The sequence below is a fragment of the Streptomyces shaanxiensis genome (assembly GCF_039537145.1).
GTDB lineage: Bacteria > Actinomycetota > Actinomycetes > Streptomycetales > Streptomycetaceae > Streptomyces > Streptomyces shaanxiensis.
The window spans coordinates 341,089-397,271 of the sequence record NZ_BAAAZY010000007.1 but is presented as its reverse complement, the minus strand read 5'-3'; the positions used below and the strand labels follow the sequence as shown (position 1 = coordinate 397,271).

Annotated in this window: 56 protein-coding genes (2 of these 56 only partly in view); 35 read left to right on the top strand and 21 right to left on the bottom strand. The window is 68.8% G+C overall.

The features are described from left to right. Nucleotides 1-372, top strand: partial view of a DUF4394 domain-containing protein gene (locus ABD932_RS10950; protein ID WP_345011186.1) — the 3' end only. The gene continues 540 nt to the left of window position 1, outside the view; only the last 372 of its 912 coding nucleotides appear in the window; its start codon lies off the left edge, out of view; it ends in the stop codon at nt 370-372. Between the two features lie 46 nt (nt 373-418). Here the strand turns inward: ABD932_RS10950 and ABD932_RS10945 are convergent, their stop codons facing one another. Then, a complete protein-coding gene (locus ABD932_RS10945; protein WP_345011184.1) occupies nt 419-1,525 on the bottom strand; it encodes an endonuclease/exonuclease/phosphatase family protein in 1,107 nt (368 codons plus the stop codon). Between the two features lie 187 nt (nt 1,526-1,712). Here ABD932_RS10945 and ABD932_RS10940 point away from each other — a divergent pair, with 187 nt between their 5' ends. Next, nucleotides 1,713-2,318 (top strand): LysE family translocator, encoded by a 606-nt coding sequence (locus ABD932_RS10940; protein ID WP_345011182.1) that lies wholly within the window; start codon nt 1,713-1,715, stop codon nt 2,316-2,318. On the opposite strand, the gene ABD932_RS10935 is transcribed toward ABD932_RS10940, so the two are convergent. Together ABD932_RS10935 and ABD932_RS10930 are read right to left on the bottom strand one after the other, a co-directional pair. Continuing rightward, on the bottom strand, nt 2,319-3,161 hold the full coding sequence (locus tag ABD932_RS10935; protein WP_345011180.1) for a hypothetical protein: 843 nt from the start codon (nt 3,159-3,161) through the stop codon (nt 2,319-2,321). A 79-nt stretch (nt 3,162-3,240) separates the two neighbouring features. Continuing rightward, nucleotides 3,241-4,287 carry a chitinase gene (locus tag ABD932_RS10930; RefSeq protein ID WP_345011178.1) on the bottom strand — a complete coding sequence of 349 codons (1,047 nt, stop codon included), beginning with the start codon at nt 4,285-4,287 and terminating at the stop codon, nt 3,241-3,243. Between the two features lie 180 nt (nt 4,288-4,467). Between ABD932_RS10930 and ABD932_RS10925 the strand changes: the two genes are divergently transcribed. Continuing rightward, nucleotides 4,468-5,478, top strand: a complete 1,011-nt coding sequence (locus ABD932_RS10925; RefSeq protein ID WP_345011176.1) for an aldo/keto reductase — start codon at nt 4,468-4,470, stop codon at nt 5,476-5,478. A 25-nt stretch (nt 5,479-5,503) separates the two neighbouring features. After that, the gene (locus ABD932_RS10920; RefSeq protein ID WP_345011174.1) at nt 5,504-6,100 is read left to right on the top strand and encodes a TetR/AcrR family transcriptional regulator; all 597 of its coding nucleotides are present in this window, start codon (nt 5,504-5,506) and stop codon (nt 6,098-6,100) included. 12 nt (nt 6,101-6,112) lie between these two features. Here ABD932_RS10920 and ABD932_RS10915 read toward each other — a convergent pair whose 3' ends face one another. The 3 genes from ABD932_RS10915 to ABD932_RS10905 all read right to left on the bottom strand — a co-directional run bounded on the left by ABD932_RS10915 (nt 6,113) and on the right by ABD932_RS10905 (nt 8,555). Then, entirely contained in the window at nt 6,113-6,748 is a 636-nt protein-coding gene (locus ABD932_RS10915) for a GNAT family N-acetyltransferase (RefSeq protein WP_345011172.1), read from the bottom strand. Continuing rightward, on the bottom strand, nt 6,745-6,963 hold the full coding sequence (locus tag ABD932_RS10910; protein WP_031477043.1) for a hypothetical protein: 219 nt from the start codon (nt 6,961-6,963) through the stop codon (nt 6,745-6,747). Before ABD932_RS10910 ends, ABD932_RS10915 begins: the two co-directional genes overlap by 4 nt. Before the next feature lie 164 nt (nt 6,964-7,127). Further along, nucleotides 7,128-8,555 carry an MFS transporter gene (locus ABD932_RS10905; protein WP_345011167.1) on the bottom strand — a complete coding sequence of 476 codons (1,428 nt, stop codon included), beginning with the start codon at nt 8,553-8,555 and terminating at the stop codon, nt 7,128-7,130. Nucleotides 8,556-8,665: 110 nt separating this feature from the next. Between ABD932_RS10905 and ABD932_RS10900 the strand changes: the two genes are divergently transcribed. After that, nucleotides 8,666-9,562 (top strand): helix-turn-helix transcriptional regulator, encoded by an 897-nt coding sequence (locus ABD932_RS10900; RefSeq protein ID WP_425587448.1) that lies wholly within the window; start codon nt 8,666-8,668, stop codon nt 9,560-9,562. 67 nt (nt 9,563-9,629) lie between these two features. Here ABD932_RS10900 and ABD932_RS10895 read toward each other — a convergent pair whose 3' ends face one another. Further along, entirely contained in the window at nt 9,630-11,075 is a 1,446-nt protein-coding gene (locus tag ABD932_RS10895) for an MFS transporter (protein ID WP_345011163.1), read from the bottom strand. Nucleotides 11,076-11,145: 70 nt separating this feature from the next. Here ABD932_RS10895 and dusB point away from each other — a divergent pair, with 70 nt between their 5' ends. Next, on the top strand, nt 11,146-12,318 hold the full coding sequence (gene dusB / locus ABD932_RS10890) for a tRNA dihydrouridine synthase DusB (protein WP_425587437.1): 1,173 nt from the start codon (nt 11,146-11,148) through the stop codon (nt 12,316-12,318). 394 nt (nt 12,319-12,712) lie between these two features. On the opposite strand, the gene ABD932_RS10885 is transcribed toward dusB, so the two are convergent. From ABD932_RS10885 to ABD932_RS10875, 3 genes are all read right to left on the bottom strand, one after another. Continuing rightward, nucleotides 12,713-14,566 (bottom strand): alkaline phosphatase family protein, encoded by a 1,854-nt coding sequence (locus ABD932_RS10885; RefSeq protein ID WP_425587436.1) that lies wholly within the window; start codon nt 14,564-14,566, stop codon nt 12,713-12,715. A gap of 209 nt (nt 14,567-14,775) precedes the next feature. Next, nucleotides 14,776-16,713, bottom strand: coding sequence for an amylo-alpha-1,6-glucosidase (locus tag ABD932_RS10880; RefSeq protein ID WP_345011159.1), 1,938 nt, complete (start codon nt 16,711-16,713; stop codon nt 14,776-14,778). Next, complete coding sequence (locus ABD932_RS10875) at nt 16,710-18,116, bottom strand: MGH1-like glycoside hydrolase domain-containing protein (protein WP_425587435.1); 1,407 nt, start codon at nt 18,114-18,116, stop codon at nt 16,710-16,712. Before ABD932_RS10875 ends, ABD932_RS10880 begins: the two co-directional genes overlap by 4 nt. Nucleotides 18,117-18,236: 120 nt before the next feature. Between ABD932_RS10875 and ABD932_RS10870 the strand changes: the two genes are divergently transcribed. The 7 genes from ABD932_RS10870 (at nt 18,237) to ABD932_RS10840 (ending at nt 27,976) form a co-directional block, all read left to right on the top strand. After that, on the top strand, nt 18,237-19,466 hold the full coding sequence (locus ABD932_RS10870; protein WP_345011155.1) for an ROK family protein: 1,230 nt from the start codon (nt 18,237-18,239) through the stop codon (nt 19,464-19,466). 406 nt (nt 19,467-19,872) lie between these two features. Beyond that, entirely contained in the window at nt 19,873-22,593 is a 2,721-nt protein-coding gene (gene ppdK / locus ABD932_RS10865) for a pyruvate, phosphate dikinase (RefSeq protein WP_345011153.1), read from the top strand. A gap of 740 nt (nt 22,594-23,333) precedes the next feature. Next, nucleotides 23,334-23,663 (top strand): DUF6083 domain-containing protein, encoded by a 330-nt coding sequence (locus ABD932_RS10860; protein WP_345011151.1) that lies wholly within the window; start codon nt 23,334-23,336, stop codon nt 23,661-23,663. Nucleotides 23,664-23,850: 187 nt separating this feature from the next. Further along, nucleotides 23,851-24,060, top strand: a complete 210-nt coding sequence (locus ABD932_RS10855; RefSeq protein WP_345011149.1) for a hypothetical protein — start codon at nt 23,851-23,853, stop codon at nt 24,058-24,060. After that, nucleotides 24,050-24,727 carry a hypothetical protein gene (locus ABD932_RS10850; protein WP_345011147.1) on the top strand — a complete coding sequence of 226 codons (678 nt, stop codon included), beginning with the start codon at nt 24,050-24,052 and terminating at the stop codon, nt 24,725-24,727. Before ABD932_RS10855 ends, ABD932_RS10850 begins: the two co-directional genes overlap by 11 nt. Before the next feature lie 838 nt (nt 24,728-25,565). Beyond that, nucleotides 25,566-25,841: a hypothetical protein gene (locus ABD932_RS10845; protein ID WP_345011145.1), complete on the top strand. Its 276-nt coding sequence runs from the start codon at nt 25,566-25,568 to the stop codon at nt 25,839-25,841. A gap of 458 nt (nt 25,842-26,299) precedes the next feature. Further along, nucleotides 26,300-27,976 carry an HNH endonuclease gene (locus ABD932_RS10840; RefSeq protein ID WP_345011143.1) on the top strand — a complete coding sequence of 559 codons (1,677 nt, stop codon included), beginning with the start codon at nt 26,300-26,302 and terminating at the stop codon, nt 27,974-27,976. Nucleotides 27,977-28,071: 95 nt separating this feature from the next. Here ABD932_RS10840 and ABD932_RS10835 read toward each other — a convergent pair whose 3' ends face one another. The 4 genes from ABD932_RS10835 to ABD932_RS10820 all read right to left on the bottom strand — a co-directional run bounded on the left by ABD932_RS10835 (nt 28,072) and on the right by ABD932_RS10820 (nt 30,399). Next, a complete protein-coding gene (locus ABD932_RS10835; protein ID WP_345011141.1) occupies nt 28,072-28,806 on the bottom strand; it encodes a hypothetical protein in 735 nt (244 codons plus the stop codon). Between the two features lie 7 nt (nt 28,807-28,813). Next, nucleotides 28,814-29,425 carry a sigma-70 family RNA polymerase sigma factor gene (locus tag ABD932_RS10830; protein ID WP_345011139.1) on the bottom strand — a complete coding sequence of 204 codons (612 nt, stop codon included), beginning with the start codon at nt 29,423-29,425 and terminating at the stop codon, nt 28,814-28,816. After that, complete coding sequence (locus tag ABD932_RS10825; protein ID WP_345011137.1) at nt 29,422-29,619, bottom strand: hypothetical protein; 198 nt, start codon at nt 29,617-29,619, stop codon at nt 29,422-29,424. Before ABD932_RS10825 ends, ABD932_RS10830 begins: the two co-directional genes overlap by 4 nt. A 453-nt stretch (nt 29,620-30,072) precedes the next feature. Then, nucleotides 30,073-30,399 carry a DUF6233 domain-containing protein gene (locus tag ABD932_RS10820; RefSeq protein WP_345011135.1) on the bottom strand — a complete coding sequence of 109 codons (327 nt, stop codon included), beginning with the start codon at nt 30,397-30,399 and terminating at the stop codon, nt 30,073-30,075. A 456-nt stretch (nt 30,400-30,855) separates the two neighbouring features. Here ABD932_RS10820 and ABD932_RS10815 point away from each other — a divergent pair, with 456 nt between their 5' ends. The 6 genes from ABD932_RS10815 (at nt 30,856) to ABD932_RS10790 (ending at nt 35,338) form a co-directional block, all read left to right on the top strand. After that, entirely contained in the window at nt 30,856-31,074 is a 219-nt protein-coding gene (locus ABD932_RS10815) for a DUF6207 family protein (RefSeq protein ID WP_345011133.1), read from the top strand. A gap of 91 nt (nt 31,075-31,165) precedes the next feature. Further along, entirely contained in the window at nt 31,166-32,077 is a 912-nt protein-coding gene (gene ku, locus ABD932_RS10810) for a non-homologous end joining protein Ku (protein ID WP_345011131.1), read from the top strand. Between the two features lie 12 nt (nt 32,078-32,089). Beyond that, the gene (locus tag ABD932_RS10805) at nt 32,090-32,560 is read left to right on the top strand and encodes a hypothetical protein (RefSeq protein WP_345011129.1); all 471 of its coding nucleotides are present in this window, start codon (nt 32,090-32,092) and stop codon (nt 32,558-32,560) included. A 213-nt stretch (nt 32,561-32,773) separates the two neighbouring features. Beyond that, complete coding sequence (locus tag ABD932_RS10800; protein ID WP_345011127.1) at nt 32,774-34,165, top strand: ApeA N-terminal domain 1-containing protein; 1,392 nt, start codon at nt 32,774-32,776, stop codon at nt 34,163-34,165. Nucleotides 34,166-34,308: 143 nt separating this feature from the next. Further along, nucleotides 34,309-34,770, top strand: coding sequence for a GntR family transcriptional regulator (locus tag ABD932_RS10795; protein WP_345011124.1), 462 nt, complete (start codon nt 34,309-34,311; stop codon nt 34,768-34,770). A gap of 1 nt (nt 34,771) precedes the next feature. Continuing rightward, complete coding sequence (locus tag ABD932_RS10790; RefSeq protein ID WP_345011122.1) at nt 34,772-35,338, top strand: HD domain-containing protein; 567 nt, start codon at nt 34,772-34,774, stop codon at nt 35,336-35,338. Here the strand turns inward: ABD932_RS10790 and ABD932_RS10785 are convergent. Then, a complete protein-coding gene (locus tag ABD932_RS10785) occupies nt 35,326-35,799 on the bottom strand; it encodes an NUDIX domain-containing protein (protein WP_345011120.1) in 474 nt (157 codons plus the stop codon). The two genes, ABD932_RS10790 and ABD932_RS10785, sit on opposite strands and share 13 nt — an antisense overlap. A 3-nt stretch (nt 35,800-35,802) precedes the next feature. Further along, the gene (locus tag ABD932_RS10780) at nt 35,803-36,516 is read right to left on the bottom strand and encodes an XRE family transcriptional regulator (protein WP_345011482.1); all 714 of its coding nucleotides are present in this window, start codon (nt 36,514-36,516) and stop codon (nt 35,803-35,805) included. A gap of 556 nt (nt 36,517-37,072) precedes the next feature. On the opposite strand from ABD932_RS10780, the gene ABD932_RS10775 reads away from it, so the two are divergent. From ABD932_RS10775 to ABD932_RS10720, 12 genes are all read left to right on the top strand, one after another. After that, nucleotides 37,073-37,342, top strand: coding sequence for a DUF6284 family protein (locus ABD932_RS10775; RefSeq protein ID WP_345011118.1), 270 nt, complete (start codon nt 37,073-37,075; stop codon nt 37,340-37,342). Then, nucleotides 37,339-37,785 (top strand): Pycsar system effector family protein, encoded by a 447-nt coding sequence (locus tag ABD932_RS10770; protein ID WP_345011116.1) that lies wholly within the window; start codon nt 37,339-37,341, stop codon nt 37,783-37,785. Before ABD932_RS10775 ends, ABD932_RS10770 begins: the two co-directional genes overlap by 4 nt. Continuing rightward, nucleotides 37,782-38,891, top strand: a complete 1,110-nt coding sequence (locus ABD932_RS10765) for a conjugal transfer protein (RefSeq protein WP_345011114.1) — start codon at nt 37,782-37,784, stop codon at nt 38,889-38,891. Before ABD932_RS10770 ends, ABD932_RS10765 begins: the two co-directional genes overlap by 4 nt. Then, entirely contained in the window at nt 38,891-39,229 is a 339-nt protein-coding gene (locus ABD932_RS10760; RefSeq protein ID WP_345011112.1) for an RRQRL motif-containing zinc-binding protein, read from the top strand. Before ABD932_RS10765 ends, ABD932_RS10760 begins: the two co-directional genes overlap by 1 nt. A 28-nt stretch (nt 39,230-39,257) precedes the next feature. Next, nucleotides 39,258-39,812: a hypothetical protein gene (locus tag ABD932_RS10755; RefSeq protein ID WP_345011110.1), complete on the top strand. Its 555-nt coding sequence runs from the start codon at nt 39,258-39,260 to the stop codon at nt 39,810-39,812. A gap of 121 nt (nt 39,813-39,933) precedes the next feature. Beyond that, on the top strand, nt 39,934-42,039 hold the full coding sequence (locus ABD932_RS10750; protein WP_345011108.1) for an FtsK/SpoIIIE domain-containing protein: 2,106 nt from the start codon (nt 39,934-39,936) through the stop codon (nt 42,037-42,039). A 206-nt stretch (nt 42,040-42,245) separates the two neighbouring features. Next, entirely contained in the window at nt 42,246-42,551 is a 306-nt protein-coding gene (locus ABD932_RS10745; protein ID WP_345011106.1) for a hypothetical protein, read from the top strand. A 16-nt stretch (nt 42,552-42,567) separates the two neighbouring features. Further along, a complete protein-coding gene (locus tag ABD932_RS10740) occupies nt 42,568-42,900 on the top strand; it encodes a hypothetical protein (RefSeq protein WP_345011102.1) in 333 nt (110 codons plus the stop codon). A gap of 88 nt (nt 42,901-42,988) precedes the next feature. Further along, complete coding sequence (locus ABD932_RS10735; RefSeq protein ID WP_345011101.1) at nt 42,989-43,849, top strand: bifunctional DNA primase/polymerase; 861 nt, start codon at nt 42,989-42,991, stop codon at nt 43,847-43,849. A gap of 2 nt (nt 43,850-43,851) precedes the next feature. Next, nucleotides 43,852-45,324 carry an ATP-binding protein gene (locus ABD932_RS10730; RefSeq protein WP_345011099.1) on the top strand — a complete coding sequence of 491 codons (1,473 nt, stop codon included), beginning with the start codon at nt 43,852-43,854 and terminating at the stop codon, nt 45,322-45,324. 475 nt (nt 45,325-45,799) lie between these two features. Next, nucleotides 45,800-45,988: a helix-turn-helix domain-containing protein gene (locus ABD932_RS10725; protein WP_345011097.1), complete on the top strand. Its 189-nt coding sequence runs from the start codon at nt 45,800-45,802 to the stop codon at nt 45,986-45,988. Nucleotides 45,989-46,043: 55 nt separating this feature from the next. Further along, complete coding sequence (locus ABD932_RS10720; RefSeq protein ID WP_345011095.1) at nt 46,044-47,312, top strand: site-specific integrase; 1,269 nt, start codon at nt 46,044-46,046, stop codon at nt 47,310-47,312. A 119-nt stretch (nt 47,313-47,431) separates the two neighbouring features. Here the strand turns inward: ABD932_RS10720 and ABD932_RS10715 are convergent, their stop codons facing one another. From ABD932_RS10715 to ABD932_RS10705, 3 genes are all read right to left on the bottom strand, one after another. Next, nucleotides 47,432-47,719 (bottom strand): hypothetical protein, encoded by a 288-nt coding sequence (locus ABD932_RS10715; protein WP_345011093.1) that lies wholly within the window; start codon nt 47,717-47,719, stop codon nt 47,432-47,434. Nucleotides 47,720-47,830: 111 nt separating this feature from the next. After that, entirely contained in the window at nt 47,831-49,591 is a 1,761-nt protein-coding gene (locus ABD932_RS10710; RefSeq protein ID WP_345011091.1) for a SulP family inorganic anion transporter, read from the bottom strand. Next, nucleotides 49,588-50,193: a carbonic anhydrase gene (locus ABD932_RS10705; RefSeq protein WP_345011089.1), complete on the bottom strand. Its 606-nt coding sequence runs from the start codon at nt 50,191-50,193 to the stop codon at nt 49,588-49,590. The genes ABD932_RS10710 and ABD932_RS10705 overlap by 4 nt, the downstream gene beginning before the upstream one ends. Nucleotides 50,194-50,382: 189 nt before the next feature. On the opposite strand from ABD932_RS10705, the gene ABD932_RS10700 reads away from it, so the two are divergent. From ABD932_RS10700 to ABD932_RS10685, 4 genes are all read left to right on the top strand, one after another. Beyond that, complete coding sequence (locus ABD932_RS10700; protein WP_345011087.1) at nt 50,383-51,204, top strand: response regulator transcription factor; 822 nt, start codon at nt 50,383-50,385, stop codon at nt 51,202-51,204. After that, nucleotides 51,201-52,685, top strand: coding sequence for a sensor histidine kinase (locus ABD932_RS10695; RefSeq protein ID WP_345011085.1), 1,485 nt, complete (start codon nt 51,201-51,203; stop codon nt 52,683-52,685). Before ABD932_RS10700 ends, ABD932_RS10695 begins: the two co-directional genes overlap by 4 nt. 458 nt (nt 52,686-53,143) lie before the next feature. Next, entirely contained in the window at nt 53,144-54,301 is a 1,158-nt protein-coding gene (locus ABD932_RS10690; RefSeq protein WP_345011083.1) for an alkaline phosphatase PhoX, read from the top strand. Between the two features lie 91 nt (nt 54,302-54,392). After that, on the top strand, nt 54,393-54,866 hold the full coding sequence (locus ABD932_RS10685; RefSeq protein WP_345011081.1) for an excalibur calcium-binding domain-containing protein: 474 nt from the start codon (nt 54,393-54,395) through the stop codon (nt 54,864-54,866). A gap of 49 nt (nt 54,867-54,915) precedes the next feature. Here the strand turns inward: ABD932_RS10685 and ABD932_RS10680 are convergent, their stop codons facing one another. Continuing rightward, the gene (locus ABD932_RS10680; RefSeq protein ID WP_345011079.1) at nt 54,916-55,164 is read right to left on the bottom strand and encodes a hypothetical protein; all 249 of its coding nucleotides are present in this window, start codon (nt 55,162-55,164) and stop codon (nt 54,916-54,918) included. Further along, nucleotides 55,161-56,183 carry the 3' portion of a S8 family peptidase gene (locus ABD932_RS10675; protein ID WP_345011077.1) on the bottom strand. Its footprint extends 312 nt past the window's final position, so the window shows 1,023 of its 1,335 coding nt (coding positions 313-1,335); its start codon lies beyond the right edge, outside the window — the gene reads right to left on this strand; its stop codon occupies nt 55,161-55,163. Before ABD932_RS10675 ends, ABD932_RS10680 begins: the two co-directional genes overlap by 4 nt.

The following is a 56,183-nucleotide window of genomic DNA, read 5'->3' as shown; positions in this document are numbered from 1 at the left end:
CCGCCGGTGCCGCCCGCGACGACGGGCGCGACGGCGACGGGCGTGACCGGGGCGGCGTACACGAACAACGACCTCGACGCGACGACTGCCACGACCCTCTTCGACCTCGACACGACCCAGGACCAGGTGTCGGTCCAGTCCCCGGCCAACGCGGGCAACCTCGCCCCGACCGGCAAGACGGGCGTGGACGTCCCGCGCGACTCGGGCTTCGACATCTACAGCTCGGCGAACTCGGGCACCAACACCGGGTACGCGGTCAGCGGTTCGCGGGTGTTCCGGGTCAACCTGCTGACGGGTAGGGCGACTTCGGTCGGGGCCTTCCCGCAGGGGCGGCAGGTGGTGGACCTGGCGATACCGCTGCGGCAGGGCTGAGACCGGCTGTTCCCCGCACCCCTTGGGCGGGGTGCGGGGGCGGCGTCTACAGGTCCAGGTCGGCATAGACGGCGGCGTGGTCGGAGGCCTGGGTCGCCTTGGACGTCACGGTCTGAAACGACTTGAAGGTCCGGGGTGCCCAGATGCCGCGGCGCTCCACCTCCACATGCTCGACGCGGTCCCACAGCTTCGGCGAGAACATGAGGTAGTCGAGCTTGTCGTCGTCGCCGGTGCCCGGACCGTGCGTGCCCGGGTCTCCCGTGTAGGTGGGGTGGGTCATCGCGTCCTTCAGGCCCGCGTCCAGCAGCTTCTTGACCGGGGTGCTGGCCATCACGTCGTTGAGGTCCCCGGCGACCACCACGCGCTCGGAGCGCTGGAGCGCGGCCTCGTAGATCTCCCGCACGCGCTCGGCCTGGCGCTTACGCAGCCCCGCGCCGCCGCCGATCATGCTCTTGAAGTGGTTGCCCAGTATCCACAGGGGCGTCCCGTTGAGGGCTATCTCGAACTCGGGGCAGTCCCGGCTGAACAGCCGCATACCGCCCTGTCCGGGGTCGAAGATGTGCGAGCGCACGGACGTGATCGGATGGCGGCTGAGGATTCCGACGTCGATGCCGCGGGGATCGTTGCCGTCGACGAGCAGGTTGAACGGGTACGGCTGGTGTCCCAACGCCTCGCCCAGGACGTGCTCGTTGAACCGCTCCAGGGTGAGACGGTCCTCGACCTCCACCATGAGCAGCACGTCGGCGTTGACCTCCGCCACCACTCGCGCGGTGTTCTGCACGGCCGTCCAGCTGAGATCGCCGCGCACGAGTTCCGCCCAGCCCGGCCACTTCCCGCGGCCGTCGGCCTTGATCACGATGGTGGGATTGTCCACGGGTCCGTCTACCTGGAAGAGCTTGGCGCCCGCTCCCTTGAGTTGGTTGATGAAGAACGGCCTTGGGCTGTCCTTCTCCGAGTTGTGGACCTGGTGCTCCTTGATCAGCTCGACCATCCGGTCCTTGTCCTTCTGCTGGTACGTCTCCTTCTCGAGGAGGGCGACCAGTTCGTTGAAATCGGCAAGGATCTTGTCGCGCGCGGCGTCGTCCTCGAGGGCGAAGGCCCTGGGGCGGCGGAAGAGGTTCTCCGCGTTGAAGGTGGCGATACGGATTGTCATGGCGCCTCCTCTGCGGTGGCGCAGGGGCATCCGCGCGGCCGGGGCAGGCGCCACCAGGGGCTGCTCGCCGACTCTTCGATTCTCGGGCCGCTGCGCAACCGTGTCGAACGGAGCGGTGATTGGTCCCCTTGCCCGGCGCGCGATTGGCCCTGTACCCCGCGCTGGGGGCGGCGACAGGGTGGTCCGCATGAGCATCGCGTTCCTCCTCACCACCCTCGTCGTCGTCGCCACCCCCGGCACCGGCGTCGTCTACACCCTCGCCGCAGGCCTCTCCCGCGGGCGCCGGGCGAGTGTCGTCGCCGCGTTCGCCTGCACGCTCGGGATCGTGCCGCACATGCTGGCCACCATCACCGGCCTGGCCGCGCTGCTGCACGCGAGCGCGACCGCGTTCCAGATCCTCAAGTACGCCGGTGTCGCCTATCTGCTGTACATGGCGTGGGCCATGCTCAGGGACAAGGACGCCATCGCGGTGGACGAGGGCGCCGCGCCGCTCTCCTCGGGGCGGGTGATCGTGCGGGGTGTGCTGGTCAACGTCCTCAATCCGAAGCTGACCATCTTCTTCTTCGCCTTTCTCCCGCAGTTCGTGCACCCGGGCGAGGCGAACGCCCTGCCGCGCATGCTGGCTCTGAGCGGGGTGTTCATGGGGATGACGTTCGCGGTCTTCGCGGCGTACGGCGTGCTCGCGGCCTCCGTGCGCAGCCACATCACCTCCCGGCCCCGCGTGATGTCGTGGCTGCGGCGGACCTTCGCGGGCGCGTTCGTGGCGCTGGGGGCGAAGCTCGCGTGGACGTGATCACCAGGCGAAGGCGGCGAAGAGGGTGTCGATGCGCAGGCGCAGGTCGGCCGCGGTGGCGCCACTGACGGCCACCGAGACCATGTCACCTTCTTCGACGTCCCGCGCGACGCGGATCTCCAGGGAGTGGGCGGGGCCGATCAGCGGGTAGGAGTACCAGGCGTCCGGGTCCTCGTTGTCGGTCGGATCGAGGCCGATCTCGATCGTCTCCCAGTCGGTGTCGTCGAAGGGGTAGTTGACGTAGTCGGCGAGGAGTTCGAGGAAGGGGCGGAGGCGGGACTCCTTCCAGACGGTGCCGGTCATCTCGTCCGGCTCGGTTTCCGGGTACGTCTCCTGCCGCGCCGGGTCGGTCATACGCAGCCCGGCGCCGACCGCGTACAGGTCCCTGACGGTGACGTGAAGGTGCGCCCAGAGATCGAGCTCGCGGCGGGTGTGGTCCGGCGCGTGCGCGGCGGTGGGCAGTCGCCGGACATACCTGCGGCGGGCCTCGTCGAACCGGCATGGTTCTGCCAACGCCTCGCTCCAGCCCGCGAGTTCGGGTGCATATCGTTCCTCGGCCGCCTGCGGGGCCACGTCGAGGTAGTGGGCGATGTCCTCCCACGAGGCGCCCCGCTCCCGCTCGAACACGACCGCCCGCCCCAGCAGCTCTTCGGCGTGCTCCACCAGCTGCCGGGCCTCGCTCACCCGGCCGCCGGGGCCGGTGTCGGCGTCGTTGCGGGTGACCACCAACGCGCCCGCGCCCCTGGCGAGGTCGGCCGCGGCCTGGCTGAGCACGAGCCGGGCCAGGGCCTCCCGCGTGTAGGGGCCGCGGGCGTGGTTGTCGTGGTGTGTCGAGTTGTTCACGGGCGTCAGGGAAGCATGGGCCTCCTGCCACTGTCGTGCCCTTTTCCACGCTGCCGCCGACCGGCCTGCGACTCGGGGCTCAACGTCCCTGAAGTGCCTTCACGTTGTCGCCGAACGTCCAGTTCTTCGAGCCGTCCCAGTTGATCGACCAGGTCATCAGGCCCTTGAGCGCGGTGCCGTAGTGCCGCCAGGCCTGGGCGACGAGGGACGGGGACATGTGGCCGCCGCCCGCGCCCGGCTGGGCGGGCAGGCCCGGGACCTGCTTGTCGTACGGGACCTTGATCGTCGTACCTTGAATGACGAGGCCCTTGTTGAGGCAGTCCGTCTGGGCGACGAAGCCCTCGACGGTGCCGGCGGAGTAGGAGTCGCCGGAGCAGCCGTACATGCTGCCGTTGTAGTACTGCATGTTCAGCCACCACAGGCGGCCGTTGTCGGCGTACTTCTTGATGATGGGCAGGTACGCGCCCCAGATCGAGCCGTAGACGACGCTGCCGCCGGTGACGTATGCCGTCTCCGGGGCCATCGTCAGCCCGAAGTTGGACGGCATCTGGGCCAGTACCCCGTCGATGATGCGGATCAGGTTGGCCTGGGACGTGGACAGTTGGCTGATGTTGCCGCTGCCGACCAGGCCCGTCTCGATGTCTATGTCGATGCCGTCGAAGTTGTACTTCTTCAGGATCGGGACGATCGTCGCCACGAAGCGGTCCGCCACCGCGGTCGAGTTGAGGTCGATGCCGGCCGTCGCGCCGCCTATCGACAGCAGGATCGTCCGGCCCGACGCCTTCGCCGCGCACATCTCCGCGGGCGTGGCCACCTTCACGCCCGTGTCCATGCCGTCCTCCCAGAGCGCGGTGCCGTCGGAGCGGATGACCGGGAACGCCGCGTTGATCACGTTGTAGCCGTGGGAGGAGATGCGGGAGTCGGTGATCGGGGTCCATCCAAAGGGCGGGTGGACGCCGTTGGCGGCGCCGTCCCAGTTCTCCCAGTAGCCCTGGAGGACCTTGCCGGACGGCTTCGACTTCACGGCACAGGTGTCGGCGGCGGAGGCCGCGGGGGCGGCGGGGAACTGGGTGAGACAGGCGGTCGCCAGTGCTGCGATGAGCAGGCTGAGCGTGCGGCGGAGCATGCGGATCCTCCCGGTGGGGGTGCGGTGAGGTGTCGTAGGGCTGAGATGCCGTAGGGCTGAGATGTCGTAGGCATGACAGTGCTCGTGGTCCAGACCTCTCGTCAATAGGTCTGGACCATGCTGGCAACTATGGAATGACAGATATTGAAATCTGTCATCTGTCATGTGAGAGTGGGGGGCATGACGATGCATACGCGCACACTCGGAACCACCGGCCCCGGGGTCTTCGCCCTCGGTCTCGGCTGCATGGGCATGTCCGGCATGTACGGCGAGGCGGACCGCGCCGCCTCCGTCGCCACCATCCACGCCGCCCTGGAAGCCGGCGTGACCCTGCTCGACACCGGCGACTTCTACGGCATGGGCCACAACGAACTGCTGATCAACGAGGCGCTGCGCACCGCCCCGGCCGCCCTGCGCGAGAACGCGCTGGTCAGCGTCAAGTTCGGCGCCCTGCGCGGCCCCGGCGGCGACTGGTACGGCTTCGACGGGCGCCCGGCCGCCGTGAAGACCTTCGCCGCGTACTCCCTCCAGCGCCTCGGCGTCGACCACATCGACGTCTACCGCCCCGCCCGGCTCGACCCGGACGTGCCGATCGAGGAGACCGTCGGCGCGATCGCGGAACTGGTCGAGGAGGGGTACGTCCGCCACATCGGGCTCAGCGAGGTCGGCGCGGACACCATCCGCCGGGCCGCCGCCACCGCCCCGATCGCCGACCTCCAGATCGAGTACGCGCTCATCTCCCGCGGCCCCGAGCGGGAGATCCTGCCCACCCTGCGCGAGCTGGGCATCGCCGTCACCGCGTACGGCGTGCTCTCCCGCGGGCTGATCTCGGGCCATGTCACGCCCGGCCAGGAATACGCGGCGGCCGACTTCCGCGCCCACTCACCCCGCTTCCAGGGCGAGAACCTCCGGCACAACCTCACCCTGGTCGAATCCCTGCGCAAGATCGCCGAACAGAAGGGCGTCTCCGTCGCCCAGATCGCCATCGCCTGGGTGCTGTCCCGCGGCGAGGACATCGTGCCGCTGGTCGGCGCCCGCACCCGTGAGCGGCTCGGCGAGGCACTGGGCGCCCTGGACGTGACCCTGGACGCGGCCGACCTCGCCACCGTCGAGGCCGCCGTACCGGCGGACGCGGCGGCCGGCGAGCGGTACGCCCCCACGCAGATGGCCATGCTCGACAGCGAACGCTGATCGCGGTGCCGGGTACCGTCTAGGCATGCCTCCGACCAGCGAAACCCTGACCGCCGAGCGCATCCTCGCCACCACCGAGGAGGTGCTGCGCCGCCACGGACCGGCCAAGGCCACCGTGGTCGACGTGGCCCGCGCGCTCGGCGTCAGCCATGGCAGCGTCTACCGCCACTTCCGGACGAAGGCGGAGCTGCGGGGGGCGGTGACGAAGCGCTGGCTGGACCGTACGACCCAGGTGCTGGCCGGCATCGCCGCGGATGGGGAGCGGGACCCGGAGGCCCGGGTGCGCGAGTGGTTCGCGGCCCTGTTCGCCGCCAAGCGGCACAAGGCGGGCGGCGACCCCGAGCTCTTCGCCACGTACCAGGTGCTGGTCGGCGATCAGGGCGAGGTGGTCGGCCAGCACATCGCCGAACTCACCGGCCAGCTCACCGACATCGTGCGCGCCGGCGTCGACGCGGGCGTCTTCACCGCCCAGGACCCGGCCACCGCGGCCCGCGCCCTCTTCCAGGCCACGGGCCGCTTCCACGACCCCGGCTACGCCCAGGAATGGCAACAGCCTGGCGTGGAGGGGGAGTTCGAGGCGGTCATGGATCTGCTCGTGCGGGGGCTGCGGGCCCGGGACTGAGGGACTGGGCCGTCAGAGCGTGTCCAGCTCCTGTGTCGTGCGGCCGAGGTACGTGACCGGGCCCGGGTCCGGAACGTCGATCTCGTGGAAGCCGAGGCGGTCGTAGAAGGCTCTCGCCGGGGTGTTGGCCGTGACCATGGAGAGGTGGACGGCCGGGACGCCCTGGTCCTGGAGGGCGCGCAGGAGCCTGCGTATCAGGGCGCGGCCGTGGCCCTGGCCCTGCCAGGCGGGCAGCAGGTCGATGTGGAGGTGGGCCGGGTAGGCGGCGACCTCGGGGACGAGCATGCGTTCCGGGTGGTGGAGGAGGCGGATCATCTCCTCGTCCGGGGTGCTCGGTGGGCCCGGCGGCTCGGGGTAGCGGGGGGCCGCCAGGGGCAGCCACTTGGTGCGGAAGGCCTCGACGAAGCGGGGGGTGTCCGCGGTGCCGAGGATGTAGCCGACCGCCCGGCCCGTTCCCCCATTGCCTCCGTCGTCCAGGACGAAGGACAGGTCCGGTTCCAGCGTGACGTACGGCAGCGCGAACGTCGTCGGGAAGATGCCGGGGTCCTGGTAGTGCGGTCGGCTGTCGCCGCCCTCGTGGGCCGTGCGGACGCAGATGTCCTCGACGGCCTCGCGGTCCTCGGGGCGGTACCGACGGATGCGCGTCATCGGTCCGACTGCGCCTCCGTCGGGTCCACCGTCGCCTGGTGTGCCTCCGCCAGATGTTCCTCCGCCTTCAGCCACGGCAGGAACTGCGCGCCCTTGCGCCAACCGCACGTGTCACATCTGACCGTGCGTTGCGCGCCCCTGCGCAGTACTTGTACGACGTGCTCCCGTCCGTGCTGGTCCCAGCGGCTCACCTTGCTCGTGTTGATCTCCAGCATGACGCCTCCAGCGTCCGAGGACATCGAGTCTGCGTGCGCGGCCCCGATCGGCCGTGCGCAGCAAGGAGTGTGCAGCAAGACCAACATCAACAGGGACACTTCCCCGGCGAGTTGACCAACCTGTGGCCACACCCTCACATGTCCGCCGGACGAGCACAGGTCCGTCAGCCGATCGTGCGCGGCAGACGCAGGCTGAGCAGCCCCGTCAGCGCCACTCCGGCCAACTGGACCAGGAGCGTGGTCACCAGGGCGTCGCGCATGCCCAGCCCGGGGACCAGGGAGAGGAAGAGCGTGCCCAGCGTCGCCACGCCCAGGGCCAGGGACGACTGCTGGGTCGTGATCATCACCCCGCTGCCCACGCCCGCCCGCGCCGTCGGCACCTCGGAGAGCACGATCCGGAAGACGACGGGGAGTTGGAGTGCCTGGCCCGCGCCCGCGACGGCCGCACCGGGGAGCAGCTCGACGAGGCCGAGGTCCGGCCAGGAGTACCAGGCGGCCAGCGCCATCAGAGCCACGCCCACCCCCTGGATGGCCGCACCGGCGGTCACGACCCGGGTGCCGTAGCGGGCAACCAGCCGCGGACCGGCCAGCGAGACGAAGAAGAACACCACCGCCATGGGAGCGAGGGCCAGTCCCGCCGCGACCGGGCCCCGCCCCGCGCCCTGCTGCAGTGCCACCGCGATCACGAACATGAAGCCGCTGAAGCCGATCGAGAACGGCACGATCAACGCCAGGCCGCGCCGCAGGGACGTGAGGGCGAACAGGCTCGGCGGAACCAGTGGCGTACGGCCCTGGCGGTCCGCCCTGCGCTCCACCGCGTAGAACGCCGCCGCCACGAGGGGGAACGCCGCCAGCGACAGCCACGTCCACAGCGGCCAGCCCGCCGCCCGGCCCTCGGTGAGCGGGGCCAGGAGCGTGAGGAGGGCGGCGGCGAGCAGGACCGTGCCGGGTCCGTCCACCGGTTCCGGGTGCTGCGAGCGGGTCTCCGGGACCGCGCGGGCGGCCAGGAAGAGGCCGACGAGGACGACGGGGACGTTCACCAGGAACACCGAGCGCCAGCCTGTGCCCGCGATGTCGGCCGCGACCAGGACGCCGCCGAGGATCTGCCCGGCGACCATGGACAGCCCGGCCGTGGCGCCGTACAGCCCCATGGCCTTGGCGCGGCGCTGACCGCTGGTCGCCGCCTGGATCGTGGCGAGCACCTGCGGCAGCATCGCCGCCGACGCCGCGCCCTGCGCGACCCGCGCCGCGACGAGCGCCCACGCGCTGGGCGCGAGCCCGCACGCCAGCGAGGTCAGCCCGAAGGCCGCCATGCCGCCCAGGAAGAGCCGCCGCCGGCCGAACAGGTCGCCGAGCCGCCCGCCGAGGACGAGGAGGACGGCGTACGCCAACCCGTAACCCGCGACGACGAGTTCGAGCATGGTCTCGCTCGCCGCGAGGTCGTGGCCGATCGTGGGCAGGGCGACGTTGACGATGAAGAAGTCGATGAGGGGGAGTGCCGCCGCGAGCAGCACCGTGAAGAGGCCGAGGCCGCCGAGCGAGGGTGGTGCGGCGGCGGCCGGGGCCTTGTGCGAAGTGATGGTTTCGGTCACGGTTACGAGGCTGCCGCCGCTCCGAGACTGGTACCAGAGTGTCCTTATCCTGGTAGCAGAACCACCTGGAAACAGGGTCCGGGCGGGGGCAGGCTGGAGGCATGACGAGCATGGCCGAGCAGACGCGGACGCAGACACCGCCCGAAGCCCCACCCGCTACGGCCGCCTCCGCGATCCGGCGCCACGAGCTCGCCGCGTTCCTGCGCCACCGCCGCGAGCACATCGCCCCCGAGCAGGTCGGACTGCCCCGCGGCCGCCGACGCCGTACGCCCGGCCTGCGCCGCGAGGAGGTCGCCCAGCTCTCCGCGGTCGGCGTCACCTGGTACACCTGGCTGGAACAGGCCCGCGACATCCAGGTCTCCGTGCAGGTCCTCGACGCCCTCGCCCGCACGCTGATGCTGGACCCCAGCGAGCGGACCCACCTCTTCCAGCTCGCCGGCGCGGTCGACCCGACACCGGCGACGACCTGCCCCTCGGTCATCCCGGCCCTGCGGGCGGTACTGGAGCAACTGGAGCCGTACCCGGCCTGCCTGCAGAACAGCCGGTACGACATCCTCGCCTACAACCGCACGTACGGCCTCCTGCTGTGCGACCTGGACGCGCTGCCGCCCGAGGACCGCAACTGCATGATCCTGTCGTACACGCACGACGAGTGGCGTTCGTCGATCGTGCACCTGGAGGCGACCCAGCGCCTCATGGCCGCCCGCTTCCGCGCCGCGATGGCCGGCCACCTCGGCGAACCCGCCTGGAAGATGCTCCTCAAGCGCCTGCGCACGGAGTCCCCCGAGTTCTGCGAGGCATGGGACCGCCATGAGGTGGTGGCGCACCGGAGCAAGCGGAAGGAGTTCATCAACCGGTACGTGGGGCGGTTGGTGGTCGACCACACGGATCTGTGGCTGAGTCCGGAGGTGGGGCCGCGGATGGTGACGTATGTGCCGGTGGACGAGGAGTCGAGGGAACGTCTGAAGAAGCTGCACGAAATCGCCCTTGAAGGGGCGCGGGGCTGAGTGGACATGGGGCTCCGCCGCGTGGGCGCGACCAGCCCCCACCGGTCGGCGGCCGGTAGTCGCCGAACTACGCGCTGACCCGAGACGCCTCGCGCACCTCGGCCGACTCCAGCTTCTCAGCCGTCCGCTCGGCAGTACGACGTGCCCACGCCCCGCTGGTCACCAACCCCACGACCAGCACCGCAAGCCCGCACCCGGCGACAATCCACCAGGCCGGCCGAGCGGCATCGACGAACGCGCTCCGATACGACGCCGCCCCCACGCCGGAGGCCAGCACCGCACCGACGACCGCCACGCCCAGCGTCTGTCCCAACTGCCGGCTGGTCGAGGCGACGGCGGCCGCGACTCCCGCCTGCGCGCGCGGCATGCCGGACACCGCCGTGTTCGTGATCGGCGCGTTGACGAAGCCGAAGCCGAGCCCGAACAGGACGTATCCGAGGACCAGCGTCGCGTTCCTGGTCTCCGCCTCGAAGGCCGCGAACAGCACTCCGGACGTCGTCATCGCCACCCCCGCGATCAGCAGCGGCAGCCGAGGCCCCCGGTTGCCGACCACCCGTCCCGCGAGCGGCGCGCAGACGAAGCACAGCGCGGCCATCGGCAGCATCCACAGGCCCGCGTGCAGCGCGTCCAGCCCGCGTACGTTCTGCAGGTACAGCGTCGACAGGAACAGGAAGCCACCGAGCGCCGCGAACGCGCTGATCGCGATCACCGTGGCTCCGCTGAACGGTGCCGAGCGGAAGAACCGCAGGTCGATGAGGGGCTCGGCGCGGCGGGGCTCGTAGACGAGGAGGGCGGTCAGTGCGGTCAGGGCGATGCCGCCGAAGAGAAGGAGCTCGGGGGCCGGCGCGGTGGGTGCCTCGATGATCGCGTACGTCAGTGAGCCGAACAGGGCGATGACCAGCATCTGTCCGATCGGGTCGGGGCGGCGTGGCTTCGCGGCGCGGGACTCCGGGACGTAGCGGAGGGTGAGGAGCAGTGCCGCCAGCCCGACCGGGAGGTTGACCCAGAAGATCGACCGCCAGCCGACCGAGTCCACCAGTAGTCCGCCGACCAGCGGGCCCGCGGCCATGGAGATGCCGACGACCGCGCCCCACACGCCTATCGCCCGGGCCCGCTCCCGCGGGTCCGTGAAGGTGTTGGTGATGATCGACATCGCGACCGGGTTGAGCATCGAGCCGCCCACCGCCTGCACCATCCGGAACGCGATCAGGGCGTCGAGGTTCGGTGCGAGGGAGCACAGGGCCGAGCCGATGGTGAAGACGACCAGGCCCGCCATGAAGACGCGCTTGCGGCCGATACGGTCCGCGGTGGAACCGGCCAGCATCAGCAGCGAGGCGAGGACGAGGGTGTACGCGTCGATGGTCCACTGCAGGCCCGACGTGCTCGCGTCGAGGTCGCGCTGGAGGGCGGGCAGGGCGACGTTGAGCACCGTGTTGTCGAGGCTCACGATCAGCAGGCTCATGCAGCAGATCGCGAGGACCAGCAGGCGGCGGCGAGGGCTGAGCTGCGGCATCCTTGAATAGTACGCCTAACTAATGAATTTCGCCGCAGTGCGTCCGGTACGTGAGAATGGGGGAATGCCCATGACCGCCTCGCCCGTCGCCGCTCCCCTGGAGATCGGCCCGCACACCGTCCAGCCGCCCGTCGTCCTGGCCCCGATGGCCGGGATCACGAACGCGCCCTTCCGCACGCTGTGCAGGGAGTTCAGCGGTGGCAAGGGGTTGTTCGTCAGCGAGATGATCACAACGCGGGCTCTGGTCGAGCGCAACGAGAAGACCATGCAGCTGATCCACTTCGACGCGACCGAGACGCCGCGCTCGATCCAGCTGTACGGCGTCGACCCGGCCACCGTCGGCAAAGCCGTCCGCATGATCGCGGAGGAGGGGCTGGCCGACCACATCGACCTGAACTTCGGGTGCCCGGTGCCGAAGGTGACCCGGAAGGGTGGGGGATCGGCGCTGCCGTTCAAGCGGAATCTGCTGCGGGCGATTCTGCGGGAGGCGGTCAGCGGGGCGGGGGATCTGCCCGTCACGATGAAGATGCGCAAGGGCATCGACGACGATCACATCACCTACCTCGACGCCGGGCGGATCGCGGTGGAGGAGGGCGTGACGGCCATCGCGCTGCACGGCCGTACGGCCGCCCAGCACTACGGCGGTACGGCCGACTGGGACGCCATCGCGCGGCTCAAGGAGCATGTGCCGGAGATTCCCGTGCTCGGGAACGGTGACATCTGGTCGGCCGAGGACGCCGTGCGGATGGTGCGGGAGACCGGGTGCGACGGGGTGGTGGTCGGGCGGGGGTGCCTGGGGCGGCCTTGGCTGTTCTCGGACCTGGTCGCGGCCTTCGAGGGGCGGGAGGACGCCCGTGCCGGAGGCACTGATGGATGCAGTGCGCGTCCTTCGCTGCGGGAGGTCGCCGACGTCATGGTGCGGCATGCCACGCTGCTCGGTGAGTGGATCGGGGACGAGGCGCGCGGGGTCATCGACTTCCGCAAGCATGTGGCGTGGTACCTGAAGGGCTTCGCGGTCGGCTCCGAGATGCGCAAGCGGCTGGCGATCACGTCGTCGCTGGAGGAACTGCGGGGCGGGCTGGACGAGTTGGACCTCGACCAGCCGTGGCCGGTGGGCGCCGACGGGCCCCGTGGTCGTACGTCCGGTAACAACCGGGTGGTGCTGCCGGAGGGGTGGCTGAAGGATCCGTATGACTGTGCGGGTGTGAGCGAGGACGCGGAGCTGGATACCTCCGGCGGTTGAGGGTGGGGTGCCTGCGGCGGCCTGTGCGGCCTTGGTGGGGTTCGCGTAGCGCCTGCGGGTGGGTTGTGGGTCGGGGCCGTGCCGGGGGGTGTCCGTCCTCGGACCGGCGGCTGGGCTTAGGCCGGGAGGTGCTGCGTGTTGACGCCGGCCACTGCGGGCGGACACCCCCCGGCACGTCCCCTTCCCGCCGTACGCGACCGCGGGCGCGTGGGGGACTCCGTCCCAGCCCCCACCCACCCCCTCAGCGGGCCGTCACCTCTGGACGCCGACCCAGGCAATGTCAGCCCGTCCGGCGTTTGAGGACGAGGCCCTTTCAGGGCCGAAGCGGGGGTCTGGGGGCGGCAGCCCCCAGGGACGGGACGGGTAGGGGCGGCGGGGGCGAGGGAACTCTGGGCTACTTCGACGGGCTGGGGGTCGAGCCGTACGCCGTCAGGAAGCGGTCTCGGAAGGAGCTCATCTTCCAGACCGGGGTCTGGGGGCCCGGCTGGAGGCCGTCCGTCCAGTTCCAGTCGGCGATCTTGTCCAGCATCTCGGGGTCCTTGGCGACGATCGAGATCGGGACGTCCCTGCTGGCCTTCGTGCCGCTGACCCGGGACATCGGCTGGTGGTCGCCGAGGAAGACGAGGACGGTGTCGTCGGTGCCGTAGCGCTCCAGCCACTGGGTGAGGCTGGTGACGGAGTACGAGATCGACTTGCCGTACTCCTGCTTGGAGCGGGTGGAGTCGGAGATGATGTCCGCCGGTTTCGTGCCCGACTGTTGGATGGGCCTGAAGACCGAGCCGTCGCCCAGGTCGTCCCAGTCGACCATCTCGGGGATGGGGGCCCAGGGCTGGTGACTGGAGGTCAGGATGATCTCCGACATCAGGGGCTTGTCGCGCTTCTTGCCGTGGACCTGGCGCTGGAAGGCTTCGAGGGCGTACTGGTCGGGCATCGTCGACCAGCTGAACTTCGGTCCCTTGTAGCCGAGTTGGAAGGCGTTGTAGACCTTGTCGAGGCCGTAGTACCGCTGTTCCGGCCAGGCCTTCTGCACGCCGGGCATCACGCCGACCGTGTCCCACTCGCCGGTCTTCTGAAAGGCCTTGGTGAGGCTGAGGTGGTCGCTGGCCATGACGGTGCGGTAGCGCTGTTGGTTGTCGATCCACAGGCCGGAGAGTGTGGTGGAGTGGCCGAGCCAGCTGCTGCCGCCGTACGTCGCCGACGTCAGCCAGCCGCTCTTGGCGTGGAAGCCGGCGTCGGCCAGGGCCTCGGCGCTGGTGTCGAGGGTGTCGGTGACTCCGGGGGCGATCTCCGGGTCCTCCAGCGCGCTGCGGCCGTAGCTCTCGATGAACGTGAAGATGACGTCCTTGCCGCGCAGGTCCGGGACGAGCTGGTCGGGCGGTGTGTTGCCGAAGGTGTCGGCCTTCGCGTCCCTCGCGAACTGGGCCTCGTCGCGGAGGGTGTCCATCGCCCGGCGTGCGTGGACCTTGAGGACGCCGGCGGTGTGGTCCGCGGCGATCGGCACGCCGGCGACCTGGAGGCCGAACGCCGTGCAGGTGATCCAGACGGTGCCGGCGATGAGAGCGCCTCTGGACGCGTCCGCCTTGTGGCGGGCCAGGACGTCGGCGACTCGGACGGTGGCCAGGGCGACCGCGGCTATGAGGAGGACCACGAGGAGGATCACGCCGATCGTGAGGAGCGTGGTGGTCGTGCCGCCCAGGGAGTCCTTCAGGTACGACTGGGCGTCGTCGAGGAGTTCCCAGTCGAGGACGATGTTGAAGTGCCGGCCCAGGAATTCGTTGTAGCCGATGTCGAGGATGTTCAGGGCGGTCAGGGCGCCCAGGGCGGCGCCGGCCGTCGCCGCGACGATCAGGCGGGGGCGGCGCGGGAGGGTGAGGAGTACGGCGGCGCCGATGATGGCCTCGGCGGGGAGGCGTATGAACTCCGTTGCCTTGAGGTTGCCGAGGGTGTTCGGCATCTGCAGGCAGATGTGGATGAGGGCGGCGGCCAGGGCGGTGATCGTCCACGGGAGGTATGTGGTGCGCCAAGTGCGGGTGGTGGTCGGCGGCTGTTCGGCCTCGGCTTCGCCTTCGGGCGAGTCGTTCCCGTCCGCATCACCCGTGCGGCCATCGCCGGCGGCCGCGGGTTCGTCGTCGGTGGGTGCGGGTGTGTCCGTCGGCGGGTTCTCCGGGGCGGACTCGGTGACGGCGTCCTCGACGGGCAAGTCGTGCTTCTTACCGGGCAGTTGACGTAGGCGCGTGAAGACGGGCACCCGAAGGTCCTTCCGTGCGAGGCCCCTGGTGGAGTGGTGTGGCGGGCCTCGCTGGGGAGGCTGGGGGCCCGCCGTCATCCCGTACGGCCGGCCCCCGGCCGGTGTTCAGCCCCGGTGCCCCAGCGCTCGGCAAACGCTCGGCAAACGCCAGGCCAACAGGCCCGCCGGGGCCCCTACCCTTCTCCCGCGCCTCTCTCCCGCACCTCCTCCTACGCCCCTCCCACCGCTGTCAGCAGCGCCAACGGGGCCGCCGCCGAGCGGGATTCGCGGACGCAGGCGTGCGGGTACGGCACCGGCTCCGCGTGGGTGTCGCGGCCGTAGCCCGCGATGACCTCCGGCAGGCGGTGGCCGGTGGTCGTCGCCGCGTCGACCAGGGCGTGGGCGACCGTGCGGGCCTCGTCGTGCAGGCCGTAGCGGGCCAGGCCCAGGGTGATCAGGGCGTTGTCGTGCGGCCAGACCGAGCCCCGGTGGTAGGAGAGGGGGTGGAACGCCGGTTGGCCGGAGGCGAGGGTGCGTACGCCCCAGCCCGAGAAGAAGTCGGGTTCCAGCAGGCGGCGGCCCACCAGTTCGCCGTACTCCTTGTCCAGCAGGCCCGACCAGAGCAGATGCCCCGCGTCCGACGCGAGTGCGTTCACCTGGTTGCCGGCGCCGTCCAGTGCCAGGGCGGGGAAGGAGTGCTCCGGCATCCAGAAGTCCCGCTGGAATCGGTCCCGGAGGTCGCCGGCCGCCTGTTCCAGGAGGGCCGCGTAGGTCTCGTCCTGCCACACCGTGCGGGACAGCCAGGCCGTGCGGCGCAGGGCGTCGTACGCATAGCCCTGGGCGCCCGCCGCCATCACCGGTCCGGCGGGGCGGGTGCCGTCGGCGGAGCAGATGGCGCCGGGGGAGTCCTTCCAGTTCTGGTTGGCGAGGCCGCCCTGGTCGGCGCGGTAGACGAGGTAGCCGCGGGAGGTCAGGCCGCCGTGGTCCAGCATCCAGCCGATGGCCGCGCGGGCGTACGGCTCGAGGCGCCGCGCGAGGGTCGTGTCGCCGGTCTGCTCGACGTACGCGCCCAGCAGGATCAGGAACAGCGGCGTCGCGTCCACCGAGCCGTAGTAACGGCCGTACGGCACCTGCCCGAAGTGCGCCAGCTCGCCGTGCCGTACCTCGTGCACGATCTTGCCGGGCTGGGCGACCGACTCGGGGCCCGTCTCCGTCGCCTGGGTCGCGGCCAGCGCGGGGAGGGTCGCGGCGGCCAGCTGGGGGCGGTAGGGGAGGGCGAAGAGGGATGTGAGCAGGGCGTCGCGGCCCAGGAGGGTCAGGAACCAGGGCGCGCCGGCGGCCGGGACGCGGAGCTCCTCGCCCTCCGGGCCCGTCGCCGGGACCTGGAGCGCGGCCAGGTCGGCCAGGCCCCGGGCGCAGGCGGCGGCCAGCTCCGGCCAGCCGGTCGGGAAGGCCACGCCCTCCACGAACTCGCCCTCCTGGGAGAGGAGTTGTTCGGTCAGGGCGGCGGGGGAGCGCGGTACGCGCAGCGCCCGTTTGTCGCCGTGCGGGCGGGCCATCACCCGGAGGGTCAGTTCCGCCGTGCCGTGCGGTTCGAGGTCCAGGGTCCAGACGAGGCGGCGGGCTCCGGTGCCCGTCTCCTCGACGCCGTCGGGGGCGGGGTCGGCGGTCACGGTCGTGACCGACCGCCATTCGCCGCGCTGGTAGGTGAACTCCACGCCGTGGTCGAGGACCTGGCGGGAGCGGGTGGCGCCGGTCTTGGCGTAGGTGCGGTGGTCGGAGCGGAGCTCGAACTGGTCGGTGAAGTCGGCGTCGGCGGTGATTGCGAGGCGGACCGTCGTCGGCACCGGACGGTTGCTGGTCACCCGGAGCGATTCGATGAACGAGGCGTCCCCGACGGCCTGCTCGCGGAAGAACGTGTACGCGGGCGGTTCGTTGCGGCCGCCGCGCGGGACCAGGACGCAGCGGGCGGTGTCGCCGTCGGCCACCGGGCTGAGCGTCTCGGGAACCGCTCCGTCGATCGTGAGCTGCCAGCGGCTCAGGTGCCGGGCGTCACGTACGAATAACCCCTCCGGGGAGCTGACGCCCCGTACGCCGCTGATGTCCCCACGGTCTCCCACGGCGGCGAACGTGCCCCCGTACACGAGCAGATGATGGCGGTCCGTCATCCCCGGTTACCTCCCTTGAATCCCGTGATCGCAGTGGCTTCGGTGTCGCTGTGCAGCAGGTCGAGTGCGAGGGCGGCGGTCCAGCCGAAGCCGGTGGCTCCGCAGGCCTCGCCGGTGTACGGGTCGACGTACTCGGCGAAGTCGGAAGACTGCGCGATGTCCAGGAACGCCTCGCGCAGCGCGTCGGCCCGCTGGTGTTCCCCCTGTGTCCGCAGTCCCCGTTCCAGTAGCCAGCTCGTGTTGAACCAGGCCGGGCCGCGCCAGTAGCGGTGCGGGTCGAAGGCCTCGCCGAGGAGGTCGTACGACGGCACGAGGCGGGTCGAGTCGCCGAGGCCGAAGTGCTTGGACGTCGCCGTACGCACCAAGGCGGAGGAGATGTCCCGCGGCAGACCCGGCAGCAGGAGTGGGATCAGGCCGGAGACGCTGCGCTCGGGCACGAGTGCGCCGCCGCGCACGTCGCGGCAGAAGAACATCCCCTCCGCCGGGTCCCACATCCGCTCGATCAGCGCCGCCGTCAGCCGCTCGGCGCGTGCGTGCCGGGCCGTGCCCGTCGCCCCGAGCTCCCGTGCGATCCGGGCCAGCGCGTGCTCGGACGCGATGAGCAGGGCGTTGAAGGAGGGGTCCTCGACCGCGAAGTCCCCGGCCCCGTCGGCATAGCCGGCGTCCCGGTACTCCGTCGCCAGCCGCACGTACCGCCCGTAGTCCAGATCCGTCGGCCGGTCCTCGGCCGCCCCGTGGTCGAGGTCGGCGCGGCGGAAGGAGCGGGCCGGGGCCGGGGTGATGCGGGAGAGCGGGGCGTCCCAGCAGGGGCTGTTGTCCATACCCTGTTCCCAGGGGTGCACGACGGACGCGAGGCCGCCTGAGCCGAGGTCGCGCCGGTGCAGCAGATAGCGGTGCCAGGCGGCCAGGCGGGGATACATCCGGGTGAGGAAGCCGCGCGCCCGGGACAGCCCGGGGTCGGCGCGGTGCACCAGCCAGGCCGCCAGCGCGTGCACCGGTGGCTGCACGATGCCGGAGGTCTGTACGGTGCGCGGGGCGCCCGCAGCGCGCCCCGCGGTCGAGGAGCGCCAGAAGTCGGGGCTCGGGAAGTAGGCGTCGAGCGGCACGGAGGGGTTGAACACGATGTGCGGGATGCGCCCGTCACCCCACTGGGCGTCCAGCAGCGTCTCCAGCTCCGTCTGGGCCCGCAGCGGCGAGAGGTGCCTGAGGCCGATCGCGATGAACGCCGAGTCCCAGGACCACTGGTGCGGATACAGGCTGCGCGAGGGCACCGTCGAGGTGCCGGTCCAGTTGGCCTCCAGTACCCGGGCGGCCCTGACGTGCAGCGAATCCGCCACTGGGGGCGGATCGTATGCAATGTCACGCTCGGCGCGACGGGCTGTGAGCTGGGCAGTGCGATCCACTCGGGGCTCCCCGAAAGACGTCCGGCCGACCGGTTCGGTCATGGCTACCGTAGGGTTACGTCTATTTAACACGCAAAACTCAATATGTAATGCAGAGTTGAGAAACACAAGGGGGTGCGCATGACCGGTCAGCCGGGACGGACGGGCAGGGCGACCAGGAGCGGCAGTCAGGCGGGCGCCGGCGATCTGCTCGAACTCGTGCGCAGCGGGCGCGCCACCACGCGCGGCGCCCTCCAGCAGGCCACCGGACTCTCCCGTGCGACCGTCGGCCAGCGCCTCGACCGGCTCTTCCGCGCGGGCTGGCTGCGCGAGGGCGCCGGCGGTCCCGTGGGCTCCCCGCTGGGCGGCCGCCCCTCCATCACCCTGGAGTTCGACGGCGAGCACGCGGTCGTCCTCGCCGCCGACCTGGACACCCGGCACGCGCGCGCCGCGGTCCTGTCCCTGACCGGCGAGATCCTCGCCGAGCACGGTGGGGTGCTGGTCATCGAGGACGGGCCGGACGTGGTGCTGGGCGAGCTGGGGCGCTGGTTCGCCGAACTGCTGGAGAAGGCCGGGCGCCGGGCCGACGAGGTGGGCGGCATCGGGCTGGCGGTGCCGGGGCCGGTGGACAGCGAGACCGGCCGGGTGGTCCAGCCGCCGATCATGCCGGGCTGGGACGGCTACGACATAAGAGGCCGCCTCGCCGGGGCGTTCGGTGAGCACACGGGGGCCGCGCCGGTGCCGGTCCTCGTCGACAACGACGCCAACCTCATGGCGTACGGCGAACAGCGCACCGGATACCCGGACTGCTCGGCGTTCGTGCTGGTCAAGGTGTCGACCGGTATCGGCGCGGGGGTCGTGGTGGACGGCTCGGTGTTCCGGGGCGTCGACGGGGGCGCGGGCGACATCGGGCACATCCGGGTGGGCGCCGACGCGCTGTGCCGGTGTGGTTCGTACGGCTGCCTGGCCGCCGTCGCCAGTGGCGGTGCCGTGGCCCGGCGGCTGGCCGAGACCGGGGTTCCCGCGGCGTCGGGCTCAGATGTGCGGGACTTGCTGGCGTCCGGGCATCCGGGGGCGGCCGCGCTGGCCCGGGAAGCCGGGCGGCAGGTCGGGGACGTGCTGGCGACGGTCGTGACGCTGCTCAACCCCGGGGTGCTGATGATCGCCGGGGACCTGGCCGGGACGCCCTTCCTCACCGGCGTACGGGAGTTGCTGTACCAGCGGGCGCTGCCGCGCTCCACCGCTCATCTGGACGTCATGACGTCGCGGCTGGGGGAGCAGGCCGGGCTGGTGGGGGCCGGTGCGCTGGTCGTGGAGCATCTGTACGCGCCGGAGCGGGTGGAGGAACGGCTGCTGGCGCTCGGCGTGTAACCAGGACGTTTCGGCCAGGTCAGCCGTCCGCATGGTGGAAATTCCCTGGCTGTGGCAGCGTGATTCTCGCCACCCTTGATAAGGGTTGCGCTCAGATGAGCGGATCTTGAGCGGTTGCACTTCTCCAAGGGGTGGCACTCGGTGCCACCCCTTGATCGTTCATCGATCGAAATCAGACGTGCGGTAAGGGCGCTCATCTGAGCGAAAATCCGCACCTGTGGGCACCCTTGTGTTCAAGAAGTGAAAACATCCGGCCGTCAGCGCTTGCCAAGCTTTGACTTTCGATCCACTGGCGGACGGGTGGTTACAGGCGCATGACGCGTGAGTAGACGTACCCAGGCGCCTTCGATCTGGGTATGTTCCTCGCCGTCAGGGCAGCCACCGCGTCCTCGAGGGAGTCGAGACCGTGTCGGAAAACAAAGAACCCCACGTAGCGAAGTTCGTTTACGACTTCACCGAGGGAAACAAGGACCTCAAGGACCTCTTGGGTGGCAAGGGTGCCAACCTCGCCGAGATGACCAACCTGGGACTCCCGGTTCCCCCTGGCTTCACCATCACGACGGAAGCCTGCAAGGTCTACCTCGAAAGCGGTGAGGAGCCCGCGGCACTGCGTGACGAGGTGAGTGCGCACCTCGACGCTCTCGAGACCCGCATGGGCAAGAAGCTCGGCCAGCCCGACAACCCGCTCCTGGTCTCCGTCCGCTCCGGCGCCAAGTTCTCGATGCCCGGAATGATGGACACGGTCCTCAACATCGGGCTCTCCGACAAGTCCGTGAAGGGCCTCGCCGACCAGGCCGGCGACGAGCGGTTCGCCTGGGACTCCTACCGCCGCCTCATCCAGATGTTCGGCAAGACGGTCCTCGGCGTCGACGGCGAGCTCTTCGAGGACGCCCTCGACAAGGCCAAGGAGGTCAAGAAGGTCACGGTCGACACCGACCTCGAGGCCGCCGACCTCAAGAAGCTGGTCACCTCCTTCAAGAAGATCGTCAAGAAGGAGGCCGGCCGGGACTTCCCGCAGGACCCGCGCGAGCAGATGGACCTCGCCATCGAGGCGGTCTTCAACTCCTGGAACACCGACCGCGCCAAGCTGTACCGCCGCCAGGAGCGCATCCCGGGCGACCTCGGCACGGCCGTCAACGTCTGTTCCATGGTCTTCGGCAACCTGGGCCCCGACTCCGGCACGGGCGTCGCCTTCACCCGTGACCCCGCCTCCGGCCACCAGGGCGTCTACGGCGACTACCTGCAGAACGCCCAGGGCGAGGACGTGGTCGCGGGTATCCGCAACACCGTGCCGCTCGCGGAGCTGGAGACGATCGACAAGAAGTCGTACGACCAGCTGATGCAGATCATGGAGACGCTGGAGAACCACTACAAGGACCTCTGCGACATCGAGTTCACCATCGAGCGCGGTCAGCTGTGGATGCTCCAGACCCGCGTGGGCAAGCGCACGGCGGGCGCCGCCTTCCGGATCGCGACCCAGCTGGTGGACCAGGGCCTCATCGACGAGGCGGAGGCGCTGCAGCGCGTCAACGGCGCCCAGCTCGCCCAGCTGATGTTCCCGAAGTTCGACGACGAGGCGAAGGTCGAGCAGGTCGGCCGGGGCATCGCGGCCTCGCCGGGTGCGGCGGTCGGCAAGGCGGTCTTCGACTCCTACACCGCGGTGAAGTGGTCGCGCTCGGGCGAGAAGGTCATCCTGGTCCGCCGGGAGACCAACCCCGACGACCTGGACGGCATGATCGCCGCCGAGGGCATCCTGACGTCGCGCGGCGGCAAGACCTCCCACGCGGCCGTGGTCGCGCGCGGCATGGGCAAGACCTGTGTCTGCGGCGCCGAGGAGCTCGAGGTCGACACCAAGCGGCGCCGGATGACGGTGCCGGGCGGGCATGTGGTGGAGGAGGGCGACCTCATCTCCATCGACGGCTCCAGCGGCAAGGTGTACCTCGGTGAGGTGCCGGTCGTTCCGTCCCCCGTCGTGGAGTACTTCGAGGGCCGGATGCACGCGGGCGCCCAGGACGCCGACGAGCTGGTCGAGGCCGTGCACCGGATCATGGCGTTCGCCGACCGCAAGCGCCGACTGCGGGTGCGCGCCAACGCGGACAACGCCGAGGACGCGCTGCGCGCCCGTCGCTTCGGCGCGCAGGGCATCGGCCTGTGCCGTACCGAGCACATGTTCCTCGGTGACCGCCGTGAGCTGGTCGAGCGCCTCATCCTGGCGCACACGGAGGAGGAGCGCGAGGAGAGCCTGAAGGCGCTGCTCCCGCTCCAGAAGAAGGACTTCGTGGAGCTGTTCTCGGCGATGGACGGCCTGCCGGTGACGGTCCGTCTGCTGGACCCGCCGCTGCACGAGTTCCTGCCGGACATCACCGAGCTGTCGGTCCGCGTGGCGCTCGCCGAGTCCCGCCAGGAGCCGCACGAGAACGAGCTGCGGCTGCTCCAGGCGGTGCACCGCCTGCACGAGCAGAACCCGATGCTGGGCCTGCGCGGCGTACGCCTGGGCCTGGTCATCCCCGGCCTGTTCACGATGCAGGTCCGCGCCATCGCCGAGGCGGCAGCCGAGCGCAAGAACGCCAAGGGCGACCCGCGCGCCGAGATCATGATCCCGCTCGTCGGCACGGTCCAGGAGCTGGAGATCGTCCGCGAGGAGGCCGACCAGGTCATCGCGGAGGTCGAGGCGGCGACCGGTACGCAGCTGAAGCTGTCGATCGGCACGATGATCGAGCTCCCGCGCGCCGCCCTCACGGCCGGTCAGATCGCCGAGGCGGCGGAGTTCTTCTCCTTCGGCACGAACGACCTCACCCAGACCGTGTGGGGCTTCAGCCGGGACGACGTGGAGGCCTCGTTCTTCACGGCGTACCTGGAGAAGGGCATCTTCGGTGTCTCCCCGTTCGAGACGATCGACAAGGACGGCGTGGGCTCGCTCGTAGCGGCCGCGGCGAAGGCGGGCCGCGCGACCCGCCCCGACCTGAAGCTCGGCGTCTGCGGCGAGCACGGCGGTGACCCCGAGTCGGTGCACTTCTTCCACGAGGTCGGTCTCGACTACGTCTCCTGCTCGCCGTTCCGGATCCCGGTGGCGCGCCTGGAGGCGGGGCGCGCGGCGACGCAGTCGGAGGGCAGCGACCACCGCTAGGCCTACGGCCACCGAAACTCCGGAGTCGTCGCCTGTCCCCGACCCTCAAGACCGATGGGCGGCGACTCCGGTGCACCAAGGAGGGCGGCACCCGTGCGGGGGTGCCGCCCTCACCTGCATCATCTGGGGGAGACTGTCAAGGTACCTCGCTGACCAGGGAGAATGGCGTTTGCTGGCGTTGGTTGCCGTTGAACCTACGGGAAGCCGTTGTGCCCTCCTTGTGCCCTCCACATGCCGCTGGGTCCCGTCACCAGCCGTCACAACAGAGGCCTCACATTGCACATCTCAGCGGTACCGCTCCGGCTCGGTTCTGCTGGCGGACGTCCTGAGGACCCATCAAGTGTCGCGACGCGGATGGTGAACGGGCATGTGCACCTGATGGCGGCAGAGGATCCGGGTGCGGTGCGGACGTTGCAGTCGACGCCATAGCAACAGTCGACAGGGAGCCCGCGCACGCTCATGTTCACGTGGGGGCAGTGGGACGCGTTGCAAAAGTTCTTGGCTGCGGTCGAACAGGCGTGGCGGGTACAGAGGGCGGCAGTGTAGGTATCTCGGCCGTGGCCTGGTCGGCGGTGGTTGCTGGTTTAACCTGCCGGGCCGCCTCGCGTCCCGATTGCATCGCTGCGCCTCTGATGTCCAGTCCGGTTTGCGCCCTACTCGCGGGCCTGTTGGGTACGGACGCTGACTGTATGGGGGCAGATGGTGGGGTGCGCCGGTTAGAGGTCGGCCAGTATGCGTGTGTGTTCTGCGGGCTGCCGCAGGATCGGGTGGCGACGCTGGAGCAGGATTGGGTGTTGCTGGAGCCGGACGTGGAGGTGCTGGCGCATTTGGTGCCGGCGGAGCATCGGTGGATTGTTCTGTCGGATGGCCGGGTGGCGGTGTACGGAGTTTGTCCGCCTGAGGCGGATCAGCGGTGCCGTATTGAGCATCGGCTGGCGTGCGCCGAGCAGGGGCTCCCGGATTTGTGGCCGTGGTTGACGGCGCTTCGGGGGGAGAACGGGCGGCAGGCTGAGCGGTTGGCCACAGCCGAGGCTGAGGCGCGGGAGGTCGAACTGCCGGACGCTGGGTAGGGGCCCGCGCGTCGGGCCGGTTTGGTGCAGATGGGTCGAGTTTGGGTGCAGGTCACGCTGGAGTGGGAAGAATTGGGGCAGGTATGGTCTTTGGCTGGACAGCACTCAGTGGGCTGGGTCACAGTGTCAGACCCTTGGGGGACACTAACGTCATCGAGATAGCTACCGGGGGGTAGGGGCGATTCGGATGACCATTCAAGAGCAGCGGACTTCGGACCACGACGACGACGTGATCACTGAGGTGTCGGAGGCAGAGTTCCGGGAGGCCGCCTACGCGGCTTTGGACCGGCTCGGCCTGACCTACGCGCAGCTGCGTGACATGGCCCGCCGACGTGACTTCAGTTCGGCACAGGCCCAGTCGCTATGGGTGTCAATCGGCGGTGCACTTGATCTCTGACAGGCTTCGTGACCAGACGACTAGGTTCGCGAAGGAGATCCAGGCGCTCCTGAACTGCACCATTGCTCATCACGTTCAGGTAAAGGCGGTCGCACTCTCCAAGGGTGACGACCGCCTTTTCATGCTCGGCCACCTGCTCACCAAGAACACACTGACGGCCCAACGCTTCAAGCTGAAGCCGCGAGCCCCGAAGGCAGAGCTGTGGATGGATGTCAGCTTCCAGCTTCGCTTAGATGCAGAACGCGAACACCTCATGGTCCACAAGTCGTTCTTCGGTCTCTTTGGGGCGCAGGATGCCAAGCATGGCTTGTTCCACTACGACTATGAGCGGGACAAGGCGGACGGCTACCCGGACGCCCACTTGCAGGTTGACGCATCGTCTGAGCTGTTCACGACCCTCAATGACCCGAGGCGTGATGTTGGCCGGTCGCTGGCGCAGGTGCACTTCCCAGTAGGGGGCAAGCGGTTCCGGCCTTGCCTTGAGGACGTCATCGAGTTTCTGATCGTTGAACGCCTCGTGGATGCTAAGGATGGCTACGAGAAAGTCATCGAGGCTGGCCGTGAAGGCTTCCGCAAGAATCAGCTGATGGCGGCGATGCGCCGAGACCCCGCCACGGTGGAGGCATTTGTCGAACGCTACGGGCCGAAAAGGCTGAGGCGGGAATAGCAGCGCACACCAAGAGCACCCGCTCCGGGTGTTTGTTGCGCAGGAAGTCATGCGGCCCAGAAGCGGCCTCGCGTGGTCGACTTCCGAGCAGCCCTGGCAGACGCCCGAGCAGTCGTTATTGGTCGTCATTCGTCGCCCTGGGTCGTCCTTCGAAGGCCCACAGACGGCCCGAGCTGAGTCTGGAGCGTGGACTCGGCAGATGTACAGCGGGCCGACGGTCCGGCCTGTAGCAGGGCATTTCTCAACCCTCGGCATCTCCCGGGGACGTCTGGGGAAATCACGTCCCGAAACGATCACGAGGAGTGGGCTGGGCCAGCTCTTGGAGCCGGTCCTGCGGGCCGAGACACTTTGAGCCGTTGGGTCATAACGCAGGCGCGCACATGTTAGCTCTAGAGGGGCATGCCTCACCTGGCTACCACTTACCTGTCGGCGTCGCCTACGTGTCGAAGGCCACTCGGTGGCAAAGTACCGGATATTTCGCGAAGTACCGCGTCTCAGCCTGCATCCAGTCGAGCTGTTCTATCGCCTGGACGACCACGCAGTAGAGGAGTGTCCGCGCCTGGAGAGTCTGCGGAGGCTACTCCACCCACCAGGCGTCGAAGCCGTCCATCTGGAATCACACTGTCAATTCGGCACGTAATTGGTGAACGCAAGTAGCGAACGGATCACCCATAGGGGTGATGGTGGGGCCAAACGCGTTACATCTGCTTAGCGGGCATCGTTGTAGAAGGCAGGACGCAGTTCCAAGCGTCCTGCCACTGCGGCACCCTCATCCTTGATCTACTCCGGCCAAGAAGCGAGATGGGGTGAGGGTGCCGCGCGACAACAGAGGAGAGCCATGAAGACCACCTCTGCTGGCCTGCCGGGCAACCCGGCAGGCCGCGACCACCGCGTCGTCCGCGGTGGTCGCGCTCATTCCCCGATCGCTGATGCGGTTCTCGGGGTTGTGGGCGGCGCTGCCTGGTTCGAACAAGTTGTTTGTGAGGGCATCGGGCACTGGGAAGCCATTGCCCCCTCGGCATGCCTCACGGCAGCACTGTGTGTATCGCTGCGCGCACCACAGATTGTGCTGTGGGTGAAGGTCAAGATGCGTCGCATGATTCACGCGGCCTGACCTCCGTTCTGCCCGTTTGCATCCTTAGCCCGTTCTCCGCCATGGGGGACGGGCTAGGGGTGCTTCGCGTTTGGTTCGGTTACATCAGTTCAACGTAAGGCCTGGATGGCAGACACGGGAGTCCGATTGAATCACCCAGAAGGGTGAACGCCAGAAGTCGACATACAGCTTGGACGACTGTTGAGGGCCAGTTATGACGCGCCAATGATTGGCTCAGCGATGGCGAGAGAACGTCAACGACCTTGCATCGGCGTCCGATTGACCCGTCCTAGTGGCAAGTGCCCGCCCTGCAAAGTCGAGGCAAGGCCAGAGCCAACAAGCAACACGTCCGGCTGCACTTCACACGTGGGGGGAGGCGTAGCAGGATGCGGTGCATAACCTGCGAGGTCAGCCAATGACGATGTCCAGGCGAGGTGTGCCAGAGTCCGCTGTCAGTGCCCTGCTCTACGGTGTCGGCCATGGCACCGTCTGAGATCACTCGTGCAGGCATCCTGCAGGCGATAGCAGAGCACGACAGGCTTGGCCCGGAAGCGTTCCGGGACACCTACGGCTACCGCGCCGCGGCTACCTACGTCCTTGAACACGAGGGGAAGCTGTACGATTCGAAAGCGATAGCTGGCGTCGCCCACAAGTACGACTTCGGTGTAGCGCTCAAACCCTCTTCCCCTGGGCTCAGTGGTGGCCTCAAGCACGCAGTGGCTTGGTTGAGGAGAGAGGGCTTCACCGTCGTGGAGCTCCCCAAGTCCTTCCACCGGCGGGTGGGAGATGTCCGGCCAGCCCGTCGTGCGACAGGCCCTGCCCTGCACCGCCCCGTACTTCTCCTCTGGGCAATCGGGCAGGCCGTGGCCGGAGCCCCCCGCATGCAGCCATGGTCGGCCACTCGTGACGCCGTCGCTCCCCTCATGGAGAAGTACGGCCAGGTCGAAGACGGTGCGGACGGAACCCGTTACCCGTTCTGGGCCCTCACCCGCGATGAACTCTGGACCATTCAGCAGGGACAGGGACTTATCCTGACTAGCCGAGGGCGGCGCCCCACGCTGGAATCTCTGAACGAGGTCAACCCCTCTGGCGGCCTACGCGAGGACGATTACAACCTGCTCCGCTCGCACCCTGATGCCGCAGCCTCAGCGGCGGCAGGACTGATCCTCCGCTACTTCCACCCCCTTCCGACAGGCTTGTTGGAAGACTTCGGCCTCCACGAGCTGCTCGCCGGCAGGTGGCCCGATGCTCTGCGGCCTCTGCTCGGGGAGTCTTTCAAAGACCGAGAGGCCATCTGGCGCACCTACGGTGGACAGAAGATGGCAGGAATCGGCTGCCTCGCCGACGGCATCCTGAGCGTCTTCTCGGACGACAAGGGCCCCTACGCCGACGGACGCATTCCGGACACAAACTGGATTGCCTACGTCGGCGACGGGCTTTCTGGCGACCAGAAGCTCACTGATGGCAACGAGCTCATGGCCGAGCACCAGGCCACTGGCCGCCCACTGCGCTATTGGCACAAGCCGTTTCAGGGGCAGTTCAGCTTTGAAACGTGGGCCGTGATCGTGCAACGCCGGCTGCGCTGGGGCATCGGAGCTGACAAGCAGCCTCGCCGCGAGTTCCTCTGGGTGCTGGCGCCCGTCCCTTCCCCAGAGCGTGAGAGCTGGCCCCTAGAGGTTCTTGAAGCACTGGACACTGATACGGGCGAACTGCACGACGACACAGGCGACTACCGGCCCAGCGACCTCGATCCTGAAGCCTCCGGCACCGGAGAGAGTGACGAGGATGCGTACAGGCGCCTGACGCAGAAGGCGGAAGCGAACGCTAAGCGCCGGGGCCAGATGAAGAAGCCGACGCTGGCCGACAAGTACGTCCGCGACCCCAGCGCGAGAGCGGCGGTCATCAAGCGCTGCCAGAACAGGTGCGAAAGCCCTGAGTGCGCCGGCCACCCCACCGAGCGAACCACAGCCGGCCTACCGATCCTGCAGGTCGACCACGTCATGGATCTGGCCAAGGGGGGACCCGATGTCCCCTGGAACATGATTGCTCTGTGTCCGAACTGCCACGCCCTCAAGACCTACGGCGTCAATAGGCAGAAGCTTCGCCGTCTCCTCGCTTCCACCGCCCAGCGTCTCCACGCAGCGGCGCTTCGTTAGCGCCCACCTAGCCTCCCCCCTGAGCGCCAGTGGGGGAGGCTAGTCCTACGCACTCACTGCACTACAAGAACGGCGTGCAAGACCCCTGCGGGCTCTCAGTGGTTGGTGGTGACGAGGTCTTCGAGTTGGTGGGCGAGATCGGCATTCGGCTGGGGGATGATGCCGAGGCCGTCGATGCGGTCGACGTCCAGGTCCTCCACGGCGTCCTTGACGGCGTCTTCAGGGACAGCGGCCGCGTCGTCGGGTAGGTCGAGGAAAACGGTCAGGGCGCCATCGGGGCCGGCGGCGCTGGTGGTGGTGTCGACGACCTCGTGCGGTACGGGTGCGTATTGGCAGGGTTCGCGTTCCAGGGTTTCGATCTGCCTGGCCCAGTACTTTGCGTCGCGCCATTCTCCGCGGCGTAGGTGCATGAGGTAGAGGCAGATGGCGCCGGTGGCCTGGCCGCCGCCGGCGGCGAACTGGAGCCAGAATTGGGCGCCTTCTTCCCGATCGGCCAGGACCAGGAGGCTAGCGAAGGCTAGGGCGCCGCCAGGGTCGCGCGCGGTGTCGAAGCGGGCGATGCGGCGGGCGGCGTCGGTGTCATGGAGGATCCCCTGACACAGGGCGCGCAGTTCGTGTGCGGCACGCTCGTGCAGTAACAGCGGCTGGGCGTGCGGGCGCTGGGCCGTGCCAGTAGGTTCGGTGAGTGCCTGCATCCAGCGCAGTTCGCGCAGCTGTTCGCTGATGCGGCGGCGGGAGGCTTCCCGGTGGGAGGGGGTGTACGTCTCCTGGTCGACGACGCGTGCGCGTGCGAGAGCTTCGTTTAGGGTGCGCGGCTGCTGCGGGCGCATCGGGGTCTCACTCCTCATCGTCGGTGTCCTCACCGAGTTCCAGGCCCACGTCTGCGGCCAGGCGGCGCTTGGCGGCACGGCGGGTGGAGCGCACTGTGGCCTCGCAGACGCCCATGATCAGGGCAGTCTTCTTGGTGGGAAAGCCGAGGGCGAACTGCAGGACCATCACATCAAACTGGCGCTCCGGCAAGCGGGCCATTGCCGCATACAGGCCCATGCTGTCTTCGAGTTCGGTAACCTGCGCGCGGAATTCGTCGCGGAAGCTGTCCAGGATCGGATCGCAGGCCGCGCGTATCGCGCGTTCGAACGCCAGTGTCTCCAGGGCTGCCGCTGGTCGCCCCTGGGCTTCGAGTTCGGCGGCCACGCGCTCCTTGAGCAGGGTCCAGGCGAACGCTTCAGGCTTTTCCTGGGTGGTGACGTCCCGCCAGATGACGGCCAGGAACACAAAGGTCTGGTTGACCAGCCTGTCGGCGGCGATCTGGTTACCTAACTGCACGAAGGCGTACTCGAAGTAGGCCTGGTGGTAGAGCTCGTGGAACGCCCAGAAGGCCGGCGGCATCAGATCGCTGGAGTCCTGCAGTGCCTGCTCGCCCGTGTCGTCGGGAGGCTGTCCGGTCATCGGCTGCCTCCCGCCTCGTCCAGTTGCGCCGCGTCGGGGCGTACGGCCGGCTGGTGCTGGGCGATGAGGCTTTCCGCACCGAGGCGGACACCGGCGCGCAAAAGGCGCCGCATGCCGGCGCGGACGTCGGGCGCGAACGCCCTTGCCGCGGCGGCCGAGGCCAGCACGAGGCTGGCAACGTCGTCCAGTGTCACGGTGGATCCTTTGAATCTCGTGCAGCACCGGGTGCCTCCCCGCGTTCTGAACTACCGGCGCCTGGAGCCTCGTTGCTCCTGGACACCAGCAAACAACCTCTCCCCGCTGGTTCGTGCAGAGCACCCCACCACCACTTTTTAACGGAGAGTAGCTTTCCGTTTACAGCAAATCCGCACGCTTATTCGCACCATCCCCCGCCGCAATACGCCACCCTGCGCGCCACCCCCACCACCTGCGACGCTTTAGCAAGCGCCAACATCCGCCATGATTTGCGCAAACATGTCACAGTCGTGCAATTGCGCGACTGTGACCCAACTCACTTCACCCGCGTGAACCTGACACGCCCCCCGTCCGTGTCGCTCCCCTCTACGGCCAGCTCCCGCCATCGCCGGAGAGCGTCGCCAGGCTCATGCAGAAGCGAGGAAGGCGACGGGCGCGCAACGTTGGTCCGCCTAGTCCTTGGTGATCCCGAGGAGCTTGTCCGGTCGGCAGTGCTGGCAGGGGTGATTGAAGGATGAGTCCTTCACCAGCGCGTATCGGGCCTTGGCGGCATCGACGGTGGTGACGGGCTGGTGGATTTTGGCGCAGTCGGCGGCATGGATGGTGACCCCGACAGGCTTGCCTGCACGCCGGTCCTGCTCCGTGACATAGCCGCCCGTGGCCCGCACCTGCTCAGCAACCTGCTCAATCCTGTGCCGTGTGACCCGCAGCTGCCACGCGAGCCATTCCTCAAGGGCGCGCAACTTGGCGAGGCGCTCGGACGGCAGCATGTCGGACATGCGTTCGATTCTAGAGCGTGAGGCGACTGGTTGGCGCCCCGCCGTGACCCGGGCACGTCGATCGAACGTCCGTTCCACTCGGGCGGCTATCCTGCGGAGAGGTGACGAGTGTTCGTCACCCAGAACAGGACCCCCCGCGATGTCGACTCCCGCGCCCCCGATCTCAGAGCCGGACCCGTCCGCGCTGACCTGCCCCGGTGACCGTGTCGGTCAATGCGCTGGTTGCCAGCGCAAGACGCACAGGTACGGCAGTGGCGGCTGCCCGCTGTGCCAGTGGTGCATGAAGCCGGTGATGGAGCACTGGGGGCCGGCCGTGCGCTACGTCAGCACTCGTGCCTAGCGACCGATCGCGCCCGCCCGCCAGCGGAGCTCCGCGTGCCCTGTCCAGCACCGCGACCGCACTCGGGCGGGTGAACCCGCCGGGAGCGGGAGAACTTCCGCAGCCTCCGGAGCGTCATGCGGTGCGTGAGGACGATCAACGAAGCGCATGTGGCGGAGCCGGGGCTGGCCGTGGTGGAGGTCGCGGCAGCCGATGACGAGACCGCGTTTGCCATCCAGCAGCTGCTTGCCGCGCGGTGCGTGGTCGCGCCAGCGGACCGCACGACGCGGGAACCCGGCGAGCCGGGCGTACGGCTGCGCTGCTTCCTGGACCTGCGCCAGGTCCCGGACGCGTAGGCCGCGGTACGACCTGCGTCGGGAGCGCGCGTGCGGTGCGCGCGTGGCGTCCTTAGGCTGGTGCTGCTCGGGGTAGTCGCGGAGGTGGGCCATGCCCCGAACCATCTGGTCCGGCGCGATCAGCTTCGGCCTGGTCACGGTGCCGGTCAACGTGGTCAGCGCCACCGAGGACCACAGCATCCGCTTCCACCAGTACCACCTGGAGGACATGGGCCGGGTCCGGGTGCGCAAGTACTGCGAGACCGAGGACCGCGAGGTCACCAGCGCTGAGATCGGCAAGGGCTACGAGCTGACCAAAACCCAGGTCATCCCGATCAGCGACGAGGAACTGCGCGACCTGCCCCTGCCGACCGCCAAAGCGATCGAGATCGAAGCCTTCATGCCGCTGGAGTCCATCGACCCCATCCGCATCGCCGAGGGCTACTACCTCCAGCCAGCCCAGCCGGTCGCAGCCAAACCGTACAAACTCCTCGTTCAGGCACTGGGACGCTCGTCGAAGGTCGCCATCGCCAAATACGCCTGGTCCGGGCGCGAACGGCTGGGACTGCTGCGGGTGAAGGACGACGTGATCGTGCTACACGCCATGCGCTGGCCCGACGAGATCCGCGACCCCGCCGAACTACTGCCCCCGCCCGTGGAACTGACCGACGAGGAGATCGAGGGCGCGCTCGCACTCATGGACAACATGACCCGCGACGACCTCGAAGGCCCGGAGTTCCACGACACCTACACCGACGCGCTGGCACAGGTCATCGAGGCGAAGCGAGAGGACAAACCCCTACCCGAAGCACCCGAGCCCGAGGCACAGAACGGCAAGGTCTTCGACCTGATGGCCGCCCTCAACGAGTCCGTGGCCAAAGCGAAAGCCTCACGCGGCGAAGACTCGGCCGAGACGCACAAGCAGCCGAAGAAGAAGACCGCTGCCAAGAAAGCGACGGCCAAGAAGACGGCTGCGAAGAAGGCGGCGCACAAGGCATCGGGGCGGCGACCACGCAGCGCCTAGGGGAACCGCAGCATGGACATCGAGCTGACGTACAGGAAAGGGCTGCTGCGCAGCATCGGCGACGTGGAGGTCTCCTACGGCCGAAGGGAATGGCTGGACGCCACACCGCGCGCCCTGGGTTCATGGCCGCTTGAGTACCAGCGGTTCGGAACAACTCTGCGAGCCGTGGGCGGTGTCGAAATCACCTACCGCAGATGGTCCACCCAGCCCCGCACCATCGGTCAATGGAGCTGTGAATGCAGCAGATTCGGCAACCGGCTACTGCGCCTTGGGCCCTATGAACTGAGGCACGACAGAGGCGGCACTCGTGTTCGTGGTATCGGCCCGCTTGAGATCTTCTACGACCGACTCGGCAGTCGTCCCATTCGCGTGCGGCTGCATGACGAGAGTCAGTCACTGTCCGACGATCTTGTCCTGGCACTCTTCCTCGTGCTGTTCTGGCAGCAGCAGGCCTGGGAGGCGTCCCAGCGTGCCAGCAGCTAATTTGCGCTTTGCAGTGGTCCGGAGGTAGTGACCTCTTCGTCCAGGATTCCCTCCGCCCTGGGAGACACCCTACCTCGGGAACTTGAGCGCATGGACCTGACCAGCCGTGGGTGAGGCACTTCGCCCATAAATGCCTATCTGTGCAAAACCCGTTACACCCCGACCGCTAGCCTCTAGACTTTCGCAACGGGACATTTCGACAGGGGAGGCGTCATGGAGCCGTTCGAGAGCGATGGGTTGTTCTGGCTGCCAGAGTCTGAAGAAGAGAAGGTGGCAGGAAGGATTTCCTTCACGGCTTCCGACGGCGTGAAATTGGCCCTCATCGGAGGGTTTTCAGATACGTCCTCTTTCGCAAACCTGGATAGCGCAATCCAGTTTCCTATCATTCACGGAGTAGCCGGGAAGCGATACTTGACCCTGCAAGGATGCGCACGTTCGAGCTATCGTCTGGAATTCCCGGGGACCCTACGGGAGGAGTACAGGGCTGAATTCTTGTTCGCGGGGCACTCGCTTTTGAGTTCAGAGAATGAGAAATTTACGGAGGTTACGGTTCGCTTTAACAACTTGTGGAACTGGACGAACAGGTCCATCGTCTCTCACAATTACTCTTTCGATACCGACTCCCATAAGCTGACTACTGCAACAATCACCCTCACTCCACATGAGACTGAGGAGCACGAGATCGAAGGAGGGGAGATTGCTCTGCTCTCAACTTGGAAGATGCCTGGAAATCGCCAGAACATCGGGTTTGAGCAGGACTTCTCACTCAGGTTGACATATGACGATCCGGTTGATTTCAGTTACATTCGAACAGACGTAGCCGCGCTTCAGGACCTAATCTCCGCGACTAGCGATAGTGCTTGCCTTCCCACTGACATTTCCCTGTGGGTCACGGATGATTCTGATGAGGGCAACGGCAAGGAACGACTCAATGTGTACGGCCAACAGTCAGCCCAGTCCACCGCCAAGAAATCGAAGTCCGTTGACTTCCTGCTCCATCTGAGCGACATCGGTGGCCTCCCTGCCGTAGCTCGATGGCTGAATTTCCTTCGAAGCAGGCGAATCATTCTCGGACTTGCCCTATCTTCGCGATATAGAGGGATGTACGTAGAAAACAAGTTCTTCAACGCAGTCTCGGCTGCGGAAACGCTCCACAGGATGGAGTTCTCGAATTCCGTCCTCCCTAAGGCGGAATATAAGAAATTTAGAGACCTCCTGGTTAGCCACGTACCCGAAGAACACCAAAAGTGGCTGAAGGACCAGCTCGCCTTCTCAAATGAGCCCAGGCTGCGGGGACGGATCAAGGAGTTGGCAGAGTTCTGCGAGCTTCCTCTCGTACTCAACTGTGATGCCGACCAATGGGCTAAGGCGGTCACCAACACCCGCAACCGGATGGTGCACCACGACGAGAAAAAGGGACCTAGAGCATCAAACTCACAGTTCTATTGGATGGCCGAGTCTCTGCAACTGCTCGTACTGCTCTGCCTGAGTAAGTTTTGTGCCTTCCAGGATGGATACCTGGAAAAGGTCAAGGAAGACGAAGCTGTCAAGTTGCTCGCCGAGCGTGTACAGAAGATTTTGGAACCTGGTCAACCGGGTGCTTAAGGACACCGTGGTCTACGACCGCACCCGAACAGCGTCTCCTCGCGACTAACGGCGTGAAGCTCGGCACGATTCGCCGCCTCCTCAACTGAGAGCTAGGCGTGGGAAGCTTGGGTGGACAACGAGCTGACAGGGAGGGAGAGCGCGTGTCGCAACAGGCCAGCCCTCGGGGGACCTTCTTGAAGGTCGCGGATGCGGTGAAGGCCAAGGTCGAGGCGGATCCAGAGCTGACGGAGCTTCCGTCAGCGACTGACCTCATGCGCGACTACAAGATCTCGCGCGGGGTGGCCCTGCGCGCCTTCAGTGTTCTTCGGAAGGAGGGCATTGCTGAGCCAGTACCCGGCGGTCGGTGGCGCGTGGTACGGGCTGGCGTGCAAGAGGACCGGCGCCCCCTGGAAGAGCGCATCGCAGACATCGTCAGGGATGAAGGCCTTGAAGCCGGGGCACCGTTCCCCAGCGCCTCCGTCTTGGCTGAGCGGTTCGGAGTCTCACGGCCCACCGTGACGAAAGCGCTCGACAAGCTGGAAGCCGCCGGCCTACTGACGAGTGGAGGACAGGGCAGGGTGCGGACCGTCCGCGCCATGCCGATTCGAGAGGAGCGTTCGTAGCTTGTCGGACCTGACGGAGTGGGCCTATCCCCTCGCCGAGTCGTTGCTCGCCGAGCCGCTGCCGCGACGCTGGCAACACTCGCTGGGGGTAGCCGAGCGAGCGCGCACCATCGCGCTCATCCTCGGGCAGGACGCCGAACTGCTCGAAGCATCAGCCGTCCTTCATGACATTGGCTACTCGCCAGACCTGGCCAAGACGGGCTTCCACCCGCTCGACGGCGCTCGCTACCTCCGTGACGTGGCGCAAGCCGACGCACGGGTCGTGAACCTGGTGGCCCACCACTCGTGCTCATGGATGGAGGCCGAAGCGCGCGGCCTGCGCGAAGAGTTGGAGGGCGAATTCCCCCGCGAGCCTGCACACCTCAATGACGCTCTCTGCTTCTGCGACATGAACACCACCCCGGACGGCACGCCCACGAATCCGGTCGACCGCGTCAACGAGATTGCCAGCCGGTACGGGCCCGACAGCCTGATCGGCACCTTCATTCGCCGTGCCGAGCCGGAGATCCTCGCGAGCACGTCGCGTGTGCTCGAACGCGTCGCTGCCGCCAAGCGTCAGCCGATGTAGGGAGCCGTCCGCGTCCGATCCATGGCGTGCTCAATCCGGAGCCGCATCGTGGGGTGGATGTCGAGCTTGGACAGGTCCGCTGGGTCCACCCAGCGGACCTGTGTCGTCTCGTTGCTCGTACGCACCTCACCGCCGACCGGCCGCGCGCGGAAGCAGATGCTGAACTGCTGGCGGATCTCGCCGTCGTCGTATTGCATCCGGTGACCAGGGTCGGTGTAGATCCCGGACATGTCGACGACTTCCGCCTTGATCCCCGTCTCTTCCCAAACTTCACGTACGACGGTGTCACTGATGGACTCGCCGACGTCGTGCCCACCGCCGGGCAGCGCCCAACGGCCGTTATCGGATCGCTGGATCATCAGCACCTGGCCCGCGTCGTTCTGCACGAATGCCACGACGGATGGCACCACAGAGTTGGCCGGCGGGGCGTCGGGGTCGTGAAGGTAGTCGATGCGTCCCATGCCTCATGCTCCTGTGATGTCGTGTTCGGCCACTGGCCTGGCGCCTTCCCAGGTCTGCTGAACGCTATTGGCGAAGGTGTCGAAAAGCCCGCCTCCAGGAAGTCGCCGCAGGTGAAGAACCGGAGCCAGGTAGGCGCCGATGCCGTACACATGCGTGTTGACGAGCATCTCGTCATCCACACGGTAGATCGAGTTGTAGAGCACCGTGTCATGCAGCCGGAAGGCAATCTCAGGATGGCTGGTGAACAGAGGGCGATAGTTGACCAGCGCGTTGCGGATCTTGCCGTCCATGATGCGGTGTCCTTCGTCGATACCGCGCCGGATGACGGCCTCGCATGCAGGATCGCCCATCAGGACGCGAATGGCGACGCTCTGCGATTTCACTTTGAGGACTGACAGGAAGCGTGGGTCTTCCGCCAGACCGATGCCTGCGTACACAAGGATGTCGATGCGCTCTTTGGCGCGTTCGCACATCTCCCGCCAAAGCTCGGTCGGTACGACGTGGCGGTGCGGGTACACCGTGACGATCTCGGCCTTGCACAGGTCAGTTGCGCTGTCGAGCGAGCGCGTGTCATCCCACAGCGTCGTCACGTCGACGTTCAGCAGGGACGCAGTGGCGTACTGGTGGCGTCGGTAAGGCACCTTGCCCTGCGTGATCCAGCGCTCGACTGTCTTCGGGTTGACCTCTATCGCTTCCGCGAGCTGCTGCACGGTCATGTTCTGCGCCAAGAGGGCTGACCGTAGACGCTCGTTGGACATCTCCACCCCCGATGGGACGTCTAGGGACCTCTTGAAGGTAGCCAGAACAACCTGAGCTGTCCATGCACGGGGTGACCAACTCCCCTGACCTGGACCGACTCTGATGGTGCACCAAGAAGTTCCGGTGCGAAGCCAAGAAGTTCCGGCGTCGTACTTGACGAACCCATGTGCAGTACCTGTAAAACAGGTACTGCATCACAGAACGCCCGGAGGGCTCCGTGAAACGGGCTCGAAGGAAGCGATCGATCTTTGAGAACTTCAAACAGGGAACTGCCGGTAACCCGTGGTCCGCCTGCCCGAAGGGGTCGGAAACAAGGCGGAGAAGACCGGCGTGCCCCGTACAGCAGCCCGACCGGTTCGAGTCCGGTCCGGGGCACTGCGGCCCCTCGTTCCTGGCCGCCTTTCCGCCGCACCCCGGGTGCGGCGTCATCCCTTCCTAACGGCGCGCGGCTCCCGGGGTGCCACCCGGGAGCCGCTGTTCGGGCCGTTCACCCTTCGAGAGGAACCACGACCCATGAGCCCCATCGTCACTGTTCAGGACGCTGTTACCGCGTTCGCCGACTGGATCGAGCCGACGGATGCGGAGCTGGACGCGATCGAGCAGGAGATGCCCGTCATCCTCGCGGACGTCGACCTGTTGGACGCGCAGATCATCACCCTCGACCGGACCCCGACCGAGCTGGACGCCCGCCGCATCCGCCGCGCCCACCGCCGGGTGCTGACCGAGCGCCGTCACCTGGCCAACCGCACCGTCGACGTGACGCTGCCGGGGGGTGCCGCATGAGCACCACCACCCGGAGCCTGGCCGCCGCGCACGCCGAAGTGAAGGCGGAGATCACACGGACCGACACCAAGACCGGCCTGTTTCTGGCATTCGTCGGCGCAGTCCTCGCCGGAACCTGGACCATCGCCCGCGACCTGCGCCTGACCATTCCCGGGGTCGTGGTGGGCGGGCTCGGTATGACGCTTCTGGTCGGTGCTGCCGGGCTGCTGCTGCGCTCCACGCGGCCGAACCTGCGCGGACGGCACGGCTTCCCGCTGTGGGCCACCCTCACCGCAGACGAGATCCCCGCCGCCGTCTGCACCGATCTGGCCGCCGATATCGCCGGGCTGTCCCGGCTCGCGGTCGCCAAGTTCACCTGCCTGCGCCGCGCGGTCGACCTCACCCTGAGCGGCGGCGCCCTGCTCATCCTCGCCGCCCTGCTCACGCTCGGGGGTGTCCGATGACCACCGCCAAGCTGACGAAGGTTCAGATCGGTGTGCTGGCTGCCGCGTTCGTGCCGATGCTCGCCACGGGCGTGTTCGGCGGGATCGGAACCTACAGCAACATCGGGCACGCCTATGGCAAGGGCACCGCGCTGGGTGCGCTCGCCGCCGGTGAGGGTGCCACCGCTGTGCTCGCGCTGGTCCTGCTCGGCTTGACCATGCTGGGCCAGTCCTCCCCACGGATCGTCCGGGCGGGTTTGTGGGCGCTGCCGGCCGCCGCCGCTGTCATGGGTGCCATGGCCGCACCTGATGCGGGCCGCACCGTGATCTACGCCCTGACCCCGATGGGCATGTCTGTGTCGGCGGAGGGCATGGCGTTCCTCGCCCGGCGGATCGTCGTCCACATCGACGGCCGCGACGCGGAGCACGAGCGGCGCACCGCCGACCTGGTGCAGTCCCTCGCCTACCACCGCGCCCGTGCCACCCAGCATCCGAGCGATCGTGTCAGGAAGCGGTCGGATCGGACGTCGTGGCGGCTCGCCCGCAAGGTCGGCGTCGGCGACACCGCGCTCGGATCGAGGCTGCTGGACGTGCAGCGCGATCGGGTCACGGCCGGAGCAGATGCCGCGCTCGCGTCGATGTTCGGCGCCGCTGCCCTCAATCCCGCACCGGCCGCAGATGCGGAGGAATCCACCAAGACCACAATGAAACGGTCTATGGCTGAGCTGCGGGAATCGACCCCGGGGTCGGCGGTGACGCTGACCCGGTTGACGGTGCCGGATCCGGTCGCGGTCGACCTGGGCAAGTCGATTCCTCCGCTCAAGCCTCTGCCCGCGATCCTCGGCCCGATCGAGCCTGCGGTCACGAGGCCCGTACGGCGGACCGTTCCGGCGGAGTCGACTCCGCCTCGACGGGCGACCGGTCGACTCCCCGAGGTGGCCCGATCGCCCCGGCCCAAGCGCACGCCGGATCAGTTACTCGATGAGGCACGCACGGCCACGGCCGGACTGCCGGACGCGAAGGTGACCGCCGAAGGCATCCGCCGCGCGATCCGCACTTCGCCCGCGAACGCGCGCAAGCTGCGGGATGCCCTGCTCGCTGAGCGGGCTACCGCCCCGACCGGCTGATGGCCACGCTGCCGGTGTTCCGGTGGCACCTCGCCCCGGACGGCTACGCCACCCGCCGACAGTTGCGCGCACGGGGCCTGCGCCCTGGTGGTCAGGGCGTGGCCGCTCAGCTCGAACGGCCGCGCCGCCGCCGTGGCCCGCTGGTGGCCTACCTCTACCGCGTCGACCTCGCCAAGCCGGTGCGGCCGATGACGCCGGCGCGGTGGGCGGCTCTGGCCAAGGCCCATGCTGCCCGCCGCCGCTGCCCGGCCTGCCGGCGCGATGCCGGATACGTCATCCCCACCTCGCTCGGCCTGTGCGTGCCCTGCGCCTTTCCCGACACCGCTGCCGCCGCTTGACCTGCGGCGATTTGAGACGGAGACCCGTGTGAAGATCACCGTCAGTACGCACCAACTCCCCGGCTACGGCGCCACCCTGCGCACCGCCAAGCGCATGACCGAGCAGGCCGTGCGCCTGGTCCACCGGGCCGTGCCCGGCCGGATGCCGGACGTCGAGGTCATCCTGACCAACGAACGCGGCATGACCGACCTTGGCGCCGCCGCCAACCTCGCCGTTGCGGGCAGCGATGACCGCAAGGTCAAGAGGCGTGCGGAGCGGTGGGCCAAGGAGATCGCCCGCACCAGCTCCGCCCGCGCGATCCCCCGGCCGGACGGCAGTGCGTTGATCCTGGTCAACGCGCACAAGGCCACCAGCCCGGCGGAGTTCGCCGTGATTCTCGTGCACGAGCTGGTGCACGCCATGCAGTTCAGCCGCAAGGACGTCCCCGAGCGCTATCAGCGGGCCGTGCGCGACGGGCTCGGCATCGAGCGGCAGTCCCGCCGCGATGCCCGCGAGCACGAGCGGCTGATGCGGCAGGAAGAGGCCGAGGCCTACGGCCACGAGTACCTCCACAAGCAGCTCGGCTACGGCGCCGCCGCCTGACCCGCAACTCCCGCACCGCACCGCTCAATTCGCTGGGGTGGCCCTGCCCTGCCACGGATGCGGGCCACCCCAGCACCCCTCAACTCCCGCCCCGATGAGGGCAGTCAGGAGAACTTCCAGCATGAGCGAGAACGTCGTTCACCTCCACAAGAGCTCTGAACCGCCCGCTGAGGACGCGTCGGTGACCATGCTGACGGTGGTTCCGGATGCCCCGACGGCGCCGCTGTGGGTGCGCTCCGGCCGCGCCGTTAGGCGCATCGCCACCGACGAGCGCACCACGACCGCCGCCCGCGCCGTTGCCCGCCACTCCCTCTATGTGTGGGGCGGGAGCCGGATCGTGGCCCGCCGTACCTGGGACGGCCGCACCGGTGCCCGTTACGAGCGCTTCCTGCGGGCGGCGGAAGCCGCGGGGAACATGGAACTGGCCGGTGAGTGGGAAGAGCGCTTGCAGCACTTCCGCGACGCTCGCCACCGCCGCCGCATGGACCTGCTCACCTCGCCCGTCGACGTCGCCAAGGGCGCCCTGGTCGGCACCGGTCTGGGCATCGGCGCGCTGGTCGCGCTCGGGGTGGCGCTGGCGATTGCCAATGAGGACTTCACCGACGTGGTCACCCCGCTCATGGCGGTGATCAAGTTCATCGGTCTGCTCATCACCATCGTGCAGGTGGTGTGGCCCTATGCCATCACCCTCGGCCCATTGCTCGCCCTGCTCGCCGTGTGGTCCGTCGGCGCCCACCAGAAGGCAGCACCCCAGTGGGCCATGCCCGCCAACATCCGCGACGGCGAGGGCGAGCCCATCACCCCGTCGATCGTCGTCAAGGCCCTGCGGGACCTGGGCATCCCGGCGATGCGCAACGCCATCAAGGAGATGGGCGACGCCGGCGCCTCCATGCTCGGCCCGATCCGGATCGCCGGATGCGGCGTCGAAGTCGACGTCACCCTCCCCTCCGGGGTGTCGACCAACGAGGTCCAGCAGCGTCGACGCAAGCTCGCGGAGAACCTCACCCGGCACGAGCACGAGGTGTTCATCACCATCCCGCAGGCCGCCCGTACGGTGCGCCTTTGGATCGCCGACTCCGGTGCGCTCGATGAGCCGATCGGCCCGTCGCCGCTGGTCACCGACGAGACGATGACCGCCGACTACGCCAAGGGCCGCGCCCCCTGGGGTCAGGATCTGCGCGGGGATGCGGCCGCGCTGAGCCTGTATCAGCGCCACCTGCTCATCACGGGCCTGTCCAACCAGGGCAAGACGGTCGCCCTGCGCTCGCTCGCGCTGTGGCTGTCGCTGGACAAGTCGGTGCAGTTCCTCATGGGCGACCTCAAGGGCGTGGGCGACTGGGCCATGTTCGACGGGCTCGCCACGACGCTGATCCAGGGTCCGACGGATGAGCACGTGATCCAGGTGACCGAGATGGTCGAAGGCGCCGTGGAGGAGATGAACCGCCGTATCCAGGCGCCGCCCGGAACGGTGTTCCCGCCCCTGATTGTGCTGGTCGACGAGGCACAGGTGGCGTTCATGTGCCCGCTCAAGGACGAGGACAAGCGGCCCTACGGCGGCTCCAAGGCCACGTCCCGGTACTTCATGGCCGTCCGCAAGATCCACAACCAGGGCCGTGCCGTGAACGTGCTGATGTGGCAGGGCACCCAGGACCCCACCGACCAGAACCTCCCCAAGCTGGTCCGCGAAGGGGCGCACACCAGGGCTTCGCTCGCGCTGGGCACGGAGTCGCAGGCCCGCATGGCGCTGGGCGACAAGGCCGTTGACGGCGGCGCGGCACCGAACCTGCTGCGTCCTGGCCTGGATCGGGGAACCCTGGTCGTCGCCTCCGACGGCATCGCCATCCCGGCCGGACAGGCGTCCATCACGGTGCGCACGCACTACATCGACGACGACGCGGCCATAGCCATCACCGACCGCGCCAAGGCCATGCGTGACGGCGTCACCACCCTGCACGTCATCGAGAAAGGCGAGCAGCGCGACCCCCTCGCCGACATCGCCAGCGTGCTCGGGGACGCGCCGCGCGTGCTCACCCAGGACGTCCTCAAGCGGCTCGCGAGCCTGAACGAGGACGCCTACGGCGACTGGACCAACGGCGACCTCAAGCGCGTCCTGGAGGCCTACGGCGCGGAGCCGTACAAGTCCGACGGCCGCATGGTCGTCGCCCGGGACCGCGTCCTGCGCGCCCTCCGCAACCGCGACGGCGACGGTTCCGCTTCCGCCTCCTGACACAGAGAGGCGCACCCCGCCGGGGTCAGGGAGGCAGGGAGAACTCCCTGAACGCCTCCCTGACCCGCCTCCCTGGCCCTGACCTGCACAAATGATCACTCAGGGAGGTAGGGAGGCACGCAGGTCAGACCCCCGAAAACCCCCTCCAGAGGCCTCCGTAAGGGGGTGTCTCCGCCTCCCTGAACCAGCACCGGAAGGGATTCCGCATGCACCGTGACCCGCCGGGGATCATCGCCCCGCACATCCCCGCCGACGCCTACCGCCGCGCCGAAGCCACCGGCCAGCCGGTCGTCATCGTCGTCCACACCACCGACCCGACCGGCCGCCCGCTGCGCAGCTTCCTGTACCCGCTCGCCGTCGCCGGCGCGGGTGCGGTCGGGGTGTTCGCCACCGTCGCCGCGTTCCTCGCGCTGCTCGACTTCGCCGTCCACACCGCCGTCCAGATCGCCGCCGCAACCGGCCCGATCAGCCTCGGCGGGATCAGCCTCAAACTCTTCGGCTCCAAGCGCTGACAGGAGATCCCCACCAGTGAGCCAACTGCCCACCACCACAGGGCCGTTCCCGACGCCGGAGCAGGCGTACGCGAACGCCCCGAGCATCCTCGACGAGATCGGATGGACGACCCGCACCCTGGCCACCCCGGAGTGCTTCACCGAGCTGGACCGGGAGTTCTACCTGCGCAAGGCGGCCCTACTGGACCGCATCGCACTGCTCGACGAGCCCGACACACCCGGCGAGGCCACCGAAACCGCCGTCGCGGCAGCCCGGTACCTGCTCGACATGGACCGACCCGGCGTGATCTGCGACCCGCGCACCTACGTCCGCCAGCAGTACGCCCACGCCCTCACCGCCGACCAGTAGCTACGCCAAGGGCGGCCCCCACCTCACGCCAATGACGCGGGGCCGCCCTTGTCCACCTGCCATTACAGACCTGTGGAGGTCTCCCAGCATGACGCAACCGACCGACATTCGGGGAGAGCAGCTGCGTACGGCTCTCTCCCTGGCAGCCTCCGGCGTGCCGGTGCTGCCGTTACGAGCCGGGAAGGTGCCGTTCGGCAACTGCCGGGCCTGCGCGAAGAACGCGTGCGGCGGCCGGCCGAACATGAAGACCCCCGGCCCCTGCACCTGCCCGCAGCCGTGCCACGGCTGGGCCGCCGCCACCATCGACCCGCACGTCCTTACGTCGCGGGCGTGGGCGACGGCGTGGCGGCATGCGGCGGCGGTCGCCTACCACCCCGGCGGCGCCGGCGTGACCGTGGTCGACCTGGACGACTCCGCCGCCGTCCAGTGGGCCCGCACTACCCTGCCCGCCACCCGGATCGTGCCCACGACGCGGGGTGAGCACTGGATCTACCGGGGCACCATGCCGTCGTCGAACGCTGTTCGGCCCGGCGTCGACATCAAGTCCACGATGGCCTACGCCCGTTGGCTCGGTCCCGGCATCGGCGCCACGGCAGCTCTCCCAGATGCTGTGCGCGCGCTGGCAGTAAAGGAGCCGTCCCTGTCCCGCAGTGCGCCACAGACGCTCACAGCGCCCCTGAGGGGCGGGCAAGGTGAGTGCCGGCATCGCACGCCCACCTACCTCGACCGTGGCATCGCCATGGCCGAGAAGCGCATCACCGAGGCCCGCAGTGCGGTCCACGCCACCGTGTACCGCACCTTCCTCGCCGTGCTGTCCGCCCATGGCCGCTGCGGCTGCCTCACCGATGCCCATGTCGCGCGGTTGTTCACCGCCGCGCAGACCAAGGGCGAATCCCCGAGGCACTGCACCGACGCGTGGACCAACGCCCTAACCAGGTTGGGACTGTAGCCGTGGCCGACGACGACAAGAACCCTGCCCGCGAGGTCATCACCGAATACGCGCAAGCGCACTTCCGGTACTTCCGCACCGCCGACGGCACCGTCTACGCGCAGCGCAACGGCCACCCCGTCGCCCGCCCGATCCGCTCCCAGGGCACAACCGGCAGCCACCGCCAGGAACTCATGGTCGGCCTGTTCAGAGACGGACTGGGTGTCTTCAACGGCACGGCTCTGAAGGAGGCGTTGGACCTGATCGAAGCACTCGCACTGACCGAGGACGTACAGCCCACTCACATTCGCGTGGCCCCCGGGTTCGACGGTGCCACCTGGCTCGACTTGGGCCGCGACGACGGCATGTCCGTTCGTATCCACCCTGGCGGCTGGGACATTGCAGTCCCCGATCCACAGGAAGTGTGCTGGCGGCGTACCCAGCTCACCGGAGAACTCCCTCTGCCGGCCAAGGACACTGACGGCAAGGGCATCGACCTCCTGCTGCGGCTCTGCAACTTCGCCAGCGCCGAGACCGAGTGCCTGGCCATCGCCTGGCTCATCGGCTGCCTTGAGCCGTCCGTGCCCGTCCCCGCCCCGTTCCTCACCGGCCCCCAGGGCGCGGGCAAGTCCACCGGCGGCCGGATGCTGGTGCGGATCATCGAAGGGATGAGTGGCGATCTGCGCCGGGCGCCGAAGGACGAGGAGAACATGATCACGGCCGTGGCGGCCGGATGGGTCACCGCCCTGGACAACCTCTCCCACCTCCCCCCGGACCTGTCCGACCTCATGTGCTGCATCGTGACCGGCGCCGAGAGCATCAAGCGCGCGCTGTTCACCGACGGCGACGTCGTCCGCTCCCGCTACCGGCGCCCCATGCTGCTGACCGGTATCGACGTGGGCGTCATCCGCCCCGACCTCGCCGAACGCCTCCTCCCGCTGCGTCTCGTGCGGCCCCGGGTGCGGCGGACCGAGGCAGAGCTGTGGGCGGAGTACGCGGAGATCCTGCCGGTCGTTCTCGGTTCCCTGCTGGACCTGACGGTGAAGGTGCGGGCCGCTCAAGCGGAAACTCCCACCGACCTGCGCATGGCCGACTTCGCCCATCTGTGCGCGCAGCTCGACGCGGCCACCGGCTTCGGCTCGCTCGCCGCCTACCGGGCCAGCCTCGATGACCTCAACGACGACGTCATCGAAGGTGACCTGCTCGCCCAGACGGTCCTCAAATACGCCGCCGACCTCGACGCAAGCGCGGAAGTCCGTATGACGTCATCGGAGTGGCTGCACTGCCTCACCGGCCTCTACAGCGGGGAGGAGTGCCGTCCCCTGCCCAAGGGCTGGCCCACCACAGGCAAGGTCCTCTCCGACCGGCTCAAGCGGCTACAGCCGACCCTCGCCGCACGCGGCGTGCTCATCGACTGGGGCCGCACCAGCGCTGCCCGCTACATCGAGATGACCCGCCGCCCCATCTCGCCGCACCAGCAGGAAGCGGCGTTCTGATCTGCGGGACCATTGCACCGCATTGCACCGCATTGAACAAGCAAGAGGAGCACCCCCGCGACCGGCGTGCTCCTCTTGCTGTTCCGGCGGCTTGCCGCCCGGCAAGGGTCGTGCCGCAACGCGGCTCCTTCTTCACGTCCCGAGCCGCGCCGCACCACCACAGACATCACCCCCTCTTTTTTCCTAGGAGAAGAGACGCTGCGTCACCCGCGTCATCAGCCACCCGCAGCCGCTCCCTGACCAGGGGTTCCAGCGGTGACGCAGACGGCCGACATCTGAGTCATCCCGCGTCACCCGCGTCACGCGTGACGGAACCCGGCCCCGCCCTGTGACACGCCCCGAGCGGCTTGCGTCACCGCATAGCCGCAGGTCAGACCCGCAAATGACGTGCCTGACGCAATGACGCAGAAATCCGCACCTCGGACACACGCTGGCACTCTGCCCGCCGCCACCCCTGATTTTCAGGAAGGACGTCATGAAGAGGTACTTGACGACTGCGGAAGTCGCCGAGCGCTACCGCACGTCGCCCGCAACTGTCCGCTACTGGCGCTACGCCGGAACCGGCCCGAAGTGCTTCATCAGGCGTGGTCGGCATGTTCTGTACGACGCCGAAGCGCTCGACAAGTACGACGCTGAAGAGATCGGAGGCCGATGCGCGGCATGACCCGAAACGGTGACGAACCCCACCAGAATGCGCGCCACTTCATGGCTGACTCGGTTTGCTCTGGCGGGAGGGGGAACTGATGGCTGACGTGTATGACCGCTGGCACCTGTCCCGACCGCCGGCCGACGCCGAGCCGTGCAAGGAACACAGCACGAAGACCAAGACCGTGTGTCCGTCCGCTGAGCATGGCGTGGGGAAGCGCTGGCAGGTTCGCTACCGGGACCCGTCCGGCGAGCAGAAGAAGGAAAACTTCGCCAAGCGCACCGCAGCCGACGCGCGGGCGGCCGAGATCACCAACGAGCTGGACAAGGGTGAGTACGTAGACCGCGTCACGCGCCGCCAGACGCTCCGGGACTACGCCGAGGAGTGGCGTACCACGGCGACACACCGCGAGCGGACGGAGTCCAACGTCGAGCGGGGGCTGCGGCTGCACGTCTACCCGCTGCTCGGTACCCGGCAGATCGCCGGCATCAAGCGATCGGACATCAGGGCATGGGTAAAGGACCGCTCCGCCGTCCTGGCCCCGTCCAGCCTTCGGACCCCGTGGAATGCCCTGTTCGGCGTGATGGCCGCAGCCCACTACGACGGCATCATCCGTGCGAACCCTTGCCACGGCATCGACCTCCCCGAGATCCGCAAGCCCGAGGTGGTGCCGCTTGACCCCGCAGTAGTGCGAGCCCTGTTGGCCGCAGCCTCGTCCCGCTACCGGGCCTTGATGCGCCTGGCAGCGACCACGGGCCTGCGGCAGGCCGAGCTGTTCGGACTGGAGGCTGAGCACGTCGACCTGGTGGCCGGAACGGTCGAGGTTGAGCAGCAGCTCATCGGCCCCGACAAGGGCGTGCCGTACATCGGGGAGCCGAAGACGGAGAAGAGCTACCGCACAGTGCCGCTGTCGGTGTCTGCCGTGGCAGCTATCGAGGAGCACCTGAAGGCGTACCCGCCGGCCGAAGTGGAGATCGAGGACCGGACGGACCCGAGGAAGCCGAGGACCAGGAAGGCCCGGCTGCTGTTCGTGAGCGAGACGGGCGACCCGATCCGGCGCGGGTCGTGGGCGAAGCTGTGGGCCCGCATGGTGAAGCGGGCAGACAAGCAACTGGCCGCCGCCGAGTCGCCGCTGCGCGTCCCCCAGGGGACGACGACGCACGATCTGAGGCACTTTTACGCCTCGGTGCTCATCAAGCATGGCGCGTCGGTGAAGAAGGTGCAGCGGCGCCTCGGTCACGCTAAGCCGTCGATCACCTTGGATCTGTACGTGCATCTGTACGAGGACGACGAGGACACGACGGCCGCACTCATTGATGAGGCTCTGGCGGACGTGCCCTGAAAGTGCCCTGCCGACCCTACAAAACGGAGAGTTCGCAGGTAGACGCAGGTGAGGCGGCACCCGTGCGGGGGTGCCGCCCTCTTCTCTGCCCGGAGGCTGTCTCGGCGTCGTGCGATCAGTCAGGCGCGATCCGTCCCGTTCGTCCCCCCGGTGGCCGCGACTCGGCCGCAGCGGCGGCCCAGGAGGGAGCTTCCCGCGACCACCAGGCCGACGGCGACGATCTTGGCGGCCATGTAGTAGCCGGTCGCCATCTCCTCCGGGGCGCCGGGCAGCCGGAGGAAGCCCCACGCCGCCACGAGACACCCGAAGGCGATCAGTCCGACGGCCCCCCAGGTCCCGAGCTCCGCCCACCAGGGCCCCGGGCCGTAACCCCGCTCGTCGGTCTGCTCAACGTCCTTGCCCGTCAAGGTGTCTGCTCCCCCTGTGCGTGTGGTGGTCACGAGGAGAGACGGGCCTGCGGTGCGGGTGGTTCACCGAGCCGGAACGCGTTCTTTCGAGGGCCCATGGCGCGGGTCCGCTCAGCGCACCAGCGGCGGGCGCTCCACATAGTCGTCGTAACCGCCGGGAAGCGGCCGCGTGTCCAGGTAGAACCACTCGGCGTCCGGGCTCGGGGCCGGCGGTGCGGTCGGAGTCGGGGCCGGCGTCGGCTCGGGTGCCGTGGTGACGGGGGGCTCCGTCTTCGCCGGGCCCGGCATCAGCAGCTCCACGCGCAGCCCCAGCCCCCGCTGCTGTGCCGTGAACTCCTCCACCTGGTTGCGGCAGGCGTGGTCCAGGTGGGTCACGCCGGTCAGGTCCAGGCGGATGCGGGCCTTGCCCGCGGCCGCCGCGGACTCCAGCGCGTCGATCACCTGCGGCAGCCGCAGGAACGTCGCGTTGCCGGCCATGACGACCTTCGCGGTGTCGTCCTCGATGTGCTGCCGGATCACCGTCTGGGACATCCGCAGGGCGGCCAGCACGATCCCGGCCGCGAGACCGAGCAGGACGCCTTCGAGCAGTGCCGTCGCCACGATGACCAGCGTCGTCACCGTCATGACGACGAACTCGCCCCGGTCCTGCCGCCACATCTTCGGGAACTCCTCCGGCGCGAACAGCTTCCAGCCGCTGTGCACGAGGACGCCCGCCAGCACCGAGATCGGGATCAGGGCGAGGACCTGTGGCAGCAGCAGCGCGAAGGCCAGCAGCCACAGGCCGTGCAGGGTGCGGGAGAGGCGGGTCTTCGCGCCGGCCTGGACGTTCGCCGAGCTGCGCGCGACGACGGCGGTGATCGGGAGGGCGCCGAGGACGCCCGCGACCGTGTTGCCGGCGCCCTGGGCGATGAGCTCGGTGTTGTAGCGGGTGCGGGGGCCGCTGTGCATACGGTCCACGGCGGCCGCGGTGAACAGGCTCTCCGCGGAGGCGATGACCGTGAAGGTGAGGATGGCGGTGATGACCGCGGTGTCGGCGAGGCCGGCGAACTGCTCGGCGCCCGGCGGCTGCACCGACGCCAGCAGATTGCCGACCTGGAGCGTCTTGACGTCCACGCCGGGCAGCGCGGCGACCGCGATGCCGATGCCGACCGCGACCAGCGCGGCCGGGATCTTCTTGGCCGGGCCCGGCACCTTCTTCCACAGGAAGCTCAGCACGATAGTGACGACGCCGAGCAGCGTGGCGATCATCGCCTGCGAGTCGGTGAGGATGTCGGCGAACAGGTCCGGTATTCCGGCCATGTTCTCGATCGGCGTGCCGGGGGCCTTGTGGTCGGCCATCGGGTAGGCCTGGCTGAACATCAGCGGCAGCCCGATGCCGGCGAGCATCCCCTGCACCACGGCGATGGAGATCGCCTGGAACATCCGGCCGAGGCGTACGACGCCGAGGACGATCTGCAGGATGCCGGAGAACAGGACGATCACCCCGAGCATCGCCACGCCGTGCTCCAGCACCGTCTCCGCGACCAGCGCGGCGAGCCCGGCGGCCGGCCCGCTGACCTGGAGCGTGCTGCCCCGCACCGCGCCGACGACCAGACCGCCGATGACCCCGGAGATGATCCCGAGCTCGGCGGGGACACCGGAGGCGACGGCCACGCCGATGCACAGCGGCAGGGCGACGAGGAAGACGACGAGGGAGGCGGTGATCTCGTTGGCGAGGTCGAGCTTGCCACCCCCAGCGCCGACGCCCCCGCCCTTCGGCGGTTTCGGCCCTCCGGTCGCCCCGGCCTTCGGCGGTTTCGGCGCCCAGGCGGCCCCGCTCTTCGGTGGACCGCCCTTGGTGCGCGTACGCCCGCGCGCATGCGCCCCGCTCATCCGCTGTGCACCCGGAACAGACCGTCACCCTCCAACTCGTGCACCTGCCCGGTGTCGACCTCGTAGTACCAGCCGTGCAGCCGCAGCCGCCCCGCGTCCAGCCGCTGCCGCACCACCGGGTAGGTCCGCAGCACGGCAAGCTGGTTGACGACGTTGCCCTGCGCCACGTCCGGCAGCGACGGGTCGTCGGTGGCGGACGTGAGGACCGACGCCAGTTCGGGGCGGGCCAGTCGCAGCCAGGCGTCCACACCGGGCAGTGAGGAGAGGTCGTCGCCGGACTTCAGGGCCCCCATCGCGCCGCAGTGTGAGTGACCGCACACGATGATGTCCTGAACGCCGAGCACCTCCAACGCGTACTCGACGGTGGCGGCCTCCCCGGACGCGCCGGGGCTGCCGTACGGCGGGACGATATTGCCCGCGTTTCGCAGCTCGAATATCTCTCCGGGTCGTGCGCCGGTAATCAGGGCGGGTATGACCCGTGAGTCCGAGCAGGTAATGAAGAGTGCCTCGGGATATTGCCCGTCGGCCAGTTTCCGGTATTCACCGCTCTCGAAATCAACCCGTCGTTTGAACGAGCGCGCGCGGTCCAGCAATGCCTTCAACGGTCTCTCCTCAGCGGGGAGTTCGGCCAGGTCATCACACCGTAGAGGGGGCCGCACCAGACGAAGGTTAAGCGAAGGCCAGAGCGCGCCCAGGAATTGGACATTCTTTGTCGCATGTCCATGAAAGCGCTTGTCGGCTGTAGCGTGTTGACTTCAGGGCAGAGATTGTCAATTCGAGAGACGGGACCCATGGGCATACAAGTGCTGCTCATAGAGGACGACGAGACGATCGCCGAACCGCTCGCCGAGGGACTGGGCAACTTCGGCCTGACGGTCGATCACGTCACCACCGGCGCGGAGGGGTTGAGAAGGCCGTACGGCGATGTCGTCCTGCTCGACCTCGGGTTGCCGGACATGGACGGCATCGACGTCTGCCGCGGCATCCGACAGGTCTCGGACGTGCCGGTCATCATCCTGAGTGCGCGGGGTGAGGAGGCCGACCGGGTGCTCGGGCTGGAGCTCGGGGCGGACGACTATCTGGCGAAGCCGTTCAGCGTGCGGGAGTTGGTGGCCCGGGTGCGTGCGGTGACCCGGCGGACCCAGCGCACGGAGGCGGTGGCGGAGCCGGCGGCTGCCGCGTTGCCGCGGTCGTCGTACGAGACCGGGCCGTCACCGTCGTACGAGATCGCGCCGCCCCCGGCGCAGGAGGCCGCGCCGCCCGCGTCGTACGACGAGACCGTGGCCCGACCCGCGTACGCCCCCGGTCCCCTCGTCGTCGACCGCCGCACCCGCCAGGTCTGGGTCGGGGAGATGCCCGTGGCCCTCACGCCCAAGGAGTTCGAGCTGCTGGCGCTGCTGGCCGAGGATCCGGGCGCGGTCTACTCCCGGCAGCAGATCCTGGACCGGGTGTGGGATCCGCACTACGAGGGTCCGACCAAGACGCTGGACGTCCATGTCGCCTCGCTGCGGCGGAAGTTGGGCGACCCGGCGTGGATCCAGACGCTGCGCGGCGTCGGCTTCCGGCTGGCGGTGCAGACCGAGCCGGGCGGGCAGCAGGTGTCCTCACCATGACCCGCCGGCTGCTGCTCAGCTATCTGAGCCTCGCCGCGCTCGTCCTGGTCTGCCTGGAGATCCCGCTGGGCTTCGTGTACTCGCGCAGTGAGCGGGAGCGGGTGGTGAGCGTGGCGAAGGACGAGGCCGAGTCGGTGTCGGCGTACGCCTCGCTGTCCCTCAGCGCGGGGCGGGCGGAGCGGGACCTGCCGCGCCGGGTGATCCACTGCGCCGAGCGCGTCGGCGGGAAGGTCGTGGTCGTGGACGCCTCGGGCGCCCTGCTCGCCACCTCGCACCCACTGGCCGCCGTCATGTCCTCCAACCTCGCCTCCCGCCCCGGCATCGCGGCCGCCCTGCACGGCACCTCCACGGTGGACGTGCGCACGTCGACCATCGGCGGCGTGGAGTACCTGTCGGTCGCCGTGCCCATCCGGCACACCTCGGGGCTGCAGGGGGCCGTATGGCTGACGCTGCCGACGCGGACGGTGCACGAACGCGTCCATCACGTCTGGCTGCTGCTCGGCCTCGGCGGGCTCGGTGTGCTCACCGCGGTCGCGGTGGTCGGCTTCGCCATCGCCCGCTGGACCGGCCGCCCGATCCGTGAACTGGAGCTCGCCACCCACGAGTTGGCGGACGGCGGGGTGGCCACACCGGTGACCATCACCAAGGGCCCGCCCGAAGTGCGGGCGCTGGCCGCCGCGTTCAACCGGACGGCCGCCCGGCTCGCCCATCTCCTCGACGCCCAGCACGCGTTCGCGGGTGAGGCGTCCCATCAGCTCAGGACGCCGCTCGCGGCGCTGCGACTGCGGCTGGAGAACCTGGAGCCGAACGTCGCCGCCCGCGGCCGGGGCAGCCTCACCGCGGCGGTGACCGAGACGGACCGGCTCTCGCGGATGGTGGAGGGCCTGCTGGCGATGGCCCGCCTGGAGGAGAACGCCGCGACACCCGGCCCGGTCGACGTGGGTGCGATCTGCGCGGAACGGCACCGCACCTGGCAGCCGCTCTTCGAGAAGCAACGGGTCTCGCTGGTGCTGTTCGCGGGCAGTGTGGGGCCGGTGCTCGCCGTGCCCGGCGGCGTCGAGCAGATCGTGGACAACCTGCTGTCCAACGCCCTGCGCGCCTCGCCGTCCGACAGCACCGTGACCATGGAACTACGACTCCATGTGCCGGCCCGCCGCGCCCTGCGCGACGCCCGCCCCGCCTGGGTCGACCTGCACATCACCGACGAGGGCCCCGGTATGACCCCGGAGCAGTGCGCCCGCGCCTTCGACCGCTTCTGGCGCGCGCCGGGCGCCCCCAAGGGCGGGACGGGACTGGGGCTGTCCCTGGTCCAACGGCTCGCGCACGCGAGCGGCGGCGAGGCGAGCCTGCACGCGGCGGCCGCGGGCGGGTTGGACGCGGTGATCCGGCTGCCCTCGGCGGAGGCGCCGCGCGAGGGTCATGGTCCGGCGCCCGACAAGCCCGGGCAGCGGAAGCGGGGGGTGCCGGCGTTGCGGGCGTGAGTGTGCCCGGGGGGGCTCAGGGGGCGCATGCGGGCGGCCGTACGCAGGGGTGCACGCGTGCCGGGGTACTCAGGGTGGCGCATGCGCGCGGCGGGGCTCAGGGGGGCCGATACGCGCGGCCGTGCTTACGGGGGTGCAGGCGGGCCGCGGTACTCAGGAGGGCGTTTACGCGCGACGGGACTCAGGCGGGCGTATACCCGCGGCGGTACTCGGGCGGGCGCATACCGCGAGGCCACGCGAGGGGCGCATACAGGTGACTGCACTCCGGGGAGCGCGCGCGGGTAGCACTCAACTGAGCACTCATGGGCGGTGCACAGGCAGCACCCAGGCACGCCGTCCGACGGTCATGCGTTGGCCACGGCCCGTCCACCATGCGGCCCTAGGTTCCATGCCGCCCCCCAGGCACGACCCCCGCCGCCGACCGGCGGCGGGGCGGTACTCCACCTCTTGGAGTGAGAGTGGAACGTCGTAACCTCCTGCGTGCGGCCGTCCTCGGCGGCTCTGCCGCCGTCTTCGGCGGAACCCTGTGGCGCGGCGCCGCGTACGCGGCCCCCGCGCAACCCGGCCCCAGCCCCTACGGGCCGCTCGGCTCCCCTGACGCCAACGGCATCAGACTCCCCAGCGGCTTCACCAGCCGGGTCATCGCCCGATCCGGCCAGACGGTCTCCGGAACGTCGTACACCTGGCACAACGCCCCTGACGGCGGCGCCTGTTACACCGACGGCAGCGGCTGGATCTACGTCTCCAACTCGGAGATCAACCCGTCCGGCGGCGCGAGCGCGGTGAAGTTCTCGTCGACCGGCGCGATCACGGGCGCGTACCGCATCCTGTCCAACACCCGGCAGAACTGCGCCGGCGGCAAGACCCCGTGGAACACCTGGCTGTCCTGCGAGGAGGTGTCCCTCGGCTACGTCTACGAGACCGACCCGTGGGGCGTCAACGCGGCGACCCGCCGGGACGCGATGGGCCGCTTCAAGCACGAGGCGGCCGCCGCCGACCCGGTGCGTCAGGTGATCTACCTGACCGAGGACGAGTCCAACGGCCGCTTCTACCGCTTCGTCCCGACGACCTGGGGCAACCTGTCCTCCGGCACGCTCCAGGTCATGGTCGCGGGCTCCGGCACCTCGGGCTCCTTCAGCTGGGCGAACGTCCCCGACCCCGACGGCTCCCCGACCGCCACCCGCTCCCAGGTCTCGGGCTCCAAGTCCTTCAACGGCGGCGAGGGCTGCCACTACGCCGACAACACGGTCTGGTTCACGACCAAGGGCGACAACCGCGTCTGGCAGCTCAACCTCACCAACAGCACCTACGAGTTGGCGTACGACGACTCCCTCGTCAACGGCACGGCCCCCCTCACCGGCGTCGACAACATCACCGGCTCCTCCTCCGGCGACCTCTTCGTCGCCGAGGACGGCGGCAACATGGAGATCTGCCTGATCACGCCGGACGACATCGTCGCCACGTTCCTGCGGATCGACGGCCAGTCGAGCTCGGAGATCACGGGGCCGGCGTTCTCGCCGAACGGGGCACGGCTGTACTTCTCCAGCCAGCGGGGGACGAGCGGCAGTTCGTCGGGCGGGATCACCTATGAGGTGACGGGTCCGTTCCGCTCGTAGCGACAGCGGTCACGGAACAGACACATCTCCTCCACATTCGGACGCTGGGCATTACGGTCATCCCCTCACGCAACACCAGTGGGGGGATGACATGACCAATCCGTACGTCGCACCACACATGCCGCAGCCGCCATACCGCCCGGCGCCGAAATGGGCCCGGAAACGCTACGTACTGCCCGCACTCGCCCTGGCCTTCTTTGTGGGCATCGGCGCGGGTGGCACATCCGGCGAGGACTCGAAGAACACCGAGGCGAAGCCGACAGCGGCTTCACCGCAGCCCACGGTCACCGTCACGGCGACCACGACGGCACCGGCGGAGGAACCCGAACCGGCGCCGACCGTGACGGCCACGAAGACGATCAAGGTCACCGCGACGGTCACCGCGGCGCCCGCTGCCGACAGCGGTTCCACCTCCGTCGACAGCGGCGACTCGTCCGGCGACGACGTCTACTACGCCAACTGCAGCGAGGCCCGTGCCGCCGGTGCCGCCCCGGTCCACCGGGGCGAGCCCGGCTACGCCTCCCACCTGGACCGCGACAACGACGGGGTGGGCTGCGACAGCTGACGGGCAGACGGTTGCCCCGGTCCGAGGATCCGGGGCAACCGTCTCGGTCTCACTGGATCGGAGAGTCGGGCGGCGGGAGCTGGACGATCCGCTCCAGATCGACGGATTCGACGCCGTCGACCGCCTGAAGGGCCGGTATCCGGTCCCCGGCCACGGTGCCGGAGAGCGTGCCGAGCATCGGCTGCTCACCCGTGACCGTCAGGCCTGCGCGCCGCAGGGCATCCACCACTTCCGCGAACCGGTCGGGGTCGACCGCGAGGATGACCCCGACCGCCTCGGGCTGGGGGGACTCGTTCACGGAGCCTGGAGCAGGCCCGTGCCGACGTCTCCCGCAGGCTGTACCAGCGGGAACGCACTGCCCTTCAGCAGGGACATGAGATGGGTCGCGGAGGCGTTGGGGAACGCCTGGGCGAGCAGCGCGACGACACCCGCGGCGTGCGGTGTGGCCATGCTGGTGCCGCTCAGGTTCTGGTACCCACCGCCAGGGGCGGCCGAGCGCACGTCCCTGCCGGGCGCGGCGATGTTGATCTCGCCACCCGCGCCGTTGATCCCTCCGTTGGAGAAGTACGACGGACAGAGCGCCTTGTCGAGCGCGGCCACCGAGAGGATGGACGGGCAGTTGGCGGGCCGGCTGACGGGCACGATGGCGCCCGGCCGGAGGCTGTCGTTGCCCGCGGCGGCGACGATCACCGTCCCGAGCTTGAGCGCGCGCTGCGCCAGGTCCTCGTACGTCTTCGGGAAGAGCTCACCCGGCCGGACCCGGGCGCCCAGCGACATGGAGATCACCTTCGCGCCCTGGGAGATGGCCCAGGCGATGCCCGCCAGGATCTGGCCGTCGCTGCCGGTGCCCACGTTGCTGAGCACCTTCGCCGCGAGGATCTGTGCGTCGGGTGCCACGCCGTAGCGGGGGCCCTGCTGGGGGCTGGCCGGACCGGCGGCGGTGCCGATGCAGTGCGTGCCATGTCCGTTGCCGTCCTCGGCGCTCTCGCCGGGTACGAAGGAGACCGCCCCGGCGATGCGCCCGGCCAGGTCCGGGTGGTCGGTGTCGACGCCTGTGTCGAGGACGGCGATCTTCACGTTCTTGCCGGTCAGGTGGGTCATGTTGGCCTTGATCGCCTGAAGGCCCCAGGTCGAGGTCTTTTCGTCCCAGGCCGGGCCCTGGGTGATCGCCATCTCGGCCTGGGTGTGGGCGCTGACCACGTCCTCGTCGCTGCGGAAGGCAGGGAAGAACTCGGTCGGCGCCTGGTGCGGAGCCGTGATCGGCATGGCGTAGACCATGCGCTCCGGTTCGGCGGCGATGATCGAGGGCTCCGCCTC

Bases quoted from the DNA above. Each gene is read 5' to 3' on its own strand.
- ABD932_RS10765 (WP_345011114.1), top strand. From the start codon at position 37,782: ATGACCACCGCCAAGCTGACGAAGGTTCAGATCGGTGTGCTGGCTGCC.
- ABD932_RS10940 (WP_345011182.1), top strand. From the start codon at position 1,713: ATGAGCATCGCGTTCCTCCTCACCACCCTCGTCGTCGTCGCCACCCCC.
- ABD932_RS10775 (WP_345011118.1), top strand. From the start codon at position 37,073: ATGAGCCCCATCGTCACTGTTCAGGACGCTGTTACCGCGTTCGCCGAC.
- ABD932_RS10915 (WP_345011172.1), bottom strand. From the start codon at position 6,748: ATGACGCGCATCCGTCGGTACCGCCCCGAGGACCGCGAGGCCGTCGAG.
- ABD932_RS10930 (WP_345011178.1), bottom strand. From the start codon at position 4,287: ATGCTCCGCCGCACGCTCAGCCTGCTCATCGCAGCACTGGCGACCGCC.
- ABD932_RS10770 (WP_345011116.1), top strand. From the start codon at position 37,339: ATGAGCACCACCACCCGGAGCCTGGCCGCCGCGCACGCCGAAGTGAAG.
- ABD932_RS10815 (WP_345011133.1), top strand. From the start codon at position 30,856: ATGCGGTGCGTGAGGACGATCAACGAAGCGCATGTGGCGGAGCCGGGG.
- ABD932_RS10820 (WP_345011135.1), bottom strand. From the start codon at position 30,399: ATGTCCGACATGCTGCCGTCCGAGCGCCTCGCCAAGTTGCGCGCCCTT.
- ABD932_RS10835 (WP_345011141.1), bottom strand. From the start codon at position 28,806: ATGCGCCCGCAGCAGCCGCGCACCCTAAACGAAGCTCTCGCACGCGCA.
- ABD932_RS10780 (WP_345011482.1), bottom strand. From the start codon at position 36,516: ATGACCGTGCAGCAGCTCGCGGAAGCGATAGAGGTCAACCCGAAGACA.
- ABD932_RS10695 (WP_345011085.1), top strand. From the start codon at position 51,201: ATGACCCGCCGGCTGCTGCTCAGCTATCTGAGCCTCGCCGCGCTCGTC.
- ABD932_RS10945 (WP_345011184.1), bottom strand. From the start codon at position 1,525: ATGACAATCCGTATCGCCACCTTCAACGCGGAGAACCTCTTCCGCCGC.
- ABD932_RS10925 (WP_345011176.1), top strand. From the start codon at position 4,468: ATGACGATGCATACGCGCACACTCGGAACCACCGGCCCCGGGGTCTTC.
- ABD932_RS10735 (WP_345011101.1), top strand. From the start codon at position 42,989: ATGACGCAACCGACCGACATTCGGGGAGAGCAGCTGCGTACGGCTCTC.
- ABD932_RS10845 (WP_345011145.1), top strand. From the start codon at position 25,566: ATGAAGACCACCTCTGCTGGCCTGCCGGGCAACCCGGCAGGCCGCGAC.
- ABD932_RS10685 (WP_345011081.1), top strand. From the start codon at position 54,393: ATGACCAATCCGTACGTCGCACCACACATGCCGCAGCCGCCATACCGC.
- ABD932_RS10750 (WP_345011108.1), top strand. From the start codon at position 39,934: ATGAGCGAGAACGTCGTTCACCTCCACAAGAGCTCTGAACCGCCCGCT.
- ABD932_RS10900 (WP_425587448.1), top strand. From the start codon at position 8,666: ATGGCCGAGCAGACGCGGACGCAGACACCGCCCGAAGCCCCACCCGCT.
- ABD932_RS10920 (WP_345011174.1), top strand. From the start codon at position 5,504: ATGCCTCCGACCAGCGAAACCCTGACCGCCGAGCGCATCCTCGCCACC.
- ABD932_RS10800 (WP_345011127.1), top strand. From the start codon at position 32,774: ATGGAGCCGTTCGAGAGCGATGGGTTGTTCTGGCTGCCAGAGTCTGAA.
- ABD932_RS10745 (WP_345011106.1), top strand. From the start codon at position 42,246: ATGCACCGTGACCCGCCGGGGATCATCGCCCCGCACATCCCCGCCGAC.
- ku (WP_345011131.1), top strand. From the start codon at position 31,166: ATGCCCCGAACCATCTGGTCCGGCGCGATCAGCTTCGGCCTGGTCACG.
- dusB (WP_425587437.1), top strand. From the start codon at position 11,146: ATGACCGCCTCGCCCGTCGCCGCTCCCCTGGAGATCGGCCCGCACACC.
- ABD932_RS10785 (WP_345011120.1), bottom strand. From the start codon at position 35,799: ATGGGACGCATCGACTACCTTCACGACCCCGACGCCCCGCCGGCCAAC.
- ABD932_RS10725 (WP_345011097.1), top strand. From the start codon at position 45,800: ATGAAGAGGTACTTGACGACTGCGGAAGTCGCCGAGCGCTACCGCACG.
- ABD932_RS10870 (WP_345011155.1), top strand. From the start codon at position 18,237: ATGACCGGTCAGCCGGGACGGACGGGCAGGGCGACCAGGAGCGGCAGT.
- ABD932_RS10855 (WP_345011149.1), top strand. From the start codon at position 23,851: ATGACCATTCAAGAGCAGCGGACTTCGGACCACGACGACGACGTGATC.
- ABD932_RS10710 (WP_345011091.1), bottom strand. From the start codon at position 49,591: ATGAGCGGGGCGCATGCGCGCGGGCGTACGCGCACCAAGGGCGGTCCA.
- ABD932_RS10880 (WP_345011159.1), bottom strand. From the start codon at position 16,713: ATGACGGACCGCCATCATCTGCTCGTGTACGGGGGCACGTTCGCCGCC.
- ABD932_RS10910 (WP_031477043.1), bottom strand. From the start codon at position 6,963: ATGCTGGAGATCAACACGAGCAAGGTGAGCCGCTGGGACCAGCACGGA.
- ABD932_RS10895 (WP_345011163.1), bottom strand. From the start codon at position 11,075: ATGCCGCAGCTCAGCCCTCGCCGCCGCCTGCTGGTCCTCGCGATCTGC.
- ABD932_RS10840 (WP_345011143.1), top strand. From the start codon at position 26,300: ATGGCACCGTCTGAGATCACTCGTGCAGGCATCCTGCAGGCGATAGCA.
- ABD932_RS10760 (WP_345011112.1), top strand. From the start codon at position 38,891: ATGGCCACGCTGCCGGTGTTCCGGTGGCACCTCGCCCCGGACGGCTAC.
- ABD932_RS10830 (WP_345011139.1), bottom strand. From the start codon at position 29,425: ATGACCGGACAGCCTCCCGACGACACGGGCGAGCAGGCACTGCAGGAC.
- ABD932_RS10805 (WP_345011129.1), top strand. From the start codon at position 32,090: ATGGACATCGAGCTGACGTACAGGAAAGGGCTGCTGCGCAGCATCGGC.
- ABD932_RS10700 (WP_345011087.1), top strand. From the start codon at position 50,383: ATGGGCATACAAGTGCTGCTCATAGAGGACGACGAGACGATCGCCGAA.